The sequence below is a fragment of the Henriciella mobilis genome (assembly GCF_003576285.1).
Taxonomy (GTDB): Bacteria; Pseudomonadota; Alphaproteobacteria; order Caulobacterales; family Hyphomonadaceae; genus Henriciella; species Henriciella mobilis.
Map to the genome: position 1 here is coordinate 456,349 of NZ_QWFX01000016.1, position 54,028 is coordinate 510,376.

Consider the following 54,028-nt stretch of genomic DNA (forward strand, 5'->3'; position numbering starts at 1 on the left):
TGCTCGATCATCCGGGCGCCCTCGGGCAAGATGACCCGCGCGCTCGCGACAAGGATCGGGAAGTTCCAGTACGTGCCGGTGACGTTCCAGTAGATCTCGTCGAAGTCCTCGAAATAGCGGATCTGGTTCTTCACCCGGTAGCGGATGACGTAGACATGTTCGCCCCGGCTCAGGAAATGGTCCTCATCACCGATCCGGATGCGCCAGGCATTGCCCTCCGTGCTGGTTTCATAGGGCTCACGCTGGCCGTTGCGCTGAATGGACAGGACCTTGTAATCATAGCGCAGCCGGTCGCCGTCACTCTCGAAATAGCGCGGCAGATCGCGGAAGATGCCGCGGCGGATCTGGTTGCCCTCGGCCGTCACGGTGATCGTCTCGGTCAGGATGATGTCGCCATCGGTCTCGACCTCGATCCCGACATCGAACCGGTTGATGACCTCCTCGGCCAGGACCGGGAAAGCAACACACAGGCTGGCGAGGAGGACGAAGAGCAGCCGCGCCATCAGGCCTCGCCCCCGAAGTCGACGCCCGGCAGCGCCCGGTCAGAGGTTTCGATCTCGAAGAAGTCGGCCTGTCTGAAGCCGAAGGGCCCGGCCACGAGATTGGACGGGAAGCTCTCGATCAGCGTGTTCATCTCGCGTACTGCGCCATTATAGAAGCGCCGCGCCATCTCGATCTTGGTTTCGGTCTCTGACAGCTCATCCTGCAGCTGGCGGAAATTATCGCTCGCCTTGAGGTCGGGATAGGCTTCGGCGACCGCCATCAGCTTGCTGACAGGCTGCGACAGCGCGCTTTCGGCGGCGCCGCGCTCGCGCGTGTCATCACCGGCCTGCTGCGCCTTTGCGCGCTTCTCGGTGATCTCCTCGAAGAGCTGGCGCTCATGCTTGGCATAGCCTTTGACGGTCTCGACCAGGCTCGGAATGAGGTTGGCGCGGCGCTTCAGCTGCACGTCGATATCAGCCCAGCCATTACGCACCATCTGCCGCTTTCCGACCAGAAGGTTGTAAACGACGATCAGGCCGATCAGCGCGGCCACGGCAATCACGCCGATGATAAGAACACCCGTCATGGCTTTTCCCCTTATCCTGCAGACGCCACGGCGCGACTATCGGGCAAGTCGGCGGGCCTGTTAAGGGTTGAATCGACACGAGCTTGCCGCCTGGCCGCAATTGACTTGCCATGAGCAGCGCACACCCGCTCTGGCCACCCGCCGCAATCTGGGGCATCGCAGCGGGTGATGCCGACCACGCTTCGCCTCTTCCTTGTCACCGCGCTCGCCATGACGGCGTTCGCGGCGAATTCCGTCCTGGCGCGGCTTGCCATGGCGACCGGCGAGGCGGGACCGTGGACCTTCACGCTCATCCGCATTGTGTCCGGCGCCGTGGTGCTGGGCCTGATCGCATCGCCGGTGCGCGCGATCCGGTCTGGCAGCTGGGCGTCGGGAGCGGCGCTCTTTGTCTATGCCGCCGCCTTTTCGATCGCCTATCTGACACTCGCCACAGGGACGGGCGCGCTGATCCTGTTCGCGCTGGTCCAGATCACTATGATCGGCTGGGCGCTTGTCTCTGGCGAGCGGCTGTCGGCAGCGCGCTGGGCCGGGTTCATGCTGGCCATTACCGGCCTTGTCTGGCTGCTGCTGCCGGGCCTGGAAGCACCGCCGCTCGAAGGCGCAGCTCTGATGGCCGCTGCCGGCGTCGCCTGGGGCATCTACTCCCTGCGCGGGCGCGGCCAGGGCCAGCCAACCGCACAGACCGCCGGCAACTTCCTGCGGGCCGGTGTCATCGTGCTTGCGCTCAGCCTGCCTGCCTTCATGCTTGCCGGCGAGGCGACGCCAAGCTGGGCCGGCATTGGCTATGCGCTTGCCTCCGGTGCGATCACATCCGGTCTCGGCTATGCCATCTGGTACGCCGCCCTGCGCGAGCTGACCGCGAGCCTTGCCGGCATTGCCCAGCTCTCGGTTCCCGCCATTGCGGCCGCCGGAGGCATGGTCTTCCTCGCCGAGCCGCTGACGATCCGGTTTGCCATCGCCACCGCGCTCATCCTGGGCGGCGTCGGCATCGCCAGCCTGTCACGCCGCAAAGCGGCCTGAGGGCTCGTCTGCCTGTCGCGTCTCGATGCCGTGAAGGACTAAGTCCAGCACCTCGCGCCCAATCACCGATTGACGCGCCAACCGATCCCGGCCATGTCGCTTGCCCATGACCGAGGCACCCGCCATTCGAAAACATGGGAAGAATGCTTTCCTGTTCGTCATCGTCTGCGTGGCGATGGACATGATCGGGTTCGGCATCATCATTCCCGTCATGCCCTCCCTGCTCGAGGAGCTGACGGGCAATCCGGCCGAGGAAACCATCGTCATCGGCGGGTATCTGATGGCGACTTATGGCCTCCTGAATTTTGCGGCCATGCCGACCATCGGCAACCTGTCCGACCGGTTCGGGCGGCGTCCTGTCCTGCTTGTCTCGATTGCGACGCTGGGCATGGATTTCATCATCATGGGGCTGGCCGACAGTGTCTGGCTGCTCTTTGTCGGGCGTGCCCTGACGGGTATTTCATCTGCCACCTTCTCAACCGCCAATGCCTACATCGCCGACGTCACCGAACCGGAAGAGCGCGGCAAGGCATTCGGGATGATCGGGGCGGCGTTTGGCATCGGCTTCATCGTCGGCCCGGCGCTTGGTGGCTTTCTCGGCTCGATCGACACGCGCCTGCCCTTCTTCGGGGCGGCTGCGCTGTCGCTGATCAACTTCCTGTACGGCTATTTCGTCCTGCCGGAATCGCTTGCGCGTGAGGATCGACGGCCATTCCGGATCGCGCGCGCCAACCCCTTCGGCGCGGTGAAACACTTCTCGAAAATCCCGAAAGTCGCCTGGTTCATCGTGACCTTCGGCATCTTCCAGTTCGCCCATAGCGTCTTTCCGTCGACCTGGAACTTCTATGCCGACATCCGCTATGACTGGTCGGAAGCCCAGATCGGCCTGTCGCTGGCCGCGGTCGGGATCGGGTCTGCGGTGACGCAGGTCGTGCTGATTGGCCCGGCGATCAACACTTTCGGCCCCCTGAGGACCGCGCTCGGCGGCATACTGATCACGATTTTCGCGCTCGCCCTCTTCGCCTTCGCGGTGAATGGCTGGATGATCTATGCCATCTTTCCGCTGAGCGCGCTCGGGGGCGTGTTCGGCCCGTCGTTGAACCAGATCATGTCCGGCCTCACGCCGCGCAATGCGCAGGGCGAGTTGCAGGGGGCCACGGCCAGCCTCAACGCGTTCTCGATCATCCTCGCGCCGCTGCTGATGACGCAGACGCTGCACGCCTTCTCGGCCCCCGGCGCGCCGGTCTATTTCCCGGGCGCCGCCTTCCTGCTGGCGTCGATCCTGACGGCCGTGGCGCTGGTCCCCTTCATGCTGGGCGTGCGCGCCAACCGGGACAAGGTCGCAGACCTCGCCCCGGCCGAGTAGACGCCCTGGCGCAGCTTCAGGATTTCGACTTCATCACCATGCCGGCGACCACGCCAAGGATGCCGCCGCCGACACCGCCTTCCAGCAGGTCCTGGATATGGCTCATGATGCCGCTGCCGAGCAGGTTTCCGATGCCGGCCGCATCGGCGCCGTAATGCGCGCCGATCCCGCCGATCACGCCGCCCAGCAGGCCGCCCGTGCCGGTTCCGCCGAGCAGTTTTGCGACGATCGGCCCGAGGGCCCCGCCGCCAACCGCACTCAGGATCAGGGGTATGAATTGTTCCATTTTGACTCCTCCCTTGCAGGGGACCGGTTATCTGGTCTGGTCTCCCTGAGTGTGCAGAAAACCCCAAATTGGCGGGTGACACCAGTGAAACTTTGGCATCTGGCCGGGCCCGCCGGAACCGTTTATGGACGTTGACCGATGACCAATCGACGCCCTGCCCTCTTCCTCGACCGCGACGGCGTGCTGAACGTCGACCGCGGCTATGTCAGCCGGATCGAGGATTTCGAGTGGATCGACGGCGCCATCGATTGCGTGAAGAATTTCAAGGCGCGCGGCTGGTTCGTTTTCGTTGTCACCAACCAGTCCGGCATCGCCCGCGGCCTCTATACCGAAGCCGATATGCGCACACTGCATGCCTTCATGGAAAAGGAACTCGCGGCACACGGCACCGCCATCGACCGGATCTATCATGCCCCCTGGCATGAGGAAGGCGAAGTTGCGCAGTACCGGCGCGCCAGCATCGACCGCAAGCCCGGCCCCGGCATGCTGCTACACGCCATGGCGGAATTCCCGGTCAATCGCGAGGCAAGCTTCCTGATCGGTGACAAGCAGACCGACATGGAGGCGGCCAAGGCGGCCGGTGTCGGCGCCTTCCTGTTTACCGGCGGGAACCTCGCCACGTTTGCAGAATGGGCGCTGGCGAGCTTCGAAGACGGGGTGCGCGGCTAGCGGCCGCTTCTCAGAGCGGCTTCAGCATCTTCCCGTCCAGCCCGCCCATGCGACAGACTTCCATCCATTCGTCTTCCTTCACCGGCTGGACCGAGAGGCGGAAGGATGTGACCAGCGCCATGTCGGCGAGCTTCTCGTTTGCCTTCACATCCTTCAGCGTCACCGGTTTGGGCATGTCGCAGACGGCGCGCAGGTCGACACAGTCCCAGCGCTCATCATCAGTCGTCTTGTCCTGCGCACTCTCGGCAGAAACCTCGACGATCCCGACAACTTCGAGACCCTTGTTGGAGTGGTAGAAGAAGCCCTTGTCGCCAACTTTCATGTCGCGCATGAAATTGCGCGCCTGGTAGTTGCGCACGCCAGTCCACTGGGTGCCCTTCTTGCCCGCCTTCTTCTGATCGTCCCAGCCCCATTTGAACGGTTCGGACTTGAACAGCCAGTATGCCATGAAACCTCCGTCGAATCGTCAGCCAAGCGTTTCACATAGCGTGGATCGCCCTGATTGCGACAGGGGTCAGCTGCCGGGCGGCAGGTCGGTGCCGTCGCTTTTGCCGAGCCGGCCGCGCGCCGACATCTTTCGGCCCTTTGCCGGTATGAGACGTCCCGCCTGGCCAAGACCGGCCACCGGCATGTTGTTGTAGACCGCCTCGAAATCTCCCGCCCTGACCAGATAGGTTTCATGCCAGATACCGACATCACCGTTGGATGCGACGGCACGGTTGAAGGCCCGCCAGGCCGGCAGGTGCGCATTGTCCGGACTGGTCGCATAGGCATGCAACTGTTCAAAGCTCCGCCAGTACTGGACGACCATCGTGTTGCGCAGGCCAAACTTGTTATAGGCGTGAAGCAGGCCGAGCTGCGGCTTCTTTTCGAGTTCGACCAGCATGCGCGGCATCGCCATGGCGACAGGCCACCACTTCCAGACTTTCCAGAGCTTGTTCACCCGCATGCCGATCAGGAAGACGACGAAGTCGCCTTCAAGCTCGACGGTCATCCGTTCGGCTATGATTTTTGCCATGGTCCGCCCCTCCGGAGGCGTCTTCTATGAAGCGCCGGCCGATTGCCGGCAGGCCTGGCGCACCAGCGGCTCCAGCTGGTCCCAGCCCTTATAGGCGCGGATTTCCGGCGCCGTGCCGATCCAGGCATCCTCGAAGGCCTCGCGCACATCCGGATCGGCGAGTATCGGCAGGAGCGGGTCCATGCAGACCCGGATCGTGAAGCAGATCGCCTCGGTCTCCGGCAGCTTGCGGATGGTCTGACGCTCGACGCGCAGGAAGAGCTGTTCGGGCGTGATCCCTTCTGCCGCGGGACGCTCGGGCGTGTGGCGGGTGCCTTCGGCCTGGACCGTCCAGTTGAAGCGTTCCAGCACCTTGCCGGGCTGGAGATTGTCGAAGACGCGGTTGATCCGGCGCGCGAGATGCGGATCGCCGCCCGGCACCGGATGGTGCAGGCCGAACAGCGAGCGGCCGATCTGCTCATCCGGCCACCAGTATGTCGGCGCGGCGACAACAGCGGCGGTCAGGATCCAGTCGCCCTCATCATCCTGTTCGAGCAGGCAGAGATCGTCGGAGACGAGCGAGGCAGCCGCTTCGAGGGCATTGTCCCAGCTGTGATGCGGGGAGTCGCCAAGCGCCTCGCCGATCAGCGATAGAAGCTCGCGCGCATGCTCGCCGTCAGTGTCGCCCAGCACGGTATCGTGCGGGCGCGTCGCCATGATGATCCGCTTGCCCGGCAGCCAGGCCTCTTCCTCGGTGTCCGGCAGCAGCCACTTGCTCTCCGGGATCGGCTTCAGCCCGACTGCGATGTCCGGCGGGCCGGTCAGGAAGGGCATGTAAGGCGGGCGTCGGGGCGGCGAACTCATCTGGGCTGGCTCATGAAATCCGCGCAGCGCCCCAGCTGACAAAGCCAGCGATCTTCGGCGTGTTCGGCAGGTACATCGTCTCCATGCCTTCAAGCGCAAAGCCTGCCTGCGCGAGCATCAGGCCGGTGTCGCGCGTCAGGTGGCAGCCGCCCGCAAGCGGCTTCCAGATGGGTTCGATGCGGCGCTGCCACTTGGCGACGCCTTCATCGGGTGCAAGGCCATGTTCGGAAAACAGGACCTGTCCGTCCGGTTTCAGCACGCGCCGCGCCTCCTTGAGGGCGCCCTCCCAGTCGGGAATGGTGCAGAGCACGAAGGTGATGACGACCGTATCGATGGAATTGTCGTCCAGTTCGACGGATTCGGCGCCGGTCTCCAGGAAATCGATCCGGTTGCCCCAGCCAAGCGTCAGCGCCTTCTTCTTGGCCCGCTTGATCATGCCTTTGGACGGTTCGAGCGCGTAGAGGCGTTCAATCTCATTATGAGCGTAGAAGTCGAAATTCGTCCCTGAGCCGCAACCGATCTCCAGCACATTGCCATAGGCCCGCGGGACCACCTTGGCGCGCTGCTTCATGATCGGCTTGGACGCACAGGCGCATGAGACCAGGGGCGGAACGACATATCTCTCCCAAAGCCCCATTTCAGTCCCTCCGATTGATCGCCTGCTGGGTCAGCGCGTTGCCGGGCTGCAGCGTCAGCGCATCCTGCGTCATGATTACATCATAGCTCAGCCCGTCGCCCATCGGGGCATAGACGGCCGAACCGAACTGCGTCCCGCTCATGCCGAAGCGTGAGCCCTCTTCCTTGGCCAGCGCATAGACGTCGAGACCGGGATTCTTCGACAGGGCCCGGCCATTGGTCGTCGCCTCGGTGACCGTGGCGGTATTGTAGCGCTTGGTGTTGCGCCCTTCCATGTATTCCAGCCGGTAGACGCTGTCATAGCCGAGCATGTTGGCCATCGGCTCGAAGGTAATGACGCGCGCGCCCATGGAGAACTCGTCGCCGCGCAGGATACAGTCTTCCTCGCTGCCATCGCTGACAAAGCAGGTCACCGTGCCGCCCTCGGCAAGGTTCACCTTCACCCGATAGGCATTCTCCTCGCCCGCCAGCGCATCGAAGCTGACCTGGGCGACCGCGCGCTCATAGGTCAGGCGCTTGTAGGTCTGCAGGTTGAGGCCGGCGAATGTGCCGATGCCGGCGGCGCCGAGAAAGCCGATGCCGAACAGGAAACGCATCCCGCCGGCCGCCAGGCGCAGCTTCATCAGACGCCCAAGCCCGGCAAAGGTCAGCATCAAGCCGATAACACCAGCCAGTCCAGGCAGGATCCACCAGATCAGTCCCATACAATCACCCTTGTCTTCCCGGCTCGCTGCAGGCCGTTTCCACAACTTGTAGCGCAGCGCCTGAATTTACCAAACACGACATTGGGGATGCTGGCAATTTCCGCCGATTCTGAGGCAGGACTGCACGCCAGCTGCAGTCAACAGTCCCGGCCGCCACAGGCGCACACGGGATGCGCACACCTCCGGCGGATGCGGCCCCTTCCGGCTTTATGCACCACCCGCAGCAAAATAAATTCTGGTTTAACCAATCTCGCAGAACGTCAAAGAGATCACTCAGAAAGAGACACGACCATGCAAGCTCCCGCCAACGCAGAAAACCGCGGTAAGGAAGCCGATTTCCGGCTGAACGAGTTGTTCTTTTCCCGCACCGATCCAGGCGGGATCATCAAGGCGGGCAACAGCATTTTCCAGCGCGTCAGCGAGTATGAAGCCCAGGACCTGTGGGACAAGCCGCACAAGCTGATCCGTCATCCCGACACCCCGCGCGGGGTGTTTTACAAGCTGTGGTCGACCATCAAGGCGGGCCAGCCGATCGGTGCCTATGTCAAGAATTCCTCCAAAAGCGGCAAGTATTACTGGGTCTATGCCGTGGTCGCCCCGGTCGATGGCGGCTACCTGTCGATCAGGCTGAAGCCGACCAGCAGCCTCTTCGACAAGGTCCGGGACCTCTACATCGTGCAGGCCGGGCGCGAACGCACCGAAGGGCTCGACCCGGCGCAAAGCGCCGACGAAATCGATCAGGCGCTCGGCAAACTGGGCTTTGAATCCTATGAAGCCTTCATGTCCCAGGCCCTGAAGCAGGAACTCGATGCACGCGACCGGGGGCTGGGGCGCAGCACCTCCACGCTGAGTTCGAACTTCGATCGCCTGCACAAAAGTGCAAACGTCCTGCTGGACGACATCAAGGCGATTTCCGCGTCGCTGGACTCGGTCAAGAACACGCCGTTCAACCTGCGGATCTTTGCCAGCCAGATGGGCGATGAAGGCGAGGGCCTGGCCGTTATCGCGGCCAATTACGTCACGCTCCTGGAAGAGCTGCGGGCCCTGCTCAGCGAGTTCGACAATACGGCGACCGACATTGCCAATTCGCTCGACGAAGCCCTGCTCCTCAACTTCATCGTGCAGTTGCAGCGCGAAATGATCGACTTTTTCCAGAGCGAGGAAGGCGCGACCGACGGCGTCGACAAGGAGGCCGAGACCGACCAGCTGGAACGGCTGAGCGGCACGTTCAACGAACGCGCCCAGCTGGCGCTCAACACGGTCCGCGCGCGCTGCATGAACCTGCCCGGCGCCTGCCAGGCCATGAAGCGCCAGGCCACGGCCCTTGATGTGATCCGGTTGATGGCGAAGGTCGAGATGTCGAACAATGACCAGAATAGCGGCATTATCCTGGAGCTCGAACAGCGCCTGGAAGCCTGCCAGGAAACCCTGCAGTCCGCGCTCAACAATATTGCCCGCGAAAGCATGCAGACGCTGAACGCCATCCGTGACATGGCGCGCCTCAATGAAATCGCCACCCGGGACGCTGGCACCAGCCAGGCACTGGCCAAGGCTAGTTAGGACAGAGCGCGGCCGGCCCGCGCGGCGCGATCTGTCGTTCCACCAGCACGCCTTGCCTCAAGCCAGCGCGCAGCACATGTTAGCCTGCAGACAGCCCAGTGGGCGGGTTCATACGTTACGACCCGTCCAGTCAGGACAAGGAAACAGGCCACTATATGACGACCACTGACGATCTCGACGCCCTCATCGCCGCCCTGCCCAAGGCCGAGCTGCACCTGCACCTGGAAGGCAGCCTTGAGCCGGAACAGCTGATGATGTTCGCCGAGCGCAATGGCGTGGACATCCCCTTCAAGACGCTGGAAGACGTGCGCGCGGCCTATGATTTCTCGAACCTGCAGGACTTCCTCGACATCTACTATCAGGGCATGTCGGTGCTGCAGACCGAGGCCGACTTCCACGACCTGACGGATGCCTATCTGAAACGCGTGGCGGCCGACAATGTCCGCCATGTCGAGGTCTTCTTCGACCCGCAGGGCCATACCGAACGCGGCCTGCCCTTCGACGTGCCGATCGGCGGCATCCTGAAGGCTCTTGACGCGGCGGAGGAAAAATACGGCATCACCTACCGGCTGATCATGTGCTTCCTGCGCCACCTGCCGGAAGAGGATGCCTTCGAGACATTGGCGCAGGCCGAACCCTGGCTCGACCGCATCCACGGCGTCGGGCTCGATTCTTCAGAGGTCGGCCATCCGCCCTCAAAGTTCGAGCGCGTCTTCGCCGCGGCGCGCGAGAAGGGGCTGAAGCTTGTCGCCCATGCCGGCGAGGAAGGCCCGCCGGACTACGTCTACGAGGCGCTGGACCTCCTGAAGATCGACCGGATCGACCATGGCAACCGCTCGCTCGAGGACGATGCCCTCACCGCCCGCATCCGCGAGGCCGGGCTGACGCTGACCGTCTGTCCGCTGTCGAACCTGTCGCTCTGCGTCGTCGATGACCTCAAGGATCATCCGATGAAGAAGATGCTCGCGCTCGGCCTGAAGGCGACGATCAATTCCGACGATCCGGCCTATTTCGGCGGCTATATGAACCAGAATTTCCGCGAGACGGCGAAGGCGGTCGGCCTGACGCGCGAGGAGATCATCCAGCTGGCGAAGAACAGTTTCACCGGCGCCTTCCTGCCGGAAGCCGAGCAGGCAAGACACCTGGCCGAAATCGACAAGGTCGCAGCTTCAATGGTCTAGGGTGGCTGCGCCTACGGCCCGGTCAGGCGTTTTTGCTCCGGCCGGGTCGGGTTGGTGCCGACTTTCTCGACCCAGCCCATCGCCTTGTAGGCGCGCATGGCAAAGTCGTTCTGCACGTCGACATCAAGGCTGAGCGGCGCGCGGGCGAGGTCGCGGGCCACCGCCAGCAAGCCGGACCCGACCCCGCAAAGGCGCCAGTCGGCATCGACAAAGAGGTGCGAAACATAGGCTTTCGGGCGCTCCAGGACGAGGAAGCCAACGAGGCCAGCCTGCTTTTCCTGCGCAATCAGACAGTCTGAAACGCTGAGCGCATGGCGAAGGCGGATGATTTCCTCGGTCTCCTGTCCGCGCCAGGTGAAGGCGGTCAGGCAATCACGAAACAGGTTCTCAATTCGGGAATTGTCCGATTTCAATCTCAAACGGATCGACCAGCCAGCGGCCCGATGCGACATCAAGTCCATATGGCAACTTTATGACGCAAACGGAGGATGGTCGATATGGCGGCTGCAGATTCAATCGTCAGGCGAATTCCGCGCCGCCCCGACAGGCAATTGCCAGCGCCGCGTCCAGCGTCAATACTCCCGTCACGGAGGACAGCACCCATGCTCAGACAAGCGATTGTGACCGTATCCCTGGCCGGGCTGGCTGCAACAGCCAGTGGCGAAATTGTCTCCGCCACACCGGACCATTACACGCTGCGCCATGAGGCCACCTCCCCCATCGCGCCGGACAAGCTCTGGGAACGGCTGCTGATGCCGGATAGCTGGTGGCATCCGGATCATACCTATTCCGGCAATGCCCACCATCTCTGGCTGAACCCGCAGGCAGGCGGTGTGTGGCTGGAAAGCTGGGAGGGCAATTCAGTTGAGCACGGGCGGGTCCTGGCGGTCATGGACGGCAGGATGCTGCGTCTCGATGCGCCTTTCGGCCCGCTGCAGGGCATGGGTGTGCAGGTCATCTGGACGATCACGCTGGAGCCGCTGGAGGACGGCGCGGGCACGCGGGTCGTCTTCGACGAGGTCGCCAATGGCTCTTTGGCCAGCGGCCTCGACCAGCTCGCGCCGGCCGTCGATGGCGTCAAGCGTGAAGCCATAGAAAGGCTGACCGATCCCAGCGTGAAGAACTGAAACCGGCCAGCCTGGAGCCGTGATGGTCGGCTCTAATCGATGGACGAGAGAAGCTCCGGCGCGGTCACCAGCTGGCGCACGCCGTGGGAGTGATCTTCCTCGAAGACATTGCCCATTTCGGCCCATTCATGGACCGTCGCGATGTCGACTTTTGCGCATTGCGGACGCACGCTCCAGGTCACCTTGGCCGGCGAGCATTGCGACTGGTTGTAGCTCGGGCCGGTGGTCGAGCCGAGATAGACGACCGGCGTGCCCGTATTGGACGGGATGACGCCCGGCTGGAAGTAGCCGCCGCCATGCTTGACGCTGACCATGTCCATGAAATCCAGCGCATCACGGTCATTCACGACAAGAAAGGTCTGCGCCTCGACGCGCAGGACCGGGTTCTCGCAACCCTCCGGCACGCAGGACCCGAGCCCCGGGCCAGGCTCTGCCGTGCAGGTCGTGTGCACCCAGTGGACCTCGATCGTATCGCCCGGCGCAACGCCATGAAACTCGCCCTCGAGCGGCTCGAGCTCGGCCTCGCTCAGCGACCCGGTCTCGTTGCAGGCATAGCCGCCATGCTCGCCATCACTGACGAAGACGCTGTAGCCCGGCCCCTTGTGCTCGGCATTGGTGTGCGTGTGGATATTACAAAGTTCCATTTCAGTACGCGGTGGCGCCAGACCGAATACAACCGGATTGATGCCGTCCACCTTTGAAATATCCCGCGGCGACTGCGGCCCGAAGGTGAGGCAAAGCGCGCCATCATCGTCTGCCACCGACTGGTGGGCCTTCTCCTCGGCCTGCGCCGGCCCTGCATAGGCGACGCATACGCCGATTGCTGCGGCGATGGACGCCGCACTGATCCGATTGTTCATCTGTTTCCCCTCAGTTCCCCTTGCCCATTTTTTTGTGGCAAGCGTGACAGAAAGACAGACGTTCTGATTACCAACCGATGAACAGCACTGCGCCGTCCCGGCCGGTCCGGTGGCCGGGAAGAACGATCAGGCAATTATCATTCACCGTCGGCGGCCTGATCGGTACGGGCGGCGATGTCGAAGGCCGCACAGGCTCCTTCTCCATGCATATCAAGGATGGTGCGGGCACCGGCGCCGGCCTCTGGCGCGAATAGGCCGGGCGCACTGCCTGCCGGGGGACAGGCAGCTGCTTGCCGGACGGGGAGGCGGCCTCAGGCGTTCGCAGCTGCCTTGGCCGCCTTCTTCCGCTCGTGCGGGTCGAGGTGGATCTTGCGCAGGCGGATCGATTTCGGCGTGACCTCGACCAGCTCATCGTCGGCGATGTAGGCGAGCGAGCGCTCCAGCGTCATCTGCAGCGGCGGGGTGAGGCGCACGGCCTCATCGGTGCCCGAAGCGCGCACGTTGGAGAGCTTCTTGCCCTTCAGCACGTTTACTTCCAGGTCGTTGTCGCGATTGTGCTCGCCGATGATCATGCCCTGATAGACCTTGTCGCCGGGGTGGATCATCATCGGCCCGCGGTCTTCCAGGTTCCACAGTGCGAACGCCACCGCCTCGCCCTGCTCCATGGAGACCAGCACGCCCGTATGACGGCCTTTGATCGGGCCCTTGTAAGGTGCGTATTCGAGGAAGACGCGGTTCATGATCGCGGTGCCGCGCGTGTCGGAGAGAAGCTCGCCCTGATAGCCGATCAGGCCGCGCGTCGGCGCGTGGAAGACCAGCCGCGTACGGCCGGCCCCTGACGGCTTCATCTCCATCATGTCGGCTTTGCGCTCATTGAGCTTCTGCACGATGATGCCGGTATGCTCGTCGTCGACATCGATGACGACTTCCTCGATCGGCTCCAGCTTTTCGCCCGAATCGGGGTCTTCCTTCATCACGACCTTCGGGCGCATCACGCCAAGCTCGAAGCCTTCGCGGCGCATCGTCTCGATCAGCACGGCGAGCTGAAGTTCGCCCCGGCCGGACACGGTGAAGGCTTCGGCCTCGGCCGAGCGCTCGACCTTCAGCGCGACATTGCCTTCGGCCTCTTTCACCAGCCGGTCCCAGATCATCCGCGAGGTGACCTTCGTGCCCTCGGTGCCGGCCAGCGGGCTGTCATTGACACGGAAGGTCATGGACAGGGTCGGCGGGTCGATGGGCTGGGCCTCGATCGGCTCGGAGACGGACGGGTCGACGAAGGTGTCGGCCACATTGGCCTTGGTGAGGCCGGAAATGGACACGATGTCGCCGGCGACGCCTTCGTCGATGGGTTCGCGGCCAAGGCCCCGGAAGGCGAGCACCTTGGAGACACGCCCCTGCTCGACCAGCTCGCCATCGCGCGAGAGCACCTTAACCGTTTGGTTCGGCTTCACCGTGCCGGACGTGATGCGGCCGGTGAGGATGCGGCCGAGGAAATTATCTGCCGAAATGGTGGTGGCCAGCATGCGGAACGGGCCGTCCTCGGTCTTCGGTTCGGGGACGTGCTTGATGACCAGGTCGAACAGCGCGGCCATGTCCGTTTCCGGCTTTTCATGGTCGAGGCTCATCCAGCCATTCTTGGCCGAACCGTATAGGATCGGGAAATCGAGCTGCTCGTCATCGGCGCCGAGGTCGGCGAAGAGGTCGAACACTTCGTTGATGACATAGTCGGGCCGGCTATCCGGCTTGTCGATCTTGTTGACGGCCACGATGGGGCGAAGACCCACTTTCAGCGCCTTGGACACCACGAACTTGGTCTGCGGCATCGGGCCTTCGGCGGCGTCGACCAGCACGATGGCGCCGTCCACCATGTTGAGGATCCGCTCCACCTCGCCGCCAAAGTCGGCGTGGCCGGGCGTGTCGACAATGTTGACGCGCGTATCGCCCCAGACGACAGAGGTCGTCTTGGCGAGGATGGTGATGCCCCGCTCGCGCTCCAGGTCATTGGAGTCCATCATCCGGTCTTCGGTCTGCTCGTTTTCGCGGAACGTGCCGGACTGCTTCAGCAGGCAATCGACCAGTGTCGTCTTGCCATGGTCAACGTGGGCGATGATCGCAATGTTGCGAAGCGCGGTGGGCTCAGTCATGGGAGGGAGTGCTTTCGGAAGGGCTTTGTATGGCGGGCCATGTACACGGAACTGCCCTTATTGGCGAGGCTTGTCTCGCATGTCATGGGAACGGGGTTAAGGTACGGGCCGTTCAATCCGGTGCTGCCAGCGAGGAGTCGAAGGTCATATGCGCTATATCGAAAAGAGCCTGTCGGAGAATGAGCAGGTCCTGCATTGGGGCAAGTTCCACTGGCTGTGGTATGCGCGGGCCTGGCTGGTGCTGATCGTCTTCGGCATCCTGATCATCGGCATCATCTGGTTCATCTATGAGATGCTGCGCCTCAATACGACGGAGTTCGCCGTCACCAACAGGCGCATCGTGATGAAGAAGGGCATCCTGTCGGCGCATGTCGACCAGCTCTCGCTCTCCTCCATCGAAGGGGCCGACCTCGACCAGGGGATCATCGGCCGGCTGTTCGGCTTTGGCACGCTGCTGATCGAAGGGCGCGGCGAGGGCGAAATCCAGTTTCCACCAATGGCGAAACCCGGCGCCTTCCTGAAGGCGGCCAACAAGGCGGCAGAGGATCACGAAATGGCTTCGGTCGACCGCCTCGCCGAGGATATCGAGCGCCACGAGCATCATTAGCGCTGCCGGCGAGCGCGCCTGCCGGGAACGCTTGCCGCCATGCCTCGTTAATCTCCTGATCCCGGCAGGGCCCGCCTGACAGCGCGCGATGCCGTCCCGCCCGCCTGCCCAGGAGACAGATCGTCATGACGGCGCCCCAGGACCCTTCCCCCGCAAAACAGTCTACCTCTGGAACGCGACCCCGCCCGCCTTCGTTGTTCAGGCAGATGGCGCATCGACTGATCGCCGCCATGATCCGCAAGAAACTCAGAAGGAGATTCAAATGACCCAGAGAGCTGAAGGACGAACCGTAGCCATCCTCGCCGCTGACGGCTTTGAGGAAGTCGAGCTGACATCGCCCAAGGAAGCCATCGAGAATGCCGGCGGTGTCGCGCTGGTCGTTTCGCCGGAAGACGGCGAGGTAAAAGCCAACCGCCACCGCGAACACGGCATCAAGGTGCCTGTCGACCAGAAGCTGGATGAGGCCAAGGCCGAGGATTTCGACGCCCTGCTCATCCCTGGCGGCCTGTTCAATCCCGATGCGCTTCGCGTCAACCAGAAGGCGCTGGATTTCGCCTCCGCCTTCTTCGCGCAGAAGAAGCCCGTCTTCTCCATCTGCCATGGCCCGCAGGTGCTGATTTCCGCCGGACTTGTGAATGGCCGCAAGATGACCGGCTTCAAGGCAATCCAGCAGGACCTCAAGAATGCCGGGGCCGTCGTCTCCGATGAGCCGGTGGTCGTGGACTCCGGTCTGGTGACCTCACGCAACCCGGACGACCTTCCCGCGTTTAACGACAAGATCGTGGAAGAACTCTGCGAGGGCAAACACCAGGCCCAGAAACAATCGGTCGTCGCTTAGCCTCATCCCCTCCTCGAACGACCGGTTGGAGCGTCTCCCAGAAAAGGAGGCGCTCTTTTTTGTGCGCATTTCATAATTAGCTTGACCGCTAATTACTATTCTTGCTAATTAGCAGGAATGGCAACTAGTGTCTTCAATGCGCTGGGCCATCCGCTGCGCCGCAAGGTCATGATGGTGTTGCGGAAGGGCCCGAAGACATCCGGCGACCTCGCCGGGATGTTCGATGCCAGCTGGCCGACGGTCAGCCGGCACCTCAACGTCCTGAAAGAGGCCGACCTGATCACCGCCGAGCGCAAGGGGACGAGCATTGTCTACCGCGCCAATACGAGCGTGCTGGAAGACGCAGCCGCCGCGATCCTGGCCCTGGTCGGCCGGGACGATGGCGATGACAGGGATGACGACATGAAGGAGGCAGCCGAATGATCCGCACAGGTCTCATCGCAACCGCGCTGGCCGTTGCCGCAATGGCGGGTGCCGTGGCCTGGGTCGCGAACATGATCGCGCCGGGCACCTATGTGCCGATCCACTGGAACGGCGAGTTCTTCATCAAGGGCGCCGACACACGTGAGCAGGCCCTGATCGTGATGAGCGTGTTCCCCCTTGCGGCCCTGCTCCTGTCCGGCCTGTTCAGCCTGCTGCCCGCGCTGGAGCCGTGGCGGGTGAACCTGTTCAGCAGCCGGAAACTGCTTCTCGGCACATGGATCGGCGTGATGGTGCTGCTGACGGGGATCTGTTTCGGGTTCGGCGTCGCCTTCGTGCGCAGCGTCGAGAACTATATGAATGACGTCTTCCCGATCATTCGCGCCATCATTGCCGGATCGGCGGCCCTGTTTGTCGTGATCGGCAATTACCTGCCGAAATCGCGGCGCAACTGGTTTGTCGGCATCCGCACGCCGTGGACCATGTCGAGCGACGACACATGGGAAAAGACGCACCGCCTGACGGGCCTGCTGCTCAGCGGCGCTGGCCTGGTCGGCATCGTCCTGGCCTTCGTGCTGAACGGGCTGGCCCTCGCCCTGATGCTGCCGGCCTTGATCCTGCCCGTCATACTGTTCGGCGCGGTGTATTCTTACTTCGTCTGGCGCAAGGCGAACGATCATGACCTCGACCCTGAACTGATCGTCTAGCCAGGGCGATGGCGCCAACACGCCGGTCCGCGTGCCGGCCGGGCAAAGAAGAACGAAGACAAGCAGAGTGAGATGAAGGAGGTCGCCAAATGATCCGTACAGGACTTATCTGGTCCGCAGGGGCCATCGCCGTCATGCTGGGCACACTCTACTGGGCGTTCGGCGCCTTGCCGGCCGGCGAACAGATACCGGTTCACTGGGGGCCTGACGGGACGGCTGACCGCTTCGCCGACAAGGATGGCGCGCTGCTTGTCCTCATGATCCTGCCGGGCGCTGCCCTCTTCGTGACGGGCGTGCTCGCGCTCGCGCCCTTCATCGATCCGTTCCGGGAGAATTTGCGCCGCTCGCGCAAGGCTTATGTCGCAATCTGGGCATCCACGATGGTTCTGCTTGCGGCCCTCACCGGCGGCATTGCGGTGATGATGGCGCGCGGCGGCGAAGCCTCCTCCTCGAATGAATTCGTCCGCTTCGTGATGGCGGGCTGCGGCCTGCTCTTCATCGTCATCGGCAACTACCTGCCGAAGACGCGCAAGACCTTCTTCCTCGGAATCCGCACGCCGTGGACGCTGACCAGCGACTATACGTGGGAGAAGACCCACCGCCTCGTCGGCCCGCTTTACATCCTTGCCGGCCTCGCCGGTATCGTGATCGCCTTCACCCTGAACGGCATCTGGATGGTCTTCACCTTTGTCGGCGCCGTGATGAGCGTGACCCTGTTCGGCGCGGCCTATTCCTGGTGGGTCTGGCGCCACGCATCGGACAGGAATGAAGGGGCCGACTACGTCGTCTAGGACGGCGCTGGCCGCAACATTTCCTGCACATGGCGCAGTTTCACACTTGCATCATGACAGATGTAACGCATAGAAGGTTGAATTATCGATATTCGACGAGAGCCTTATCTATGCAAAGACCCGTATCGGCAGCGTTGTGCCTGCTCGCCACGCTCGTAGCGGGGGCTGGCGCCGCCAGTGCCCAGACCAGTGCACAATGCTACTGGGACGACCTCGAATGCCGGACGGTCGAGGGCGGCCTTGCGGCCGCTTCGCCAGGCCAGATCGACACGGTCGCCGATGCAATCACCGGGACGCGGGCGCGGTTCGAGACCCATTTCGGGCGCCCGGCCCCGCAGGTCGCCGTCGTGGAAGGTACCGGCCGCCTGGACGCGCAGCGCGGCCAGCTGGAAACAGATGGCTACCCGGCTGCCCTGCCCTGGATCACCCGGGCCCAGAAGGAGGACCTCAAGACCGCAGCCATCCGCAAGCAGGTCGTGGACCAGCTGCCACCGGGCACGCCCGACGCGGTCATCAATGGCGCCGTGCAGCAGGCCCTGTCGAAGATCAGCAAGGTCTCAGGTGAGAGTGAAGACGAGATCGCCGCCGCGAAAGCCAGCGAAGCGAGCGCCCTAAACCACGAGATCGGGCATGTCCTCTTCATGGAAGCCTACTGGCCGGACCGCGAGAGCAGCGGCGGCAAGCATTATGGCGGGCCCGCGCCGGACTGGTTCGATGAAACCGCCGCCCTCCTAATGGAGGATGACAGCATGCAGCAAGGCCGTTGGGACCGGCTGCTGGACACCTATGCCGAGCCGGACGGCTTCATCCCGCTGGACCAGCTTTTCAGCATGCAGCATCCGCTGCTTGCCGCCGTGCAGGCCTATCGCGGCAAGGACGGCGCAACCGGCAGCCAGACCGGCGCGATCGTGATCACCGGCGAGGAAGCAGACCGCCTGCTCAGGGCCGCCGATATCCCCGATCCGGAACTCTTCTACCGCCAGGGCCTCGGCCTAGCCCGCTACATGATGGAGACGAGCGGCAACCCGGCCATTTTCGGCGCGATTGCCGAAGGGCTTGCCAGTGGCGAGACGATGGAAAGCTGGCTTGCCGCAGACGGCGCCGCAGCGGGCCTGCCGGGAACGGTGGAAGCGCTGGAGGCCGCCTTTCTCGACTGGCTCTCGACCAACGCGGCCGACCGGCCCTAGAGCGACTCCAGCAGGGCGGGCAGGCGTTCGATACTGCTGATCTTGCGGAAGCGCTCGGCGCCTTCCGGCGGCTCGGCCCGTTCCAGCTCCCAGGTCAGCCCGTGCGGGACATGCACGCCCCAGCTGCCGGCCTCAATGGCCGGGATGACGTCCGACTTCAGCGAATTGCCGACCATCATGGCTTTCGCGGGGCCGCCCTCGGTCGCCCCGAAGATGCGCTCATAGACGGCGGGTGTCTTGTCGGAGACGATCTCGACCCCGTCGAACCAGTCACCGAGGCCGGACTGGGCAAGCTTGCGTTCCTGGTCGAACAGGTCGCCCTTGGTGATCAGGATCAGCGAATAGTGCGGCGCGACCTCCTCCAGCGTGTCATGCACGCCGGGCAGCGTCTCGACCGGATGGGACAGCATCGCGCGGCCCGCCTCGAGGATTTCCTTGATGGTCGAGGCCGGCACCTTGCCGCTCGTCACCTCGATGGCCGTCTCGATCATCGACAGGGTGAACCCCTTCACCCCGAAGCCGTAGAGCCCGAGATTGCGCCGCTCGGCCTCCAGCAGCTTCTGCCCGATCGTGTCCGGATCGGCATGCTCGGACAGCATGTCGAAGATCTGTTCCTGGGTGAGCCGGAAGACGCTCTCATTATGCCAGAGCGTATCGTCGGCATCGAAACCGATCGTGGTGATGGGGCGCGTCATGGCATGTCCGATAAAGCCGCTCGCGGCGCGACGCAATTGCTTGTGCCGCGCCCCATTCCGGAGAATAGTCACACGGCAGGGGCAGGCCGGGGGGCGGTATCCGATGAGTTTGCAAGAAACAGAGACACCGGCCGAAACACCGGCCGCGCTGCCGCGCTGGACCTGGGACCGCACCAATCGCTGGCTGACCCTGGCCGCGAATATCGGCGTCCTGCTTGGTCTCATCGTGCTGATCGTTGAGGTCCGGCAGAACGCGGCGTTGACGCGGCTATCTCAGGAGACTGGGAAAGCGGCCATGTTCGCGCAGATCGAATTGAGCCTTGCGACACCGGCCGCATCCGCCGCGTGGATGAAGGCGATCCATACGCCGGAAGACCTTACCGACAGCGAGTTGCGGATGGCCGAAACCCAGCTGGTGGCGATCATGCAGCAATGGGACACGCTGATCAGCATGGAGCAGGAAGGGCTGGTCGATCGTGCGCGGGTCAAGATGCATATCCGGAACACCGCGCCGTTTTTCTTCGGCAGCCGTTTCGCCAAGCGCTGGTGGGAGCGCGAGGAGATCGGATGGACCGGCACCCCGATGTTCGAGGTCGCAGACCCAATCATCAAGGCCATCGACCCCAACTTTCTGGTTGAACACTATGCCTTCATCCGCGCGCCCTTCATCGAGAGCGAGGGCGATGACGCATCCAGAACCGTTCTGGAAAACGAAACGGGCATCAACGAGGCCACCCCATGATCCTCCAGCGCCTCGCCACGTCCATCCGCAAGCAGGACTGGTTCACCGTCCTGATCGAGACGCTGATCGTTGTGTTTGGTGTGTTTATCGGTCTTCAGGTCAACAACTGGAACGGCGCCCGGCAAGATAGGGCGGCCGGGCTCTATTATCTCTCAAGCATCGGAGAGGACATCGCCAGCGACGCGGTGCAACTTGAAGCGCATATTGATGGCCTCAGCCGGGAAGCCGAGCATGCAGAGATCATTGTGCGCTATCTGGAAGGGGAAGATGTCGGTCTCAGCGACTGGGCAATGTTCCAGCTGATCTACTTTCGAGCCGGCTGGACACCCTTCACGCCGAACAGCGTGACTTATGATGAATTGGTCAGTGCCGGTCAGTTCAAACTGTTGCCCGATGCTGCGCTTCGCCGGGAAATTGGCGACTATTATGCCGGTCTGGAAGATTTCTCGATCTTCTACGCGTTCCAGCCGCCCTTGCGAGAGATTATTCGTGGCAAGTACTCGCCCGAGACGCAGGCCTATATGTGGCAGACCTGTTTCACCAATGCCAATTACAGGCTCGGCTACGGCTCGATAACAGATTGCCCTGCGTTTGACGATCCGGACCAGATCGCGCGGACGCTTCAGATACTGAAGCAGACCGACGGGCTCGCCGACGCGGTGCGCTACACCCAGTCGATCCGGCTTATCGTGCTGAACGGAGCACCAACTGATCTGGAAGAGGCGCGTATGCTGTCTGCGAAAATTGCAGGAGTCGCCCCATGATCCTCCAGCGCCTCGCCACCTCTATCCGCAAGCAGGACTGGTTCACCGTCCTGATCGAGACGCTGATCGTCGTGCTGGGTGTCTTCCTCGGTATCCAGCTCGGCAATCTGAATCAGGCGCGGGTCGAGCGAAACAGCGAGCAGGTCCTGCTCTTGCGCCTGCAGGAGGAGACCCGCTCACTTCTGGACACACAGAAAGAAGAGCTGGCCGTACATGGCCCTCGCATTGAGCTGGCCACAGACGCGAATGCCGTCATGTTCTCGCTCACCCCGTCACGGCCACTGACCAATGATGAGTGCTGGGCTGTGCTCGTTTCACACTGGATTCCCTCGCCCACCGAAGCATTGTCGAGCCTTGATGAGCTCATTTCATCCGGCCGGTTTGACCTGATTTCCAACCCTTCCGTGAAGTCGGCCCTGCGCGACTATGCTGTTGTGCAGGAACGGTCCCGGGCTGCGCGGGCAGAAGCGGTCAACGAACTTTTCCGGCTTCACGTCCGATATCCGGACGCCATCTGGCTTGAAGTGGGGGGTGCGGAAGATGCAGGCTACGTTTCTCCAAGTGCGGGCCGTGACGACAAAGGCCTGGTGTGGCGATATAATTGTGACATCGACCAGATACGCGGGAACAAAGGCCTCCTCAGCGAGTACAGCGACAACATCGCGCGCCTGGAGTCATTCCTCGACCGGTACGAACACCGCATTGCGGTCCTGACCGTGCTGGATGCTGAACTGACGAAGGAACTGGGCACGTCCGGCTCGCGCCGCGAGAGCGATGCCGCGCCATGATCAACAAACCGACCCTTCGCGAAGCGGTTTCAGACGCAGACTATGCCGGTTTCGGAGACCTGATCAGCGAGTATGTGGTCTGGTGCCGGGAGCGCTACGCGGCTGATCCCTGGCTGGTCGACATGGCATTCAGTTACCAGTCGCTGGACAGGGAATTGGAGCAATTGCGCGTGTCCTACGGACCGCCAAACGGTCGAACACTCATCGCGCTGGACGCAAACCGCGTCATCGGCGGCGTCGCCTACCGCGTGATCGGGCCCGATACGTGCGAGATGAAGCGAATGTATGTGCGCACAAACGAGGCGGGCAGAGGGACCGGTCGGCTCTTGTGCGAGGCGCTGCTCGAACTCGCCGCAGCGAACGGCTTCGGCCGAATGGTGCTCGATACGAGCCGCGACATGACTGAGGCCATCGGTCTCTATCGGTCCTGCGGGTTCATCGATTGTGCGCCATATGTCGACTATCCTGAGCGCATGCAGCCGATGATGCTGTTCATGGAAAAAGCGCTGGAGGCGAAACAATGATCCTCCAGCGTCTCGCCACCTCCATTCGCAAGCAGGACTGGTTCACCGTCCTCATCGAAACGCTGATCGTCGTCCTCGGTGTCTTCCTCGGTCTCCAGCTCGGCAACTGGAACGAGGCGCGGGCGGACAGGGCGCGGGAAACCGAACTGCTCCAGGCGCTTCATCAGGAAATCGAATTCTCCATTCGCCTCACCGAGCAGAAAGCCGACGCCGTCCGACAGGTGGTCGCAGCCGGCAAACGCTCGCTCGACTTCCTTGAAGCGGGCGAAGACTGCGCAGACGAATGCTGGCCTGTCCTGGTTGATTTCTTCCACGCTTCCCAATGGCAATCGATCGAGGTCAACCGGTCAACTTATGACGAGATGCGCCGGCAGGGCTTTCCACGCTCGCGGGACGTCGTCGATGCCGTCGAAGGATACCTTGCCCAGAACGCGACCTTGTCGGTCACAAACGTCTTGCCCGGTTATCGCTCACGCGTGCGCCAGCTCATCCCGTTCGACGCTCAGGACTTCTATTGGGAACATTGTTATGTGCTGAACGATGGCGCGGAAACCTATGTCCTCGACTGCCCGAAGGGCATCAGCGACGAGGCCGCCGCACAAGCCATCACACGGATCGCCGATACGCCCGATATCGGGCTCCTGCTCACCGAATGGGCGGGCCTCAACAGCGCTACGCCCACCGATCTGGCAGAGCAGAACAAGGCGGCACAACGCGCACTCGCAGTGATCGAGGAAGAGCTGGCGCGCCGGCAATAAAAAGCCCCCGCTCGCTTCAGGGGGCGAGCGGGGGCCAGCTCAAGGTGACAAACGAGGAGCCGGGTCAGTCACCTTTTCGCTGTTTCACATCCTCTTCCTGGGCGACGGCGCGATCTTCCTCGTCGAATTCGATCTCCGCCTCCTCGCCCTTGCCATAGTCGCGGGACTTCTTGGCCAGGCGCGACATCGACTCCTGCATCGTGCCGGCGCCCATCGCCATGGTCTTGCTGGCCGAGACGCCAACGCCTTCGGCATCATCGAACTTGGCGAATTCGGCGCCGAGGAAAACCACTTCCCAGCCCTTCGCCTCGACGCGGTCGAGCGCGGCTTTCGCGCCTTCCTTGGTGATCTCCTTGGAGGAGTTTTCCAGCCCGTCGGTCATGATGACGATGACGGCCTTTTCCGGATTGTCGGCTTCCGCCGTCGCGACGATGCGGCCGATCGCGTCGAAGAGCGGGGTCATGCCGCGCGGGCTGACCTCGTCATTGGTGACCGTCTGCCACTGGCCAGGCTCCACGTCCTTGCGCAGCACGTCGTATTGCAGGCTTTCCTGGTAGTCGAAGACGGCGAGCGTCACGGACGTTTCCAGGTCGTCGGTCTCGCCTTCCTCGGCCTTGCCGACTTCGGAGGCATAGGCATTTACAGAGCCGAGCGCCTCGTCCCAGATGGACGACATCGACCCGGTGCGGTCGAGAAGAATGTATGAGTGCACTTCATTGCCCCCCGTCAGTGTAGCTGGTTGTGTCTCGTCCGGCGCCGGGGCCGGATTGGCCGCGCAGGCCCCGAAGCTTGCGGCGGCAGCGATGGTGGTGAGTATGGTTTTCTTGAACATTGGGTGTCTCCTCTCGTCTCCCTCGAAGCCCCACCCTTGCCAAGGAGCTTCCATGAAGGAGACGCTGCGCCCCGAATGCGGCGGCGAGGGGGCAGGTTTTAGGTGAAAGGTCGGTAATCTCTGGGCACGGCCGGTCTGGCCTGCCCTCCCGCAAAAGCCCATCCGCCGGAACCAATGACCCGCTCGCCGGTTCGTCTGAAACACATGCAAAGGGAGGGTCTCATGGATCCGGTAGGAATTCTTCTCTGGCTCGTCATTGGCGGCGTTGCCGGCTGGCTCGCAGGCAAGGTCATGCGCGGCGCAGGCTTCGGCATCGTCGGCAATATCATTGTCGGGATTGTCGGCGCCGTGCTCGGCGGCTTCGTTTTCGGCGCGATCGGCATCAGCTTTGCCGGGATCATCGGCAGCCTGATCGGCGCCTTCCTCGGCGCCTGCATCCTGCTCTTCCTGATCAGCCTCGTGAAACGGGCCTGACGCCAGCACCACCTGACACGACAAGCCCCGGCCCTACCGCCGGGGCTTTTTCATTTTCCCAGCGCGTAGAGAACGCCACTTGCCCCACACACACTTCTGAATATGGTGCGCGCCGAACACACCACCCCTGCCCGGAGCCCGCGCAAACCATGGCCACGCCCACCACCCCGCCGAAGAAAGTCGTCCTTGCCTATTCCGGGGGCCTCGACACCTCGATCATCCTGAAATGGCTGCAGACCGAGTTCGGCTGCGAGGTCGTCACCTTCACCGCCGATCTCGGCCAGGGCGAGGAGCTGGAGCCGGCGCGCGCAAAGGCGCTGAAGATGGGCATCAAGGAAGAGAACATCTTCATCGAGGACCTGCGCGAAGATTTCGTGCGCGACTATGTCTTCCCGATGTTCCGCGCCAATGCCGTCTATGAAGGCGTCTACCTGCTCGGCACCTCGATTGCCCGCCCGCTCATCGCCAAGCGCCAGATCGAGATCGCGCAGGCCGTCGGCGCCGATGCGGTCTGCCATGGCGCAACCGGCAAGGGCAATGACCAGGTCCGCTTCGAGCTTGGCTATTACGCCCTGCAGCCGGACATCCGCGTCATCGCCCCGTGGCGCGACTGGGACTTCAAGGGCCGCTCCGACCTCATCAAGTTCGCCGAGGAGCATGGCATTCCCGTTCCGGCCGACAAGCGCGGCGAGGCGCCCTTCTCGGTCGATGCGAACCTGCTGCACACCTCGTCCGAGGGCAAGGCGCTGGAGGACCCGGCCGTCGAGACGCCGGACTTTGTCTACCAGCGCACCGTCTCTCCGGAAGAGGCCCCGGATACGCCGGAATACATCACCATCCAGTTCGAGAAGGGCGACCCGGTCGCCATCAACAACGAAGCCATGTCGCCGGCCACCCTGCTCACAAAGCTCAACGAGTATGGCGGCAAGCACGGCATCGGCCGGCTGGACCTGCTGGAGAACCGCTTCGTCGGCATGAAGTCGCGCGGCATGTATGAGACGCCGGGCGGCACCATCCTGCTGACGGCGCATCGCGGCATCGAGCAGGCCGCCCTCGACAAGGGCGCGGCCCACCTCAAGGACGAGCTGATGCCGAAATATGCCGAGCTCATTTACAACGGCTTCTGGTGGAGCCCGGAGCGCGAAATGCTGCAGGCCGCCATCGATGCGAGCCAGCGCTATGTCACCGGCGAGGTCCGCCTGAAGCTCTACAAGGGCAACACGATCCTGGTCGGCCGCTCATCGCCCTACTCGCTCTATTCGGAAAAGATCGTCACCTTCGAAGACGACCGCGGCGCCTATGACCAGAAAGACGCCGAAGGCTTCATCAAGCTCAACGCGCTGCGGCTAAGGCTGCTCGCCGGGCGGGATAAGGAAGCGGGGCGGAATTAGGGATCCGCACAGCACAATTCCAAACTCTAAACCTGGCGCCTCCCCGTGGCTTGACCACGGGGTCCATCGCCCGTCCTTGCGTCTGAACGCTCCCTAACTTCAAGTCTGGATGGCGACCTCCTAACGCTCCAGAACGGACCTTCCGCCCATATCGTCCCCGTAGGAGATGGACCCCGCGATCAAGTCGCGGGGAGGCGCATCTGGGGAGCGTGCGGCAAACCGCAAACAGCCCACTCAATATGGGGTCAGTGACATCGTCAGGTCATCCCAATGCGGATTACTCTTCTCGATCAGTTCGATCTTCCAGCGCCGTTTCCACTCCTTCATCCGTCGTTCCGCTGCCAACGCCGGCGCCATCTCCGGAAAGCGCTCGAACCAGACCAGTCGTGTCACGGCGTACTTGCTTGTGAAGCGAGAACCCTGGCCGCTCTTGTGCTGCGCCATGCGGGCAATCAGATCCGAGGTCGAACCAACATATAGCGTACCGTTCTTCCGGTTGGCCAACAGATAGACCGCGATGAAATCGTATCTTGGCAAACGATCACCTCAAAATCGTACTGACAGACTTGCGCTTGAAACGCCGTAGTCAAGCCGGGCTTTCTTCAATCTTGACACCCCAACCCTGCCCCGCTATCTCCCCGCTCCATGACACTTATGACGCTCTATTATTGTTGCTGCTAGCAGTCTGACGCGCCCCATCGGGGACGCGACCTGAGCCATATTGTCTTCAACCCTTACAATCTGATCGCTGACGCCTGATCCGGGCGCGACCACCCTTCCCCTCTCCTTGGGGAGAGGGATTAGGGGTGCGGGGGCGTGCCAGTGCCGCCATGTGCGGAGCGCGCCGTGATGGCGTTTTCATCTCCGCAAACGCAGCGCAGGGCCGAGGCCCTGTTCCCCCTCTCCCCCGGCCCCTCTCCCGAGGGAGAGGGGGGAAGGAGCGATCACCAGGAACCATAACGGCCGCCGCCTCCATGCCGCGCTGCAAACGCGGTCCCTTCCCAAGGTGGAGTGGCAGGGCAATGGGGTTCGATTCCCCGGCGGCCGTCCAATACGCAATCCTACGGATTGCCCCCGCCATTGGATGAGCCGAGCCTCCGCCCCAAGGCTTCAAGAGGAGGCAGGGGAATGCAAATCGGGAATCTCACCATCGACCCGCTCGCCGTCGGCGCGCTGGTCGGCTTCGGTTCGCTGCTGGTCATCATGTTCATCCTGATCATCTGGATCTGGCGCAAGGCCGGCAAGGGCCCCGGCGAGATCTAGCACGGCGTCGCAGCCCGGTTGACGGATTGGCCTTTCTCGGCCACCTGCCCTGTCCATGCCAATCCGTCCTTTCCAGCCCGAAGACCTTGCCGCGCTCTATGCCATCAACCAGGCGTCCACGCCGGGTGTCGGGCATGAGGATGATGCCGCCGGACTCGGCGCCCTCTTCGACATGGGCACCTGCCTTGTCGCCACGGATGACGCCGATACCCCGCTCGGCTTCATCAACCTCGTCGAGCCGGGCACCATGGCCTATACGAGCGACAATCTGCGCTGGCTCGAACGCTGGATGGCCGAGCATGACACCACCATCCACTATGTCGACCGCATCGCGGTTGCCGAGGCCGCGCGCGGACAGCGCATCGGCCAGCAGCTCTACGAGGCCGCCTTCGCGCTGACCCGGTCGAAGGGGCGCCAGTGGCTGACCTGCGAGGTCAACACCGATCCCGACAATCCCGGCTCGCACCGTTTCCATGCCCGCCTCGGCTTTGTACGCATCGGCGAAGCCCGCTTCGCACCCGACTATGCCGTCGCCTTCTACGCCCGCGGGATAGACGGCTAGGTGTCCAATCCCCGCGCCAGGTCCATCTCGCGCCGGTCTCGAACAGGGCCGATCATGCCTCTGGCGGCAAGGGTGTGGGAGCGTTTCGGGAGCGATTTCGCAGGAGCCCTGTCCTGACGGGCCGGAGGGGCGGGAGAGGCCCGGGGACGCGGCGCAGCGAGCCCCCGGCCACCCTCAAATCAGACGGTTTTCGTACCGGAATCAGACTGGAATCATACGGAAATTGTACCGCTTCCAGACTCCCCGGGAGCGAGGAATTTTTCCAGGCCGCCAAACGCCGCGTCTTCGGAATTTCCTACGGATATTTTCAGTCGAGCAGCTGCACCATGGCATAGCGGTTGAGCGCCGCCTCATCGATGCCAAAGCCCGGATCCTTGAGCTGGCGGTGCTTGCCGTAATTCATCTGCGCCTCGAACGCAGCCTGCGGTACGCCCAGCGCAACCAGCGCCTTCTCGACCTCGGCGGCGCGCTGGCGGCAGGCCACTGCCAGCCCCTCCTGCGGCGTGCAGCCTGAGACGACGCGCAGATGGCCTGCGCGCTCATCCATCACATGCGGGCGCGCGACATAGGTCGCAAAGGCTTTGAGGTTGCTCAAGGCGCCCGCGTCCAGGCTGGCGGAGTCCGGCTCGAAGAAGACAAAAAGCGCCTCGTCGAGACGGTCGTATTCCGGTGCACCATCAACCGTCCGCGCCATGAACGCGGCGCGCCCGGCGGTCTGCATCACATCCTTGCGCCACGGCTTGATGAGGTCGGTGAGCAGCGTGTCGACGCCAAGCGCAGCCTTCACCTGGCCCTCGCTGAGTTGTTTCTGCTCGGGCTCCTTCATCGCCATCTGTTGTGGCGGCGGGCCTTGCGGCACCGAGTATTGCTCTGGCTCCTGACCCTTGGCGACGCCTTCGAAAACGCTGAGATCGGGCTCGGCCGGCGTATCCGAAACGCTCGTATCGCGCATCGAGACCTCCGTCACCTGAGGCGCCTCCAGCTGTTCGATCCGGGCCTCGACGAGGCTGCGATTGCGCGAGTCCGGGAAGGCCGCCAGGAAGCTCTCCAGCACACCCACACTGTTCGACGACAGCGACGCGGTGAGCGCGGCGGCCTCGGAGCGTTCCTCTTCGCTGGACTCGCAGCCGGCAAAGCAGAAGTCCGCGTTGCCGCGCAGGCCGCTTTCGACCCATGGCTGCTGGCGGTAACCGGTGCGCTGCTCGACGCGGGTGGCGACCCGGCGGAACAGGGTCTCGGCCGCGATACCCGGCGTCGAGATGAGCTCCGACAGGGCAAGCGTGAACTCGCTGTTTCCCTGCGTGCCATCCTCGGCGACAGCGCCCGGCGCGGTCGAATAGGCGATCAGCGTGCCGCGCACCCGGCCCGTCGCGGCCAGTCCGCCTGCCGTGCTGCGCACCGCCGCGGGCAGCGGGTTGTTGCGGCAGGCATCCAGCACGATGAAATTGGCCGCATTGCCAGCGTTTTCGAGATAGCGGAACAGCAGCTCCAGGCGCGGGGCATTGGCCCAGATATCCGCCTCATTATAGGCAACAAGGTCCGTCGGGATGAGGTAGTTCAGCCCCTCCGACTGCACGCCATGACCGGCAAAGAAAAAGAAACCCGTCGCCTCCGGCCCCGCCTCACGCAGGCGTGCGCCGAAGTCCGAGAAGGCCTGTTCCATCTGGTCTTCATCGGCGTTGAGGACGATGTCGACATCGAAGCCGAGCCCCTCCAGCGCGGCCTTCATGATCTGTGCGTCGCGCGCGGGATTTTCCAGTGACCATCCCGGTGTCTCATAGGCCGAATTGCCGATGACCAGCGCGACCCGCGGCTCATGGCCAGGCGCAGGCATCGCTGCCGGCATGGCGGCGGCTGCCACGGCGAAGACGCCAAAACAGATTGTAAGAAGCCAGGTGCGCATCGTCTCTCTCCCACCTCGTGACGGCAGGAGTTTAAGCGCTTTTCAGGCCGTGTGGAAAGTTTATCGGGAAATCCATCCCCCAAATGCGGACGAGGGGCGCCTGGCCTGGATTGGCCGGCGCCCTCTCGCTCCCCCGGGAGGCCGTCAGGCCTCCGCGATGCTGCCGACAGCGCTCTTGGCGCGGCGGTTTCCAAGACGGAAAACGGCCGGGCGTTCGTATAGCGCAATCAGCGGCGTACCCTTTATGAAACGGTGGAAAATCAGCGGTGCAGCGACCGCAAAGACCAGGACAGCGAGGCTGGCCGTACCGATATCCGGAATCAGGCCGGTCGAAGCCAAGGCCTTCTGCGCGACTTTCATCGGGATGAAGAAGGTCAGGTAGATGACGATGGAATGCTTGCCCGCATATCGAAGCATCCCGCCAACCTTGAAGCGCGCAAGCAGCGCGGCAACCGTCACGATGGCCATCGCACCGGCAAAGGCCATCACAAGGCTGACGCCCGGCATCTCGCTCCAGCCGAGGCTGACGAATTCGAAGTTCCAGAAACCCCAGGCAATCAGTGCGGCCACGGCCACTTCCCAGCTTTTTGCGACACGACTGGCCAGTGCGAAGACGAAAGGCGCGAAGGCGTAGCCGGCGAAGAAGAAGACGTACCAGTTGGCAAAACGGTTGGTGACCGACCAGCCGGTATCCACAGCGCCCGCATAAAAGGCGATGTGCAGCAGGCAGGCGCCCATGAACACGCCAATGACAGGCACGTCCTTGAGCAGCCGGGTGACCACGTAGAAGACCAGAAGCTGGTGGATAAACCACAGGCTGGAGGCCGGGAAGATCAGTTGCTTGGCGAAGATCGCGGCCACGGCGGCCGGATCGCTGAGCAGCAGGTCAGCCTCGAAGGCGAGCGTCTGCAGGCCAAGCCAGAGGATGTAGAAATAGGCGAAGTGGACGACCTTGCGGTCGATGTATTCCGGCAGCGCGCCATGGATGGAACGCGACAGGAAGAGGCCCGCGATGAGGAAGAAGTCCGGCATGCGGAACGGCTTTGCGAAGGCCACCACGTCATGCATCCAGCCGGTGCCGTGCACCATCTCGCCATAGTTCAGCGTGGAGTGCATCATCACGACAAGGATGATGCAGATGCCTTTGCCGTAATCGACCCAGTTGACGCGGTTCTCCGCCATGCCCCAGCTCCTCGGGAAACTATCCTGAGAGGCGAGACGCAAGAAACGTGCACACTTTTCAGGGGTCTGGTGTCCCCGAATGTGACAAGACGGGACAGTTCGCCCTTGAAATGTCTTGGTTTAAGCCAAGCCCTGCCACAGGATGACGGTTCAGTAATAAGATGCCAGGGGCTTCCGGTGCGGGCCAAACCATGTTTGAAACGCTACCGATTATCCGCCCCGGCGCGGAAGACGGGTTTGAAGGAGGCACAATGGCAACGCTGGCTCTGGTCGATGATGACGAGAACATTGTCGCATCGCTGAAAATGTTCTTCGAGGCGGAAGGCTACACGGTAAAGACCTATTATGACGGGCTTGCCGCCCTGTCGGGCCTGACTGAGACCCCGCCGGATCTCGCCATCCTCGATGTGAAGATGCCGAAAATGGACGGTATGGAGCTCTTGCGCCGGCTGCGCCAGACCTCCGAGCTTCCAGTCATCTTCCTGACCTCGAAGGATGAAGAGATCGACGAGGTGATCGGTTTCAATATCGGCGCCGACGATTTCGTCCGCAAACCATGCTCCAACCGCCTCCTGTCGGAACGGGTGAAAGCCGTGCTGCGCCGCTCGCGTGCCGGCGAACCGGGTTCGGAAGAAAACGACCAGAAGCCGATCGTGCGCGGCCGCCTGACCCTCGATCCCAACCGTCATGCCTGCTCCTGGGATGGCGAGCCGGTGCGCCTGACGGTCACCGAATTCCTGATCCTGCAGTCGCTTGCCCAGCGGCCCGGCTATGTGAAGTCGCGCGACCAGCTGATGGACGCGGCCTATGATGACCAGATCTATGTCGACGACCGCACCATCGACAGCCACATCAAGCGGCTGCGCAAGAAGTTCCGCGAAGTCGATGACGAGTTCGACGCGATCGAGACGCTCTACGGCGTTGGATACCGCTATAATGAGAGCTGAGCGGGGCCTGCGCAGAGTTTAGCGGATCACGAAGTCGAAATAGGTGTCGGGATAGGGCTCATCCACCAGGGTGAAATGCCACCATTCCTCCCGCAATCCCTTGAAACCATGCGCGGTCATGATGGCGTTGAGAAAGGCGCGGTTTGCCCGCTGCTGCTTGCTGGGGCGCGGATCCGACGGCCATGACAGAGGATCGAACAGATCAAAGGGCGAGCCCATGTCGATCGCTTCAAGGCTCGCCAGATCCACGATTGTAAGGTCCATGGTGCTGCCGCGCGAATGGCCGGACTTTTCGGCGATGTAGCCCAACTCGAACAGCTGCGACTTCTCCACATTGGGGTAGTAGACGGGCTTGGTTGACTGGTCATCGAGATCGCGGGCCCAGCGGGCAAAATGCGCGACAGCCCGCGCCGGGCGATAGCAGTCGAAGACCTTTAGCCCCAGGCCAAAACCCGCAAGCTCGGCCTGCACCTCGCCCAGCGCATCGGCAGCCTCACGTGTCAGCAGGCAGACCGGCGCTTCATAGCCGTCAATCGGCGCACCGACGAAATTGTCGGCGGTGTGATAGCGCACGTCCTCAATGAGGCCGGGCACATGCTCGGCCACCCTCACAAATCCGTCCGGCCTCACCGTTTCGCTCTCCCGTTCCTCGATGGATGCGCAAGCCACCAGGCTGAAGAGCGCGATCCACAGCAGCGCCTTCACCGGATTAATCGACATCCCTGCCTGTGGTCCCGACAGGCGGGATAGGCTGTGCGCGCAATTCGGGGATGGGCTCGGCAGCGATCTTGTCTTTCAGATAGGAAAGCGCCGTGCTGAGCTGATTGTCCGCGCCGCGATAGGTGGCGAGGGGCGGATTGGTCGCCTCGATATCGGGCGAGACACCGCGCCCTTCGAGCAGCCAGCGTCCGTCCATGCCGTACTGCGCATACTCGGCGACACGCGCCTGCCCACCATCCTGTAGCCGGTTGCGGTCCGACAGCCAGATGCCGGCCCCAGCCGTGCGCGTTCCGATCAGCGGCGCAAGGCCAAGCGCCTTGACCCCGGCAGAGAAAGTCTCGCCGTCGGAATAGGTCCCCTCGTCGATCAGGACAACGAGGTGGCCCCGGAAGGCCTGCTGCATGTTGGTGTAGGCGGGCCCGCCCTCCAAGCCCTGCCAGAAGGCCCAGGCCCGGCGCAGCAGCGTTGCCATGATCCAGCTGTCAATATTGCCGCCGCGATTGCCGCGCACATCGATGATCAGACCGTCCTTGTCGAAATGCTCGTAGAAATCACGGGCAAAACTCTCGATATCGCTCGCCCCCATGGCCCGCAGGTGCAGGTAGCCAATCGCGTTTCCGGATGCCTCTGCAACCGTCCGGCGGTTCATCTCCACCCAGTGCTGGTAGCGCAGCATCGCCTCATTCCAGCCGCCACCCGGCACAACGATCTCCTCGAAGGTCTCGCCGTCGCGGTCCAGTCCCAGCAGGACCTGTTGGCCAGCACGCTTGTCGAGCGCGCGGGCAAGATCGGCCATGGTACGGACAGGCTGGCCATCGACCCTTTGGACGACATCGCCAGCGCGCACATCGATGCCCGGCTTCAGTAGCGGGCCCAGCGTATCCGGCCGGTCACGCTCGCCTTGCCAGATCGTCTCGATGCGCAGGCCATTGCGGACCGGCATGAAATCGGCACCAAGGAAGGCCGGGTCGCCGGACTCACCATCACGGGGCACCTCGCCCTGCCGGATCTGGCTGTGCAGGATGCCAAGCTCCGACGACATCTGCGCCAGAAGGTCATTCAGCTCGGTGCGGTGACCGAGACGCTCGGCCATGGGCAGGTAATGATCGCCAACGGCCTGCCAGTCGACCCCGCGCAGATTGGGGTCGAAGGCGAAGTCTCGGTGCAGCCGCCAGGCATCCTCAGCCATCTGCTGCCACTCAGCATCCGGATCGATGCGAAGCGACCAGTCGCCAAGACGGACAGCCTCTTCGGACGGATTGGACGGGAAGTCCTTCTTGGCATCGGCAATGACATAGTTCGCATTGCGGCCGTCGCCGGTCTGGACGAACAGCTTGCTGGCATCCGCCGACAGGGCAAAGCGGCGCACGTCGGAGGCATAGGTCTCCAGTTTTGCACCTTCATCCTTGATCTCGGCCCGTTTCAGGACGGTGTCCTGACGGCCCGAATAGACGAGATCGCTGCCGCCGCCTTCCAGTACGAAGAGATGTCCCTCGCTCGCAGCGAGCTGGGCAAAGGCGCCGCTGCCGAGTGGCACTTCCCAGAGTCGGGAGGACACACCGTCAAAATCGATCGTAACGGTTTTGGACTCTTCATCCTCATCATCCGACTTCTTTTTCTCGCTGTCCTTCTTCTCGTCCTTTTCCTTCTTTTCTTCAGCCTTGCGTTTGGCGTCGAGCTCATCGTCGGGCTGGAAGGGGAAACTGGCCTCGGGGTCGAGCTGCAGGGCGTAGATCTTGCCGCGCGCCTGGAAGGCCGGCCCCATGTTCCGGTCGCCCCAGGGCGAGCTTGGGGTCGCATCGAACTGGCGGTTTGAGATGAAGTAAAGCCATTTGCCATCGCGCGCGAAGACGGGTGCGAACGACTCGTACTTGCCGGATGTCAGGACATGCTTCTTCTTGTCCTTGGTGTCGTAGACAGCGACCTGCGCGATATCGCGGCCATCATAGAAACTGTAGGCAATGTAGCGGCCATCCGAAGACCAGTTGAAGTCACCGAAGGCGAAGTCGGAGCTGCCGGCGGTTTCGTCGATCAGCGTGCTGCGGCCGGTGTCCGGATCGAGATGGAAGAGCCGCCCGCGCTTGTCTGAATAGAGCAGCGTCTCATCATGTGGCGATGGCCAGATCGCCCAGACATAGACCTTGGAGCCTGTGGTCAGCGCCTTGCCGGCGCCACTCCCGTCAGCTGGCATCTGCCAGATCTCGCCGCGCTCTCCACCGTCAAGGATCGCGTAGACCTTTTCGCCCGCATGACCGATGGCGGCGGATCGCGCGCGCGTTGTGTCCGGCAAGGCATATTCAACACGCCGGCGCGGCCCCTGGAACGCTGTCACAAATGCGCCGCGCGCCGTGAGCGTGACGCTCTCGCCATCCGGAGAAAACCGGGCGCTTTCGACATAATCGAGCGGGTGCTCGATCCACCGGTCACGCTGATAGTCTGCATCGCTGGCGAGCCAGATATCCAGTTTCGAGGTCGTATTCGCCACAATATTGTAGACATAGACGTCGGCGCCGCTCTGATAGGCAATCTTGCCATTGTCGAGGTAGGAGTCGTCCATCAGCCAGCGCTCGGACCGGGTGTGCTGGCGAAGGTCACCGCCTTGCGGATCCATCGACCAGATATTGTCCGCACCGGACTTGTCGGAGATGAAATAGACCCGGCCATTCCACCACATGGGATGGCGGATGGGCGCACCGAAATCCGCCGCCAGACGGACCGCCTCAGCGTCGCTGCCCATCGTATAGCGCCAGAGCTGCGCCATCCGGCCGCCGCGATACTGGACGGCATGGTCGTTGAACATGGACAGGCCAAAGCGTGTGAAGAACAGGGTTTCACCGTCATCCGACAGGGCCGCCTCATCCGCATCCGCGAGCGGGATGTCCGCCTCCGTGCCGCTCGTAATGTTGATGGTCCGCAGCAGGTAGGGGACGGTGCCCGGAATATTGCCGGTATTGTAGAGGACCGTATTGTCATCCAGCCAGCCGCGCACGGAGACGCGCCCGCCTTCAGCGGTCAGGCGGCGTGGCTCACCCCCCGTGACCGGCATGAGGTAGATCTCGGTCGGGCCGTCATAGCTGGCTTCAAACGCAATCCAGCGGCCATCGGGCGACAGTTTGGGTGCGCTTTCGACTTCCGGATGCGTTGTAAGGCGCTGCGCGGTGCCGCCATCCGGCGCCACCCAGAAAAGGTCCCCTTCGCTCTGGAAGACCATGACATTGTCGTTGAATGCCGGGGACTGGTAATACCCGACCGATTGCGCCGACGCTGCCTGCAACAGCGTTGCACCAAGACCCGCGACCAGGCCCGCCAGAACTCGCACCATTGTGCCCCCTTGATTTGCTGGGGGGAGATAAGCATCCGGTTTTCCAGCAGGCAAGAAGGCCGCTGAAGGTTCAGCCCTTGCCGGGCGTCAGGCCTTCAACTGCATCTGGCCCATATAGTCCCGCTTACCGAGCGGCACGCCCTGCATGCGCAGGATGTTGTAAGCTGTCGTCGCGTGGAAATAGGCATTCGGCTTGGAAAAGGACAAGAGGAATCCTTCCGCTGTGAATGGCATTTCGCGTGGACCGATCTTGAAAATCACATCCTTGCCCTGACAGGCATTCAGGGCGTCCGCATCGACAGACGCAAGATCCTGACTGGCTTTCTCCAGCGTTGCCTCGAAGCCGGCGAAGTCCAGTTCTGCCAGACCGGACGGTGGTGCAAACGTTCCAGTTTTCACGCCATTGATCGCACCGATGCTGTGGTGGGCCACCGAATGCAGCTGGAAGGTCAGGGGCAGCATGTCTTCGTGGATGCGCAGGCGGAGCAGGTCGTCCGGGCTGCGTCCGTCAGCCCTGTAGTGATCGGCCCCCTTTTTCAGGATGCCCTGAACGCTTCCGACAACCTGGCGGAATGGCGGGACAACGATGTCATAGAGTGACAGGCTCATGGGTGGCTCCTCCGGTTTCCTGCTTTTCCGATGCAGCTAACTCCCCTCCCACGCCGAAGCAAGCGAATGCGATGGGGGCTTTGCTCATGGCTCTGCCCGGCTTATGCCGGAACGAGACAATTCAATGGAGAAGCAACCCATGGCAGACCCCGAAAACACGATCCTCATGGAAACCACCCAAGGCCCGGTGAAAATCGAACTTCGTCCCGACCTTGCCCCCAACCATGTCGCCCGCATCAAGGAGCTGGCGCGCGAGGGCTTCTATGACGGCATCGTTTTCCACCGCGTGATTGATGGTTTCATGGCGCAGGTCGGCTGCCCGAACGGCACCGGCACGGGCGGATCCGACAAGCCGGACCTGAAGGCCGAGTTCAATGCCGAGCCGCACGTGCGCGGTATCTGCTCCATGGCCCGCACCAATCAGCCGCACTCGGCCAATTCGCAATTCTTCATCGTGTTCGACGATGCCCGCTTCCTGGACAAGCAGTACACCGTATGGGGCAAGGTCGTCGAAGGCATGGAAAATGTCGACAAGCTGAAACGCGGCGAGCCCGTGCGCGATCCCGATTCCATCGTGTCCATGAAAGTCGCCGCGGACGCCTGAGGCGGCTCTCGAGGGGACAGGCATAACGCATGGCCAGGCAGGACAAGTCAGACAAGCGGGGCATCCAGGAACGCGGCAAGCAGGTCTTCGGATCACGCATTGCCCGGCTGATCTTCGCGTCCAACCTGGCCGGGCTCGCCATCCTGATCGTCGGTGCCATGGTGCTGAACGAGATGCGGGCGAGCTTCGTCGTTGCCAAGAAACAGGACCTGGTCGGCCAGGCACAGGTCTTCTCGAACCTGCTGGCCGAAGGGGCGACCTTCGGCCAGCCACAGCCCGTCATGGACGAAGACCTCGCCCGCGCTACGCTGGCCGATCTGTCCCTGCCGGTCTCGGTACGCGGCAAGGTCTATTCCGCCGACGGCGAGCTGATCGGTGACAGCTATTTCCTGTCTGACCGGGTCATTGTCTCGGCGCTGCCGCCCATCCAGGAGCCGAGCCAGCTTTCAAAAATCGGCCGGTCACTGTCTGAATGGGCGGTCTCGACCTTCGGGGCCCTGATCCCCAATCGCGGCGGCGATGCGGTGCGAACGCAGACCTTCCAGCAGGAATTTACCGTCGCTCTCGGTGGCGGCGAGGCGGCGAGCCAGCGTTTCAATGATCGCGGCCAGCGGATTATTTCCGTCTCGGTTCCGGTCCAGCACGTCTCGGCCGTGGTTGGCGTGCTGACACTGGAATCGAACGATATCGACGACATCATACGGGCCGAACGCGCCGCGCTGATCCCGTTCATCGGGGTGGCGGTCCTTGTCGCGATGATCACCTCGGGGCTGTTGACCGTCGGCATTGCCAGCCCGCTGCGCCGCCTGGCGCGCGCGGCTGACGATGTCGGATCGGGCACCACCCAGACCCTCGACCTGCCAAAGGTCACGCGCCGGCGCGACGAGATCGGTGCCCTCGCCAATTCCATGCAGCAGATGACCGAGGCGCTGTTCGAACGAATTACCTCAAATGAACGCTTCGCGGCAGACGTTGCCCATGAGCTGAAGAACCCTCTGACTTCGATCCGCTCCGCTGTCGAAACAGCCGAGCGCGTCAAGGACAATCCCGAGGCGATGCAGAAGCTCCACAAGGTGATCGCCCAGGATGTCGGCCGGCTCGACAGGCTGATTACCGACATTTCCAACGCATCGCGCCTTGAAGCGGAGATCACCCGTGTCCCGACCGAGACGCTGAACATCTCCCGTTTTGTCGAAGATATCGTCTCGACCTATGAACACCTCGCCCTGGACGGCGGTCGGGCGACTGTAGCCTTCCGCGATGAAACGATGGGCGCTGGCCTTCGCGTGCGCGGCCGTGAAGGCCCGCTCGGTCAGGTCATCCGCAACCTGATCGACAATGCCCTGTCCTTCTCGCCGGAAACGGGAACCGTCACTGTCAGGCTCGAACAGGGACGTGTCGGCCCGCAGACGACGGCCCTCATTTCCGTTGAAGATGAAGGACCGGGCATTCCGGAAGACAAGCTGGAGAAGATCTTTGACCGGTTCTACACTGACCGGCCAAAAGGCTCTGCTTTTGGCAAGAATTCGGGGCTGGGCCTGTCGATCGTCCAGCAGATTGCCACGACACATATGGGGCGGGTATGGGCCGAGAACCGCTCTGAAGGCGGTGCCCGCTTCGTTGTCGAGCTGCCCGCGATATAATCCGGTCACAGCCGATTCCGCTTGACCTGTGAAAAACCCGTGTCAGCATCATGGGTTTGGGGCCGGTTGGTAAGAGTGAATGATTGGTATTGTAGTCGTCAGCCATGGCAAGCTGGCACGCGAATTGGTCCGGGCGACCGAGCATGTTGTCGGCGAGCAGGAATACTTCCGGTCGATATCGATCGAGGCGGAAGACGATATCGATGCGAGGCGCGAACAGATCCGTGAAACCGTAGCGGCCTGCAATACCGGCAAAGGCGTCATCATCGTCACCGACATGTTTGGCGGCACGCCATCCAACCTGGCCATTTCCGTCATGCCGGACGCCCGGATTGATGTCATCGCAGGGGTCAACCTGCCGATGCTGATCAAGCTGATCGAGGTTCGTGACCAGGTGAAGTTCGAAGAGGCCGTCCGCGTGGGGCGCGATGCCGGCCAGAAATACATTCGCGTTGCCTCGGAAGTCATGGACCGGACAGCGTGAACCAGGCGGATACCGAAATCGAACAGACCGTCCGGATCGTGAACCGGAAAGGCTTGCATGCGCGCGCGTCGGCCAAGCTCGCCAAACTGGCGGTCACGCTGCCGGCGCAGGTCTTCGTCATGCGCGAAGGCGAAGTCGCCAACGCTCATTCGATCATGGACTTACTGATGCTGGCCGCCCACCAGGGCAGCGAAGTCACCGTCAAGGCGAGCGGCAAGGATGCCGGGCCGTCCGTCGAGGCGGTCGTCGACCTGATTGCCGACGGCTTTGGCGAACGCGACGAAGACGACTGAACTCCCGCACAGGACTACAGGACCAGCGGCGCGATCCAGTAGCCGATGGCCGCAATGATGACGATGCCTGCAAGGTTGATCCGGAGGCCGCGTTTCATCATCTGCGCCATGCTGACTTCGCCGCTGGCATAGACAATGGCATTGGGCGCTGTCGCGACCGGCAGCATGAACGCACATGATGCCGCCACTGCCGCCGGGCCGAGCAGGCTTTCAGGCGCGACACCGACGCCAACCGCCAGTGCACCGAGGATCGGCGCGAGCGTTGTCATCGTCGCGACATTGGATGTCAGCTCCGTCAGGAAGATGACGAGGGTCACCACCGCTGCGATGAAGAAAAGGGGCGGCAAGCTATGCAGCACGCCGAGCTGTTCACCGATCCACGTCGAAAGGCCCGTGCGCGAGACCGCATTGCCAAGTGCGATACCGCCCCCGAACAGGATCAGCACACCCCATGGCAGCCGCTCCGCCTCCTGCCAGTTGAGAAGAGCGCGCTTCTCTCCGGCGCCTGCCGGAACAAGGAACATCAGGACCGCGCCAAATATCGCAATCATCATGTCGACCTGGGCGCCGCTATAGGTCGACAGCAGAGACCAGCCCGCCGCGTCGAGCCAGCCGACAATCAGGAGCCGCAGGACCCAGAGCGTCGCCACCACGCCGAAAACAGCCGCGGCGCGCATCTCTGGCGTTGTCGTCCGGCCAAGCGCATCGAGCTGGCGATAGATATCGCCGCGCATGGCCTCACCACCCGCCAGTTTCGGCAGACCGCGCGTAACGCTCCACCAGGCCACGGGGATGAGCAGGACGGCCGCCGGGATGCCGAACGCCATCCATTGCGGAAATCCGATCGTGGCGCCGGCTTCGGCCTGCAGCCAGTTGATGGCGATGAGATTGGTTGGCGTACCGATGGGCGTCGCCACCCCGCCGATGGAGGCTGCATAGCAGATGCCCAGCAGCAAGGCGGCCGTCAGCTTGTGCGAATCCCCACCGAGAGCCGCCGCTGCCGATAGGGCGATAGGCATCATCATCAGCGTCGTCGCCGTGTTGGAGATCCACATCGACAACAGCGCTGTCGCGATCATGAAACCGAGAATGAGGGCTTTCGGGGCCGTTCCGACCCGGGCGACGACATTGAGCGCAATCCGCTTGTGCAGGTCCCAGCGCTCAATCCCCATAGCAACGACAAAGCCGCCAAGCAGCAGGACGACGATATGGTTCATGTAATCGGCGCCCACCGTCTTGGGGCTGCCGGCATCGATCAGCGGCAGGACAACCAGTGGCAGCAGCGAAGTCGCCGGAATGGGTATCGCCTCGGTTGCCCACCAGATCGCCATCCAGACAAGCAGGCAGGCGGTGCCCCATGCCGCGAAACTCAAGCCTTCGGGTGTCCCAGCCAGAAGCATGGTGAGCGCCACGGCCGGGCCAAGAACGCGGCCAACTGATTTTGCTGTTATCTTGCTGTCTCCCATCGCCGCGCAATGGGCCAGCCAGCGGCTGCAAGGTCAAGCAAATTCAAAGCGTTTCAGCGTTCCAGAACGAGGTCATCCCTGTGAATGACGGCCGGGCGGCCCCTATAGCCGAGGCGGGCTTCGATATCGTCGCTGTGAGCACCTGCCAGCCGCTGGATGTCGGCAGCCTCGTACGCGGTGACCCCTTTGGCGACAACTTCGCCCGTCGGCGCCTTGATAGCCACTGCAGCGCCCTTCTCGAACCGGCCTTCGACACCAGTGACGCCGACCGCCAGCAGGCTGGAACCATTGATTAGCGCTTTAACCGCCCCTGCATCGATCAGGACAGCCCCTTCTGGCGTGAGATGACCTTTCAGCCAGGTTTGTCTCGCGGTTGCCGGTGAAACCGGCGGGATGATCCAGGTGGCCCGCTCGCCAGCCTGCAAAGCGCCGATCGGGCTGGCGCGCTCACCGAGCGTGATTGCCGTGGCACACCCTGCCCCAAAGGCAATGCGCGCTGCCGACAGCTTGGTCGCCATGCCGCCCGATCCAACGCCGGCCTCGGCATTGGCCGCGCCGGCCATGGCTTCATGCTCATCGGTGAGCTCACGCAGCTCGGGGATATGGCTTGCCGAAGGCTCCTTGCGTGGATCGGCGGTGTAAAGACCATCGATATCGGATAGCAGGACCAGAGCGTCTGCGCTCAGCATCTGCGCGACGCGGGCTGCGAGGCGATCATTGTCGCCATACCGGATTTCCTCGGTCGCCACCGTATCGTTCTCATTGATGATCGGGACGGCGCCAGCCGCAAGCAGGGTATCGAGCGTCGCACGAGCGTTCAGCCAGCGCCGGCGACGTTCGGTATCTTCAAGGGTCAGCAGGGCTTGGGCGGCCTTGACGCCGTGCGGCGCGAACGCCTCGGCAATCGCCGACATGAGCAACGGCTGGCCGAGGGCGGCGGCGGCCTGCTTCTCTTCGAGCTTCTTGTGGGCGCCCTTCCCAAGATGTGGACGGCCAAGCGCGACAGCCCCCGATGAGACCCAGACGACTTCACGGCCCTCGGCCTTCAGCGCCGCGATATCGCCAGCCAGCCCTGCCAGCCATTCACGGCGCGGCGCGCCTTTTGCGGCGATCAGCGATGAACCGGTCTTGATGACGATCCGGCGGGCAGTATCGAGCGGCGAAGGCATCAGGGCCGCCAGCCCTCATCGGGGCCGTCATCCTCATGCTCCAGCTCATCAAGGTGGCCGAGTTCCCTGGCGATCAGGCCAAGCGCCTTGCGAACGCCGGTCCCCGCGACGGACGAAATCCGCAGCGGCTCCTGCCCGCAAACGGCTTTCAGCGCAGCAGCCTGCTCATCCACCATATCCTCGGTCAGCGCATCGACCTTGGTCAGCGCGACGATTTCGGGCTTGTCGGCCATGGCCGGATCGTACTCTTCCAGCTCATGGCGGATGGTCTGCCAGGCGCCGGCGACGTCGTCTTGTGTGCAATCGACCAGATGCAGCAGGACCTTGCAGCGCTCGACATGGCCGAGAAAGCGGTGTCCGAGACCGGCGCCTTCCGCTGCGCCTTCGATCAGGCCGGGAATATCGGCCAGAACGAAGCGTGTGCCGGGTCCCAGATCGACCACGCCAAGCCCCGGATGGAGCGTGGTGAAAGGATAGTCCGCCACTTTCGGCTTTGCGGCTGTCGCCGCCCTGATGAAGGTCGACTTGCCGGCATTCGGCAGGCCGAGAAGACCGGCATCGGCGATGAGTTTCAGGCGCAGCCAGACCGTACGCTCCTCGCCCTCCTCGCCCGGATTGGCGCGGCGCGGTGCCCGATTGGTCGAGGATTTGAAGTGCAGGTTTCCCCAGCCGCCATTGCCGCCGCGCGCCAGCAAAACACGCTGTCCGACCTCTGTAAGGTCCGCAATGAGGGTTTCCTGGTCTTCCTCGAAGATCTGCGTGCCGACCGGCAGCTTGATGATCTTGTCCTCGCCGCCCTTGCCGTGGCGCTGCTTGCCCATGCCATGCCCACCGCGGCCAGCCTTGTGGTGCTGCTGGTAGCGGTAGTCGATGAGCGTATTGAGCCCCTCGACCGCTTCAGCGTAGACGTGGCCGCCACGCCCGCCATCGCCGCCGTCCGGGCCACCGAACTCGACATAGGCTTCGCGGCGGAAGGAGGATGAGCCCCGTCCGCCGTCGCCGGCCTTGATATAGATCTTGCACTGATCGAGGAATTTCATGCCCGCGTCTTTAACGCGTTCTTCGGCTGCGCGCTATGGCGGGTTACGTCAGGCGGTGCGTTCGGCGGTTTTCTTTCCCGGCATCGGAATCGCAACCGACTGTTCCTGGTTGAGGAACCATTTGCGCGACAGCTTCTGTAGCCAGATTTCGGGGCCGGTCATGATCGCCCAGGCGGATGCCAGGATGATCGACATCACAGCAACAAGTAGCAGCACCTCGTTCTGGATGTAGCCCGCAAGCCACGGCGTCAGGCACATGCCGAAGGTGAAGTGGTTGAGGTAGAGCGGATAGGTCATCAGACCCGCTTTCTTCACCCACTCGGCACCGATGGCCTTGGCGACGACCTCGCTGCGGAAAACGCTGAAGAGCATGACCGCCATCGCTGCCAGCCAGATGCCGATCGCCATGGTGATGCGATAGGTTTCGCTGGCAAATCCGCCGGCGCCGGCCAGCACATTGTTGGCAATCTCAAACAGGCAGAAGACAGTGAAGACCGCAGCAAAGCCGTATTCCATGCCGGACAGCCGGTCCCGCGCCGCCTTGTAGATCAGCATGCCGAGCGCGAAGAAGACCCCGTGCCACAGCAGGGCGACCTTGAACGGGAAGCGCAACAGCGTTTCCGTGATGCCAAGCCCCATGGCGTCCGCGGCGATGTAGGCCGTGATGAACAGTACGCTGACCGAGCCGAGCAGCAGGCCGCCAAGATCGAGCAGGTTCCGGCCAAGCCGGGCACCGATCAGGATCAGCCCCGCAATGTAGACGTAGAACACCGCCTCCAGGACCAGCGTCCAGACGACGCCATCAATATAAGGGCCCTGAGGCGAGAGGATGATGCTGCGCAGGAAGGCGCCCAGCGCCTCGGCCGGCGCCATGCCCCAAGCCAGTGTTACGCCGAGTGCGATAATGGAACAGACCCACAGCGCCGGGAAAACACGAATGGCCCGCTTGATAAGGAAGGTCAGCGCGGTCGCATTGCGCGCACTTGCCGCGATGACGAAGCCGGAAATGACGAAAAACACCTCGACACCAACCCAGCCGCTCGTGCCCACCCAGCCAAGCCAGTCAAATGGCCGCTCATCCGGCGTTGTGACATGCGAAGGCGCGATTGAGCTGAACGTGCTGAGGTGAAACAGCAGAACAATGAAGGCCGAGCCGAACCGGACAAGGTCCAGTCCGTAGAGATGTTGTTTCTTCACCCGCTTTCGTCCCCTTTGAGGTTCGGCTGCACCTGGCTGAACGGCAAGGCGTCCAGCTGGGCACAGCCAACGGTTCCTTTTGGGAAGACGAGGGAAGCAAGACCTATACCAGCGCCTGGCCGGTCCGTTTCATGAAGACGTGATCAATCTCGCGGCCACGCCCGAGGCAGTAAACAGGCCCGGTTTCGGTGACCTCGAAACCAAGCTTCTCGAGCACGCGGCCGGATGCGGGATTGTCGGCGAAGTGGCCAGATACAAGCGTGCCCGCCTGACCGCGCGCATCGAGCCAGCCGATCAGGGCGCGGGCAGCCTCTGTCGCGACGCCACGTCCCCAGGCGTGTGGTGCGATCCAGTAGCCGATCTCGAACGGCTCGCTTGTGGCTGGCCGGTGCGCTCCGACCGTGCCAATCACTTCGCCTGTCTCGACTATGAGAAAGACGTGGTCGGTGCCCAGCTCATTTCCCCGCTGGCCGTTCAGGATCCATTTGCCGGTTTGTTCAACGCTCTGTCCGGGCGGGATACGGGCGACCTTCTCATAAATGCGAGGGTCGCGCACAAGCTCCGTAATCCGCTCCGCATCCGCCAGTGCAGGCGGGCGCAAGAGAAAGCACTGCGTCCTGATCTCCCCTGTGACCATGCTATTCCCCAATACCGCTCAAACGAAAAGGGGAGACAGTTTCCTGTCTCCCCTTCGAAACGTCCAGCGTGCAAGCCTGCCTGGGCCTACTCCGCAGCATCCGCAACCGGAGACACCGACACATATTGCCGATTGCCACGCGACCGCTTGAACTCGACGCGGCCCTCTTCGAGCGCGTAGAGCGTGTGATCCTTGCCCATGCCGACACCCTTGCCCGGATAGGTCTTGGTGCCGCGCTGGCGGATGATGATGTTGCCAGGAACAACATGCTGGCCGCCGAACTTCTTCACGCCGAGGTATTTCGGGTTTGAGTCGCGGCCGTTACGGGATGAACCGCCTGATTTCTTGTGTGCCATCGTGGCGCTCCTTCAAATCGTCTTGAAGCCTGTACCAGACTTCAGGCGTCCTTTGCCAGTTGCTTGGCCTGCTTGACCCACTCGTCGCGCTCGATGCGACCGCCGAGACCGGCTTCCTCGTCGAGTTCGGCAATCTGGGCCTTCTTCAGGTCAGCGATCTGCCAGAAGTGGAATACACCGGCAGCATTAAGTTTCTTTTCCATGGCCGGGCCGACACCGGAAATCTGCTTGAGATCATCCTTCTTGCCGACAGCCTTTTCGAGGCGGCCGCGCTCATCGGTCTGCGGCTTGGCGTCTGCCTTGGCCTCAGCCTTCTTGGGCGCAGCTTCCTTCTTGGCGGCCGGGGCAGCTTCCTTCTTCGGAGCGGCCTCTTTCTTCGGCGCAGCTTCAGCCTTCTTCGGCTCGGCCTTGGCTTCCGGCTTGGGCGCCTCTTCCTTCTTCGGCGCAGCAGCCTTCTTCGCCGGGGCTTTCTTGCCGTCGGTCAGGATCGAGGTGATCGTGACGACGCTTTCCAGCTGGCGGTGGCCGGCCTTGCGGCGATAGGTGTTGCGCGGGCGCTTCTTCATGATGGTGACCTTGTCGCCCTTACGCTGGGCAGCAATCTCACCAACAACACTTGCACCATCGACGAGCGGTGCGCCGACCTTAACATTCTTCCCGTCGCCCAGCATCAGCACGTCAAAGGTGACGTCCGCGCCGGCGTCGGCCGCGAGTTTCTCGACAACAATCTGGTCGCCTTCGGCAACCTTATACTGTTTGCCACCAGTCTTGATGACCGCGAACATGGCCTCGTCCTTCCGGCAGGGTAAATTCATAAACCTTGGGTCCGCACGCGCATGGCGCCGGACATGAAGGCGCGGATAAACACTATCAGCCTTCTCATGTCAAACCCTGACATGCATGAAATCCGGGGCTTGCACGCATTCCCTACGCACGCTATCTCCCCGCCCCACGGAGAGGTGCTAGAGTGGTTGAATAGGACGGTCTCGAAAACCGTTGAGCGCGCAAGCGTTCCGAGGGTTCGAATCCCTCTCTCTCCGCCACGCAGACCAGAATTCAGAGCCCAGATCTGGGATTCCCGCAAAATGCCCTCCACTGGTGGGCTTTTTCTTGGGCTGCGGTCTCTACCCGCCGGATTTTCCCTGCTCTTCCCCGCAATTTAGCCAAGCGTCTCTAGCGACCACTTTCACCAGATCTCTTAGGCCCATTTTGCCTGATCTTGCCCGATTTACAGGGAATTTCGCACAATTAGCAGGGATCAGCCTGAAACACGCGCCCCATAATCACAGTAATTACAGGGTGTTACAGGGTGATTTCCCTAAAGGTCGGAACAGGGAAATTATTTTGAAGAACAGGGAATTGGATTTCAGGAACAGGGATTTTCCAAAACCGATCAGGGAAACGCAAATCCAAGCACTTCAGCCTGGCGATCCCAGTCCAGCGGGAGGTCTGTTCGCAAGAGTTTTTCGAGGCTCAGATCGGCGGGCTGGCGGCCATCCAGGATGGCCTGGACAATTGACGGCGAGAGAAAGGCAAGCTTCAGTCTCTGACGCAGGGGCGATGTGGTCCAGCCGAGCTTCTTGGCGAGGGTTGGAAGAGACACGCCAGCCCGCCATTCAGCCATCCAGGCATGGGCACGAGCCACAGCATTGATCAGCGTTTCATCCCGGTTCGGTGTCTCGGCCCGGAGAACGAGAACCGTCTCGACACCGCGCTTTCGTTCCGTGAAAGCTTCAACATGAACCAGCGCGCCGGCGGCAAACTCTTCTAGGGGTCGTCCAGTCGCCTCAGCGATGGACTCTGGATTCATCGCCAACCGCATCTCGCCGGGTTTCAGATCGATGCGCTCGACAAGTTGGGCAATGATAGATGACCGGCTTGATGCCAGCTCCTCACCGATCCGAGCGAACCCTGCTTGAACCCTGGCAAAAGTCTCCACACTCGGTTCCGCAAGCAGCCGTTCAGATGCTATACCCAACCAGTTCCTGATCGCTTGCGCGACGGCCGCCTCGAGCTTTGCAGCCGGCAGTCGCCATCCGGCTGAGGACGTTTCGCTGCCCGATACCAAGCTCCTGGAAACATAATACCGCCAGCGCTTTCCCCTCGTCGTCGCATATGTCGGCGTCAAACGATCGCCAGCTTCATCGAAGACTCGCCTGGTGAGCGGCGATCCTGCCTGCTCGTCTGGACCGCCCTGCCCGCGCCGGCGGCCACTCCTTTTGATCAACGTCTCCTGGACACGGTCCCAGAGCGCCTCACCAATGATCGCGGAATGGCTGCCGGGATAGGTATTGTCCTTGTGCCGGACCATCCCGCGATAGACCGGGTTGGTCAGGATGGAATGAACCGCACCGCGTGACATCACGCATCCGCCGAGTGATTTGCCGCTCCTGAAAGTTCGCCGCTTCGACCGGATGCCTTCAAGCTCAGCCTGTCGGGCAACTTGGCCCAGACAGCGATGCTGGTCATACAGATGGAAGAGCCGCTGGACCTGTTCGGCTTCGTTTTGGTTGAGGACAAGCTCCCGGGTGTTCGGATCCGGATGGGGATCATAGCCCAAGGGCGCCAAACCACCCATCCAGAGGCCACGCCTTGCCGAGGCGGCGAGCTTGTCCCGAATGCGCTCGGCGGTGACCTCCCGTTCGAACTGGGCAAAGGAGAGCAGGACATTGAGCGTCAGCCTTCCCATGCTGGTCGAGGTGTTGAAGGCCTGGGTAACGGACACGAAAGAGCAGTTTGCCTTATCGAAGCGCTCCACGAGGCGTGCGAAATCTGCAAGCGAGCGGGTCAGGCGATCAATCTTGTAGACCACGACCATGTCGATACGGCCAGCATCGATATCGTCAAGTAGAGACCGCACGCCGGGGCGTTCGAGATGCCCGCCGGAGATCCCGCCATCCTCGTAGCGGGTCTCGATCAGCTTCCAGCCCTCGTGCTTCTGGCTTTCTATATAGGCCTTGCAGGCCTCCCACTGGGCATCGAGCGAGTTGAAATTCTGCTCCAGCCCCTCCTCGCTCGACTTGCGGGTGTAGATGGCGCAGCGGATCGTTGTTCTTGCCATCAGCGCGCCCTTCTCTGGAGACCAAAGAAACGCGGCCCAGACCAACGGGTCCCGGTAATCTCGCGAGCGACGGCACTGAGCGAGCCATAGGCCTTTCCACGATAGATCGCGCCCGCCTTGGTGACGTCGACGACATGCCGGACGCCGTTCCACTCACGGACCAGCCGGGTGCCAGGTGTCGCCGTTTTAACTTGGGGCCCTGGCATCTTGTTCGATACAATTGCGGTGAGGGTTGACCGGGCCCGTTTGCGAAGACCGCCATGCTTTCGAACCTGAAGCTCGTAGGCGAGAAGTCGCGCCAGGAACGGCGTGCTGGTCCGGTAGGGCAGAACGCCCAGCCCTGCCTGCTCCCAGATCTCGAGGAGGTCCCTGCGGGACATCTCTCGCAGGGACTCCAGATCGGAGGGTTGCTCCGCCTCCATTCTCAGGCTTTCTCCAGGCGGTAGCGTGCACAGCGCTCGCCGTCTGCGGGCGGCAGCTTCTCGAGCTTCCGCTCACCCGCCCGCACCCGAGTGAGGGCCGCCCGCACCGTATGCGGCAGCCAGTCGAGGGCTTCCGACACCTCGTTGACGGTGACACCCTTCTCCCTGCCGAGCAGCTGGATCAACTGCTCACGCTTGGTGAATGGCTTCTTCTTCGATTGGGTCTTGGTTACTTTGGCCATGGGGTTCTCCTTCAGTCTGGTTACGGAAGCGATCATCCGCTCCCACTGACTGAAGGCCCGACCTTGTCATAGGTACGGGCTGGCCGGTCTTTCTATCCCAGGGTCTACATACTGACGCTCCGTTGCGCCCGGAAGTCCAGTCGAAAATCAGCTGTCCGGCTGGTTTTTGCGATGCGCTTCCAGGGCGCTCTCGGCAAGTTCGATCGCCTTGTGGGCATTGGTGATTGAAAGCGCGGCCAGTTGGTCGAACCTCAGCGCGCAGAGTTCCTCGGATTGCGCCTGGACGGCCGCATCATGGGCGTCTTCCAGTGCCATAGTGACATCCGCCATGAGCTTCTGTGGAAGGTCGTCGTAAGCCATGACCCGACGAATGCTACAATTGGCGTATCAGTCCAGACGGTGAGAGACTGCTAGATCTCGGAAGCAGACGTAAGATTCGCAAGACTTCCGGAGTCTCTGCATAATCGCGACTCACATTTAATTGAATATGGTTAGGTGAATGCATCTGGCATCGAGAATTGTCTTAGCTGTGTCTAGTGCAGCGATAGGGCTAGTCGCGCAGGCTATGTTTGCAAACCGGATAGAACCCTATCATCCGGAACTTCTAGTCGTCGCAGCTGCTGCGATACTCCTTGTAGCTGCAGATATTCCAGAGCTTGTTCGTGCCAAACCGACCGCAGAGCAAAGCGAGCAGATATCGACCACCCCGTGGGTGGTTATTAACGGGGACGCTAAAAGTCATGTTGTTGAGCAGAAAGGGGAAACAATCAGACTGAGGTTCGGGTCGATGTTCGCTCAGCGAATTAGACTGCGCTCGCAAACATCAGGGAACGTCGATGCTGAAGTCATGGTTACAAAGCTGTATGACCGATCATTCTGGGAGTTCGACTCTTCGAAGAAGCTGATCGTTGGTCATACCCTCCCCGTCGGATTACAGAGTGAAGCGATCTCTCGAAGAGAGCTGCGATTATTTCACGCTTGGCGCAGACGGATCAGTGCGAGGAACTCTCGCCTTAGGGATGCGTCCTCCAAAAACTGCCCCCTCATGATGCTGCTGATCATTTGGCTGTTTTCATCTTTGATCCCTCGCCAATGCATGCAGAAATGGTCAGCTTCCATGACAATGGCTATGCCATCGGGCGTGATCATGTTCTCAAGTTTGTCAGCCAGCTGCACAACTGCCTCTTCCTGGATCTGGGGGCGGCACATGATCCAATTGGTAAGCCGCGCATACTTGGACAGACCGATAAGATTTGAGCTGGCGTTCGGCAGTATACCGATCCAGATCCGGCCCATTATCGGACACAGATGGTGACTACAGGCGCTTCGGACAGTGATCGGGCCCACAATCATCAGTTCGTTCAGTGATTCTGCGTTCGGAAATTCGGTCGCCTCAGGCGCATCGACATAGCGACCTGAAAATACCTCGTTCAGGTACATTCGGGCAACCCGTTGGGCTGTGTCACGGGTATTGTGATCGCGAGATGTGTCGATCACCATACAGTCAAGCAACCGATCGACAGCGCATTCAATCTCGCCTTGAAGAGCTTCAAGGTCGCCCTCCTCAAGAAAACTGGAGATATTGTCATTTGCGAAGTACCGCTGACCTGCGTCTTCCAGCCTTCGGCGGATCCTGGCAGAAGCGGTTAAACCGCGACTCGTATCGACAGGCATAAGTCTCGCCCTCCCTTTAGTATTCGTCGCTCAGTAAGTGCTCATGCGTCCTTGATCCCGGCGACCCGCTTCAGGGCGATAGTGCGAACTGGCGGCACTGCATGTCCTGTCCCAGGAGTCAGTGTCCGAGTTTCTGTCTGTCGCATCAGGGCGTCCTCTAAGCTTTCAGAGAGTCAAACAGGTCGATCCGCCGCGCGCCGCTGACGGCCGCGGCATGCACTGCGACCGCATCGTCCTTCAGGGCAAGAAGGTGATAGCGGCCGGAGGCCGAAAGCCTTCTTCCTTCAGGCGTATCGCTGGTCATGCCAGCAAGGCGTGTTGCCATCCATCCCGTGGCAGCCAAGCCCGCAAGCTCAAGAAAGCTGCCTGCTCCCGCCTCAGCCTCCCGCGGTGCGTCTCGCATCTCATTAAGACGTGTTGCAGCATCCTGCAGCAGTTCATAGCACGCACACGCCCCCGCCCGCAGGTCGCCCGCCACAAGGTCGAGATCCATTCGCGCTTGCTCCAAAAAAATTGCGAGCCCAGCACTCTTCCCCCGCCATATCTGACGTCTGAGCAGATCAAGCGCCTGGATGCCCGACGTGCCCTCATAGATTGTCGCGATACGTGCATCACGCAGGTATTGCTCAACTGGCCATTCGCGAGTGTAGCCTGCGCCGCCCAGCACCTGCAAAGCGGTGCTAGAAACGTCGAATCCGCACCTCCCACCTTCTGTCTTGAAGATGGGGAGCAGCCACTGCAGCAAAGTCTGCGCCCGGGAGCGCTCGGTGGGATCAACCTCGTGCGCAGCTAGATCAGCCTGGACGGCAACCAGGTGCCCGACACTTCTCAGCGTGTGAACACGAGAAGCGGACTCAAGCAACATTCTTTGAACGTCGGCATGCTCGGCTATGTGCACAGCCGGTGCGCTGATTGCGCCGCCTTGCCTGCGTTCATGCGCGTAATCAAGCGCAACGTCGAAGGCAGCTGAGGCAATGCCTACGCCTTGGACCCCTGCACTCAGGCGCATATTCGTGATCATCACGAAGAGGTTCTGCAACCCCTGACCATCTTCACCCAGCAGCCAGCCCTTTGCTCCGTCAAACCCCAAGGCGCATGTCGGCGATCCATGCAAGCCCATCTTCTCTTCGATACGGCGCACACTGATCGTATTTGGCCTGGTTTCCCCGGCATCATCATCAATCACATTAGGCACAAGGAAGAGACTTATCCCCGCTTCGGTCCGCGCAAGCAGGCAATGTCCGATCCGGGGCGTCAAGGTATGGTCGCCAAAGCTGATCCACATCTTTTCACCCGTAATGGACCAGGCACCATCTACATCGCGGACAGCTTTCGTGCGCAGGCGCGGTACGTCCGAACCGGCATCCGCCTCGGAAATGCAGATTGTTGCGGCCCACTCCCCGGAACATAGACGCGGCAGCCAAACCTCCCGAATGGCAGGCTCAGCGTGGGCGGCTACGAGTTTGGCAGCCGAGCGCACAAGAACTGGAAGCATTCCAAACGCGGCGCATCGGCCGTCGATTATCTCCTGAACCTGAGCGGCCAGTATTAGCGGCAAACCTTGGCCGTTCATTTCTACCGGCATTTCAAGGGTGGACCACCCTTGAGCAGTGTAAGACGCCCACGCTTCAGTATAGCCCGCAGGCAGCTGGACGCGGCCATCGACAAGATGGCATCCTTGTGCGTCGCCCCTGGCATTTATGGGGTCAAGGCATTCAGCGCCGAATTGCATTATCCCCCCCAGAACGGCCTTGAAGGTGTCCCGGTCGGCCTCACCAAAGCTGCCGCCGAGCCTCCGGAGCCGTGAAAGCCCCGGCGTCAGTTCCATTTGCTCAACGAGCAGTGAGGGGGCCAGAGATCGAGTCAAAGCTCGCGCGCCTTTCTGCAAGGCACTACCATGCGGGAAGGCGCTACTCGGCAGAACGGTATGAACCGTTTTGCCTCATGCGCACCAAAGCTGCAGAGCCGGTTACGCAATTCGGAAGACTGCCAGTTGCTGCTTGCCCTCGGTCGGCGCGAAAGCGAGCGTGACTCTCTTTCCAATTTCGATCTCAGTAGGCTCACAATCGACAATCGCTGTCATGAGGATCGGTCCCTCATCCAAAGCCACCATGGCCGGAAAACGGAATACCGGGGCCCGATCTGTCTGCGTGAACGTGTAGATCAATCCGCGGCCCGCACTCTCAATCCACTCTGTCTTTTCGCTGAAACAGTGCGGGCACAGCGGGCGCGGATAGAAGTGTACCTCGTCGCAATCCCTGCATACCTTGAGGAGAAGCTTGCCCTCCTCAGTTCCAGCCCAGAATGCCTCGGTCTCCGGATAAACGAGTGGCGCCTTTGAGATCGAAATTTCATCAGCCATCTTCAATTCCTCTCCAAAATAGCTGTCGCAGAGCCGTGATACCCTGCCAACGACCCTCCCGTGCCATGCGCAACGGCCAAGTCACAATCTTTAACCTGAACAGCGGGATGGGCCTCACCACGCAACTGGCGCACAGCCTCCAGAAGCTTTGTTATGCCTCCCCTGTTGCCAGGATGATTATTACAGAGGCCTCCGCCATCGGTGTTGAAGGGCAACTTGCCGACGCCCGATATCAGGTTGCCATCGGCTGCGAACTTTCCACCCTCGCCCTTCTTGCAGAATCCGACGTCTTCAAGCTGCATGATCACCGTGATGGTAAAGCTGTCATAGAGAGACGCATATTTGATATCAGCTGGCGTCACGCCGGCTTCAGCAAAGGCCATGGCCGCCGATTTTTGTCCGGCCGAATAGCTCAGGTCTACTTTGCCGCCATTGTTGTGCTTTACCGCTTCACCGGCGCCTTTCAGCGTAATGAGTGGGCGGTTAAGAGTCCGCGCGATTTCGGCGTTGGTCAAAATGATCGCCCCGCCGCCGTCGCTCATCACGCAGCAGTCCAATCTGTGAAGCGGGGACGCCACAATCGGCGAATTTACAACCTCTTCGACAGTCACGACGTTTTGCAGCAAGGCGTTCGGATTGTGCTGGGCATGATGTGAAGCCGCGACTTTTACCCATGCCAGCTGCTCACTGGTCGTACCGAACTCATACATGTGCCTTTGCGCAACAAGGCCATAGAGCGCCGCCGGCCCCGTATGGTAAAGGTCTTCAAATGGCACTTCCGGCACGCCGCGCCAGGAAACACCTCCAAGGCCGATAAATTCCCGCGAGGCGACCTGATTGTCTGCGCAGGTAATTAAGGCGACACTGCA

At 62.1% G+C, this 54,028-nt stretch carries 61 protein-coding genes and 1 tRNA gene (2 of these 62 running past the window's edge); 28 read left to right on the forward strand and 34 right to left on the reverse strand.

The window, feature by feature from the left end:
- On the reverse strand, positions 1–503 hold the start of the coding sequence (locus D1223_RS17655; RefSeq protein ID WP_119377663.1) for a DUF2207 domain-containing protein. 1,189 nt of this gene lie to the left of the window's left edge; 503 of the gene's 1,692 nt are visible here — the first part of the coding sequence; the start codon lies at positions 501–503; the stop codon falls past the left edge of the window.
- The gene (locus D1223_RS17660; RefSeq protein WP_119377664.1) at positions 503–1,069 is read right to left on the reverse strand and encodes a LemA family protein; all 567 of its coding nucleotides are present in this window, start codon (positions 1,067–1,069) and stop codon (positions 503–505) included. The genes D1223_RS17655 and D1223_RS17660 overlap by 1 nt, the downstream gene beginning before the upstream one ends.
- A 168-nt stretch (positions 1,070–1,237) precedes the next feature.
- Here D1223_RS17660 and D1223_RS17665 point away from each other — a divergent pair, with 168 nt between their 5' ends.
- Together D1223_RS17665 and D1223_RS17670 are read left to right on the forward strand one after the other, a co-directional pair.
- Positions 1,238–2,089, forward strand: a complete 852-nt coding sequence (locus D1223_RS17665; RefSeq protein ID WP_119377665.1) for a DMT family transporter — start codon at positions 1,238–1,240, stop codon at positions 2,087–2,089.
- A 106-nt stretch (positions 2,090–2,195) separates the two neighbouring features.
- Positions 2,196–3,455: a TCR/Tet family MFS transporter gene (locus tag D1223_RS17670; RefSeq protein ID WP_119377666.1), complete on the forward strand. Its 1,260-nt coding sequence runs from the start codon at positions 2,196–2,198 to the stop codon at positions 3,453–3,455.
- 16 nt (positions 3,456–3,471) lie between these two features.
- On the opposite strand, the gene D1223_RS17675 is transcribed toward D1223_RS17670, so the two are convergent.
- A complete protein-coding gene (locus tag D1223_RS17675; protein ID WP_119377667.1) occupies positions 3,472–3,741 on the reverse strand; it encodes a hypothetical protein in 270 nt (89 codons plus the stop codon).
- Between the two features lie 138 nt (positions 3,742–3,879).
- Here D1223_RS17675 and D1223_RS17680 point away from each other — a divergent pair, with 138 nt between their 5' ends.
- The gene (locus D1223_RS17680; RefSeq protein ID WP_119377668.1) at positions 3,880–4,410 is read left to right on the forward strand and encodes a D-glycero-alpha-D-manno-heptose-1,7-bisphosphate 7-phosphatase; all 531 of its coding nucleotides are present in this window, start codon (positions 3,880–3,882) and stop codon (positions 4,408–4,410) included.
- Between the two features lie 10 nt (positions 4,411–4,420).
- Here D1223_RS17680 and D1223_RS17685 read toward each other — a convergent pair whose 3' ends face one another.
- The 5 genes from D1223_RS17685 to D1223_RS17705 all read right to left on the reverse strand — a co-directional run bounded on the left by D1223_RS17685 (position 4,421) and on the right by D1223_RS17705 (position 7,611).
- Positions 4,421–4,858 carry an EVE domain-containing protein gene (locus D1223_RS17685; RefSeq protein ID WP_119377669.1) on the reverse strand — a complete coding sequence of 146 codons (438 nt, stop codon included), beginning with the start codon at positions 4,856–4,858 and terminating at the stop codon, positions 4,421–4,423.
- 66 nt (positions 4,859–4,924) lie between these two features.
- The gene (locus D1223_RS17690; RefSeq protein WP_119377670.1) at positions 4,925–5,428 is read right to left on the reverse strand and encodes a DUF4188 domain-containing protein; all 504 of its coding nucleotides are present in this window, start codon (positions 5,426–5,428) and stop codon (positions 4,925–4,927) included.
- 24 nt (positions 5,429–5,452) lie between these two features.
- The gene (locus D1223_RS17695) at positions 5,453–6,271 is read right to left on the reverse strand and encodes a heme-dependent oxidative N-demethylase family protein (protein ID WP_119377671.1); all 819 of its coding nucleotides are present in this window, start codon (positions 6,269–6,271) and stop codon (positions 5,453–5,455) included.
- 10 nt (positions 6,272–6,281) lie between these two features.
- Entirely contained in the window at positions 6,282–6,908 is a 627-nt protein-coding gene (locus D1223_RS17700) for a class I SAM-dependent methyltransferase (protein WP_119377672.1), read from the reverse strand.
- 1 nt (position 6,909) lies between these two features.
- Positions 6,910–7,611 (reverse strand): hypothetical protein, encoded by a 702-nt coding sequence (locus tag D1223_RS17705; protein WP_119377673.1) that lies wholly within the window; start codon positions 7,609–7,611, stop codon positions 6,910–6,912.
- 291 nt (positions 7,612–7,902) lie between these two features.
- Here D1223_RS17705 and D1223_RS17710 point away from each other — a divergent pair, with 291 nt between their 5' ends.
- Positions 7,903–9,171, forward strand: coding sequence for a PAS domain-containing protein (locus D1223_RS17710; RefSeq protein ID WP_158586615.1), 1,269 nt, complete (start codon positions 7,903–7,905; stop codon positions 9,169–9,171).
- A gap of 155 nt (positions 9,172–9,326) precedes the next feature.
- Positions 9,327–10,352 carry an adenosine deaminase gene (locus tag D1223_RS17715; protein ID WP_119377675.1) on the forward strand — a complete coding sequence of 342 codons (1,026 nt, stop codon included), beginning with the start codon at positions 9,327–9,329 and terminating at the stop codon, positions 10,350–10,352.
- 11 nt (positions 10,353–10,363) lie between these two features.
- Here D1223_RS17715 and D1223_RS17720 read toward each other — a convergent pair whose 3' ends face one another.
- Positions 10,364–10,813 (reverse strand): GNAT family N-acetyltransferase, encoded by a 450-nt coding sequence (locus D1223_RS17720; RefSeq protein WP_119377676.1) that lies wholly within the window; start codon positions 10,811–10,813, stop codon positions 10,364–10,366.
- 141 nt (positions 10,814–10,954) lie between these two features.
- Between D1223_RS17720 and D1223_RS17725 the strand changes: the two genes are divergently transcribed.
- Positions 10,955–11,479, forward strand: a complete 525-nt coding sequence (locus D1223_RS17725; protein WP_119377677.1) for an SRPBCC family protein — start codon at positions 10,955–10,957, stop codon at positions 11,477–11,479.
- Positions 11,480–11,511: 32 nt separating this feature from the next.
- Here D1223_RS17725 and D1223_RS17730 read toward each other — a convergent pair whose 3' ends face one another.
- On the reverse strand, positions 11,512–12,339 hold the full coding sequence (locus tag D1223_RS17730; protein ID WP_119377678.1) for a delta-class carbonic anhydrase: 828 nt from the start codon (positions 12,337–12,339) through the stop codon (positions 11,512–11,514).
- 77 nt (positions 12,340–12,416) lie between these two features.
- On the opposite strand from D1223_RS17730, the gene D1223_RS18900 reads away from it, so the two are divergent.
- Positions 12,417–12,593: a hypothetical protein gene (locus tag D1223_RS18900; RefSeq protein WP_158586613.1), complete on the forward strand. Its 177-nt coding sequence runs from the start codon at positions 12,417–12,419 to the stop codon at positions 12,591–12,593.
- 57 nt (positions 12,594–12,650) lie between these two features.
- On the opposite strand, the gene typA is transcribed toward D1223_RS18900, so the two are convergent.
- Positions 12,651–14,483, reverse strand: a complete 1,833-nt coding sequence (gene typA / locus D1223_RS17735; protein WP_119377679.1) for a translational GTPase TypA — start codon at positions 14,481–14,483, stop codon at positions 12,651–12,653.
- A 148-nt stretch (positions 14,484–14,631) separates the two neighbouring features.
- Here typA and D1223_RS17740 point away from each other — a divergent pair, with 148 nt between their 5' ends.
- From D1223_RS17740 to D1223_RS17765, 6 genes are all read left to right on the forward strand, one after another.
- Positions 14,632–15,090 (forward strand): PH domain-containing protein, encoded by a 459-nt coding sequence (locus tag D1223_RS17740; protein WP_119377680.1) that lies wholly within the window; start codon positions 14,632–14,634, stop codon positions 15,088–15,090.
- Between the two features lie 262 nt (positions 15,091–15,352).
- A complete protein-coding gene (locus D1223_RS17745) occupies positions 15,353–15,928 on the forward strand; it encodes a type 1 glutamine amidotransferase domain-containing protein (protein WP_119377878.1) in 576 nt (191 codons plus the stop codon).
- 117 nt (positions 15,929–16,045) lie between these two features.
- Positions 16,046–16,351, forward strand: coding sequence for a metalloregulator ArsR/SmtB family transcription factor (locus D1223_RS17750; protein WP_119377681.1), 306 nt, complete (start codon positions 16,046–16,048; stop codon positions 16,349–16,351).
- Positions 16,348–17,055, forward strand: a complete 708-nt coding sequence (locus tag D1223_RS17755; protein WP_119377682.1) for an SdpI family protein — start codon at positions 16,348–16,350, stop codon at positions 17,053–17,055. Before D1223_RS17750 ends, D1223_RS17755 begins: the two co-directional genes overlap by 4 nt.
- 89 nt (positions 17,056–17,144) lie before the next feature.
- A complete protein-coding gene (locus D1223_RS17760) occupies positions 17,145–17,846 on the forward strand; it encodes an SdpI family protein (RefSeq protein ID WP_119377683.1) in 702 nt (233 codons plus the stop codon).
- A 110-nt stretch (positions 17,847–17,956) separates the two neighbouring features.
- Complete coding sequence (locus D1223_RS17765; RefSeq protein WP_147372897.1) at positions 17,957–19,033, forward strand: hypothetical protein; 1,077 nt, start codon at positions 17,957–17,959, stop codon at positions 19,031–19,033.
- Here the strand turns inward: D1223_RS17765 and D1223_RS17770 are convergent.
- Entirely contained in the window at positions 19,030–19,728 is a 699-nt protein-coding gene (locus D1223_RS17770; RefSeq protein ID WP_119377879.1) for an HAD family hydrolase, read from the reverse strand. The genes D1223_RS17765 and D1223_RS17770 overlap by 4 nt on opposite strands.
- A 103-nt stretch (positions 19,729–19,831) precedes the next feature.
- On the opposite strand from D1223_RS17770, the gene D1223_RS17775 reads away from it, so the two are divergent.
- The 5 genes from D1223_RS17775 to D1223_RS17795 are packed head-to-tail and all read left to right on the forward strand — an operon-like array spanning position 19,832 to position 23,304.
- A complete protein-coding gene (locus tag D1223_RS17775) occupies positions 19,832–20,470 on the forward strand; it encodes a hypothetical protein (protein WP_119377685.1) in 639 nt (212 codons plus the stop codon).
- Positions 20,467–21,234 carry a DUF6090 family protein gene (locus tag D1223_RS17780; RefSeq protein ID WP_119377686.1) on the forward strand — a complete coding sequence of 256 codons (768 nt, stop codon included), beginning with the start codon at positions 20,467–20,469 and terminating at the stop codon, positions 21,232–21,234. Before D1223_RS17775 ends, D1223_RS17780 begins: the two co-directional genes overlap by 4 nt.
- Positions 21,231–22,022, forward strand: coding sequence for a hypothetical protein (locus D1223_RS17785; RefSeq protein ID WP_119377687.1), 792 nt, complete (start codon positions 21,231–21,233; stop codon positions 22,020–22,022). The genes D1223_RS17780 and D1223_RS17785 overlap by 4 nt, the downstream gene beginning before the upstream one ends.
- Positions 22,019–22,546: a GNAT family N-acetyltransferase gene (locus tag D1223_RS17790; protein WP_119377688.1), complete on the forward strand. Its 528-nt coding sequence runs from the start codon at positions 22,019–22,021 to the stop codon at positions 22,544–22,546. The genes D1223_RS17785 and D1223_RS17790 overlap by 4 nt, the downstream gene beginning before the upstream one ends.
- The gene (locus D1223_RS17795) at positions 22,543–23,304 is read left to right on the forward strand and encodes a hypothetical protein (protein ID WP_119377689.1); all 762 of its coding nucleotides are present in this window, start codon (positions 22,543–22,545) and stop codon (positions 23,302–23,304) included. Before D1223_RS17790 ends, D1223_RS17795 begins: the two co-directional genes overlap by 4 nt.
- A gap of 64 nt (positions 23,305–23,368) precedes the next feature.
- Here D1223_RS17795 and D1223_RS17800 read toward each other — a convergent pair whose 3' ends face one another.
- Positions 23,369–24,136 carry a vWA domain-containing protein gene (locus D1223_RS17800; protein ID WP_119377690.1) on the reverse strand — a complete coding sequence of 256 codons (768 nt, stop codon included), beginning with the start codon at positions 24,134–24,136 and terminating at the stop codon, positions 23,369–23,371.
- A gap of 222 nt (positions 24,137–24,358) precedes the next feature.
- On the opposite strand from D1223_RS17800, the gene D1223_RS17805 reads away from it, so the two are divergent.
- Together D1223_RS17805 and D1223_RS17810 are read left to right on the forward strand one after the other, a co-directional pair.
- The gene (locus D1223_RS17805; protein WP_119377691.1) at positions 24,359–24,610 is read left to right on the forward strand and encodes a GlsB/YeaQ/YmgE family stress response membrane protein; all 252 of its coding nucleotides are present in this window, start codon (positions 24,359–24,361) and stop codon (positions 24,608–24,610) included.
- A 149-nt stretch (positions 24,611–24,759) separates the two neighbouring features.
- Positions 24,760–26,001 (forward strand): argininosuccinate synthase, encoded by a 1,242-nt coding sequence (locus D1223_RS17810; protein ID WP_119377692.1) that lies wholly within the window; start codon positions 24,760–24,762, stop codon positions 25,999–26,001.
- Positions 26,002–26,235: 234 nt separating this feature from the next.
- Here the strand turns inward: D1223_RS17810 and D1223_RS17815 are convergent, their stop codons facing one another.
- Complete coding sequence (locus D1223_RS17815; protein ID WP_233350007.1) at positions 26,236–26,538, reverse strand: GIY-YIG nuclease family protein; 303 nt, start codon at positions 26,536–26,538, stop codon at positions 26,236–26,238.
- Between the two features lie 591 nt (positions 26,539–27,129).
- Between D1223_RS17815 and D1223_RS19190 the strand changes: the two genes are divergently transcribed.
- Together D1223_RS19190 and D1223_RS17820 are read left to right on the forward strand one after the other, a co-directional pair.
- Positions 27,130–27,264 (forward strand): hypothetical protein, encoded by a 135-nt coding sequence (locus tag D1223_RS19190; protein WP_267896326.1) that lies wholly within the window; start codon positions 27,130–27,132, stop codon positions 27,262–27,264.
- A 55-nt stretch (positions 27,265–27,319) separates the two neighbouring features.
- Complete coding sequence (locus tag D1223_RS17820; RefSeq protein ID WP_119377693.1) at positions 27,320–27,826, forward strand: GNAT family N-acetyltransferase; 507 nt, start codon at positions 27,320–27,322, stop codon at positions 27,824–27,826.
- 307 nt (positions 27,827–28,133) lie between these two features.
- On the opposite strand, the gene D1223_RS17825 is transcribed toward D1223_RS17820, so the two are convergent.
- Positions 28,134–29,729, reverse strand: a complete 1,596-nt coding sequence (locus D1223_RS17825) for a caspase family protein (RefSeq protein WP_119377694.1) — start codon at positions 29,727–29,729, stop codon at positions 28,134–28,136.
- A 144-nt stretch (positions 29,730–29,873) separates the two neighbouring features.
- Positions 29,874–30,911, reverse strand: coding sequence for an acyltransferase family protein (locus tag D1223_RS17830; protein ID WP_119377695.1), 1,038 nt, complete (start codon positions 30,909–30,911; stop codon positions 29,874–29,876).
- Positions 30,912–31,162: 251 nt separating this feature from the next.
- Here D1223_RS17830 and D1223_RS17835 point away from each other — a divergent pair, with 251 nt between their 5' ends.
- On the forward strand, positions 31,163–31,858 hold the full coding sequence (locus tag D1223_RS17835) for a response regulator transcription factor (RefSeq protein ID WP_119377881.1): 696 nt from the start codon (positions 31,163–31,165) through the stop codon (positions 31,856–31,858).
- 18 nt (positions 31,859–31,876) lie between these two features.
- Here the strand turns inward: D1223_RS17835 and D1223_RS17840 are convergent, their stop codons facing one another.
- The 3 genes from D1223_RS17840 to D1223_RS17850 all read right to left on the reverse strand — a co-directional run bounded on the left by D1223_RS17840 (position 31,877) and on the right by D1223_RS17850 (position 36,509).
- Positions 31,877–32,578: a M15 family metallopeptidase gene (locus tag D1223_RS17840; protein WP_119377696.1), complete on the reverse strand. Its 702-nt coding sequence runs from the start codon at positions 32,576–32,578 to the stop codon at positions 31,877–31,879.
- Complete coding sequence (locus tag D1223_RS17845; protein WP_119377697.1) at positions 32,568–35,900, reverse strand: S41 family peptidase; 3,333 nt, start codon at positions 35,898–35,900, stop codon at positions 32,568–32,570. The genes D1223_RS17840 and D1223_RS17845 overlap by 11 nt, the downstream gene beginning before the upstream one ends.
- Positions 35,901–35,987: 87 nt before the next feature.
- Positions 35,988–36,509 carry a DUF1993 domain-containing protein gene (locus D1223_RS17850; RefSeq protein WP_119377698.1) on the reverse strand — a complete coding sequence of 174 codons (522 nt, stop codon included), beginning with the start codon at positions 36,507–36,509 and terminating at the stop codon, positions 35,988–35,990.
- A gap of 139 nt (positions 36,510–36,648) precedes the next feature.
- Between D1223_RS17850 and D1223_RS17855 the strand changes: the two genes are divergently transcribed.
- The 4 genes from D1223_RS17855 (at position 36,649) to D1223_RS17870 (ending at position 39,533) form a co-directional block, all read left to right on the forward strand.
- The gene (locus D1223_RS17855; protein ID WP_119377699.1) at positions 36,649–37,113 is read left to right on the forward strand and encodes a peptidylprolyl isomerase; all 465 of its coding nucleotides are present in this window, start codon (positions 36,649–36,651) and stop codon (positions 37,111–37,113) included.
- 29 nt (positions 37,114–37,142) lie between these two features.
- Positions 37,143–38,756, forward strand: coding sequence for a stimulus-sensing domain-containing protein (locus D1223_RS17860; protein WP_119377700.1), 1,614 nt, complete (start codon positions 37,143–37,145; stop codon positions 38,754–38,756).
- A gap of 79 nt (positions 38,757–38,835) precedes the next feature.
- On the forward strand, positions 38,836–39,240 hold the full coding sequence (locus D1223_RS17865) for a PTS sugar transporter subunit IIA (RefSeq protein ID WP_119377701.1): 405 nt from the start codon (positions 38,836–38,838) through the stop codon (positions 39,238–39,240).
- On the forward strand, positions 39,237–39,533 hold the full coding sequence (locus D1223_RS17870) for an HPr family phosphocarrier protein (RefSeq protein ID WP_199288231.1): 297 nt from the start codon (positions 39,237–39,239) through the stop codon (positions 39,531–39,533). The genes D1223_RS17865 and D1223_RS17870 overlap by 4 nt, the downstream gene beginning before the upstream one ends.
- A gap of 14 nt (positions 39,534–39,547) precedes the next feature.
- On the opposite strand, the gene D1223_RS17875 is transcribed toward D1223_RS17870, so the two are convergent.
- The 7 genes from D1223_RS17875 to rplU form a co-directional block, all read right to left on the reverse strand.
- Positions 39,548–40,999 (reverse strand): SLC13 family permease, encoded by a 1,452-nt coding sequence (locus D1223_RS17875; RefSeq protein ID WP_119377702.1) that lies wholly within the window; start codon positions 40,997–40,999, stop codon positions 39,548–39,550.
- 53 nt (positions 41,000–41,052) lie between these two features.
- The gene (gene proB / locus D1223_RS17880) at positions 41,053–42,168 is read right to left on the reverse strand and encodes a glutamate 5-kinase (protein ID WP_119377703.1); all 1,116 of its coding nucleotides are present in this window, start codon (positions 42,166–42,168) and stop codon (positions 41,053–41,055) included.
- The gene (obgE, locus tag D1223_RS17885) at positions 42,168–43,208 is read right to left on the reverse strand and encodes a GTPase ObgE (RefSeq protein ID WP_119377704.1); all 1,041 of its coding nucleotides are present in this window, start codon (positions 43,206–43,208) and stop codon (positions 42,168–42,170) included. The genes proB and obgE overlap by 1 nt, the downstream gene beginning before the upstream one ends.
- A 48-nt stretch (positions 43,209–43,256) precedes the next feature.
- Positions 43,257–44,405 carry an acyltransferase family protein gene (locus D1223_RS17890; RefSeq protein WP_158586612.1) on the reverse strand — a complete coding sequence of 383 codons (1,149 nt, stop codon included), beginning with the start codon at positions 44,403–44,405 and terminating at the stop codon, positions 43,257–43,259.
- A 103-nt stretch (positions 44,406–44,508) separates the two neighbouring features.
- Positions 44,509–45,006 (reverse strand): GNAT family N-acetyltransferase, encoded by a 498-nt coding sequence (locus D1223_RS17895; protein WP_233353224.1) that lies wholly within the window; start codon positions 45,004–45,006, stop codon positions 44,509–44,511.
- 122 nt (positions 45,007–45,128) lie between these two features.
- Positions 45,129–45,398 (reverse strand): 50S ribosomal protein L27, encoded by a 270-nt coding sequence (rpmA, locus tag D1223_RS17900; RefSeq protein WP_119377707.1) that lies wholly within the window; start codon positions 45,396–45,398, stop codon positions 45,129–45,131.
- Between the two features lie 41 nt (positions 45,399–45,439).
- A complete protein-coding gene (gene rplU, locus D1223_RS19195) occupies positions 45,440–46,183 on the reverse strand; it encodes a 50S ribosomal protein L21 (protein ID WP_119377708.1) in 744 nt (247 codons plus the stop codon).
- A 168-nt stretch (positions 46,184–46,351) separates the two neighbouring features.
- Here rplU and D1223_RS17910 point away from each other — a divergent pair.
- Positions 46,352–46,441, forward strand: a tRNA-Ser gene (locus D1223_RS17910).
- 350 nt (positions 46,442–46,791) lie between these two features.
- Here D1223_RS17910 and D1223_RS17915 read toward each other — a convergent pair.
- The 8 genes from D1223_RS17915 to D1223_RS17950 form a co-directional block, all read right to left on the reverse strand.
- On the reverse strand, positions 46,792–48,459 hold the full coding sequence (locus D1223_RS17915) for a recombinase family protein (RefSeq protein ID WP_119377709.1): 1,668 nt from the start codon (positions 48,457–48,459) through the stop codon (positions 46,792–46,794).
- Entirely contained in the window at positions 48,459–48,881 is a 423-nt protein-coding gene (locus D1223_RS17920; RefSeq protein ID WP_119377710.1) for a DUF2924 domain-containing protein, read from the reverse strand. Before D1223_RS17920 ends, D1223_RS17915 begins: the two co-directional genes overlap by 1 nt.
- A gap of 2 nt (positions 48,882–48,883) precedes the next feature.
- Positions 48,884–49,123, reverse strand: a complete 240-nt coding sequence (locus D1223_RS17925) for a DUF3489 domain-containing protein (protein WP_158586605.1) — start codon at positions 49,121–49,123, stop codon at positions 48,884–48,886.
- Between the two features lie 147 nt (positions 49,124–49,270).
- Positions 49,271–49,483, reverse strand: coding sequence for a hypothetical protein (locus D1223_RS17930; protein WP_119377712.1), 213 nt, complete (start codon positions 49,481–49,483; stop codon positions 49,271–49,273).
- 612 nt (positions 49,484–50,095) lie between these two features.
- Complete coding sequence (gene folE, locus D1223_RS17935) at positions 50,096–50,797, reverse strand: GTP cyclohydrolase I (protein WP_119377713.1); 702 nt, start codon at positions 50,795–50,797, stop codon at positions 50,096–50,098.
- 157 nt (positions 50,798–50,954) lie between these two features.
- On the reverse strand, positions 50,955–52,625 hold the full coding sequence (locus tag D1223_RS17940) for an acyl-CoA dehydrogenase family protein (protein ID WP_119377714.1): 1,671 nt from the start codon (positions 52,623–52,625) through the stop codon (positions 50,955–50,957).
- 141 nt (positions 52,626–52,766) lie between these two features.
- A complete protein-coding gene (locus D1223_RS17945; protein ID WP_119377715.1) occupies positions 52,767–53,159 on the reverse strand; it encodes a Zn-ribbon domain-containing OB-fold protein in 393 nt (130 codons plus the stop codon).
- A gap of 2 nt (positions 53,160–53,161) precedes the next feature.
- Positions 53,162–54,028 carry the 3' portion of a thiolase domain-containing protein gene (locus tag D1223_RS17950; RefSeq protein WP_119377716.1) on the reverse strand. It continues 297 nt past the right edge of the window, so only the last 867 of its 1,164 coding nucleotides appear in the window; its start codon lies beyond the right edge, outside the window — the gene reads right to left on this strand; the stop codon is at positions 53,162–53,164.

What these genes read in the sequence shown, in the direction of transcription:
- D1223_RS17660 (WP_119377664.1), bottom strand. Translation starts at nt 1,069, where the DNA reads ATGACGGGTGTTCTTATCATCGGCGTGATTGCCGTGGCCGCGCTGATC.
- D1223_RS17665 (WP_119377665.1), top strand. Translation starts at nt 1,238, where the DNA reads ATGCCGACCACGCTTCGCCTCTTCCTTGTCACCGCGCTCGCCATGACG.
- D1223_RS17670 (WP_119377666.1), top strand. Translation starts at nt 2,196, where the DNA reads ATGACCGAGGCACCCGCCATTCGAAAACATGGGAAGAATGCTTTCCTG.
- D1223_RS17675 (WP_119377667.1), bottom strand. Translation starts at nt 3,741, where the DNA reads ATGGAACAATTCATACCCCTGATCCTGAGTGCGGTTGGCGGCGGGGCC.
- D1223_RS17680 (WP_119377668.1), top strand. Translation starts at nt 3,880, where the DNA reads ATGACCAATCGACGCCCTGCCCTCTTCCTCGACCGCGACGGCGTGCTG.
- D1223_RS17685 (WP_119377669.1), bottom strand. Translation starts at nt 4,858, where the DNA reads ATGGCATACTGGCTGTTCAAGTCCGAACCGTTCAAATGGGGCTGGGAC.
- D1223_RS17690 (WP_119377670.1), bottom strand. Translation starts at nt 5,428, where the DNA reads ATGGCAAAAATCATAGCCGAACGGATGACCGTCGAGCTTGAAGGCGAC.
- D1223_RS17695 (WP_119377671.1), bottom strand. Translation starts at nt 6,271, where the DNA reads ATGAGTTCGCCGCCCCGACGCCCGCCTTACATGCCCTTCCTGACCGGC.
- D1223_RS17700 (WP_119377672.1), bottom strand. Translation starts at nt 6,908, where the DNA reads ATGGGGCTTTGGGAGAGATATGTCGTTCCGCCCCTGGTCTCATGCGCC.
- D1223_RS17705 (WP_119377673.1), bottom strand. Translation starts at nt 7,611, where the DNA reads ATGGGACTGATCTGGTGGATCCTGCCTGGACTGGCTGGTGTTATCGGC.
- D1223_RS17710 (WP_158586615.1), top strand. Translation starts at nt 7,903, where the DNA reads ATGCAAGCTCCCGCCAACGCAGAAAACCGCGGTAAGGAAGCCGATTTC.
- D1223_RS17715 (WP_119377675.1), top strand. Translation starts at nt 9,327, where the DNA reads ATGACGACCACTGACGATCTCGACGCCCTCATCGCCGCCCTGCCCAAG.
- D1223_RS17720 (WP_119377676.1), bottom strand. Translation starts at nt 10,813, where the DNA reads ATGGACTTGATGTCGCATCGGGCCGCTGGCTGGTCGATCCGTTTGAGA.
- D1223_RS17725 (WP_119377677.1), top strand. Translation starts at nt 10,955, where the DNA reads ATGCTCAGACAAGCGATTGTGACCGTATCCCTGGCCGGGCTGGCTGCA.
- D1223_RS17730 (WP_119377678.1), bottom strand. Translation starts at nt 12,339, where the DNA reads ATGAACAATCGGATCAGTGCGGCGTCCATCGCCGCAGCAATCGGCGTA.
- D1223_RS18900 (WP_158586613.1), top strand. Translation starts at nt 12,417, where the DNA reads ATGAACAGCACTGCGCCGTCCCGGCCGGTCCGGTGGCCGGGAAGAACG.
- typA (WP_119377679.1), bottom strand. Translation starts at nt 14,483, where the DNA reads ATGACTGAGCCCACCGCGCTTCGCAACATTGCGATCATCGCCCACGTT.
- D1223_RS17740 (WP_119377680.1), top strand. Translation starts at nt 14,632, where the DNA reads ATGCGCTATATCGAAAAGAGCCTGTCGGAGAATGAGCAGGTCCTGCAT.
- D1223_RS17745 (WP_119377878.1), top strand. Translation starts at nt 15,353, where the DNA reads ATGACCCAGAGAGCTGAAGGACGAACCGTAGCCATCCTCGCCGCTGAC.
- D1223_RS17750 (WP_119377681.1), top strand. Translation starts at nt 16,046, where the DNA reads ATGGCAACTAGTGTCTTCAATGCGCTGGGCCATCCGCTGCGCCGCAAG.
- D1223_RS17755 (WP_119377682.1), top strand. Translation starts at nt 16,348, where the DNA reads ATGATCCGCACAGGTCTCATCGCAACCGCGCTGGCCGTTGCCGCAATG.
- D1223_RS17760 (WP_119377683.1), top strand. Translation starts at nt 17,145, where the DNA reads ATGATCCGTACAGGACTTATCTGGTCCGCAGGGGCCATCGCCGTCATG.
- D1223_RS17765 (WP_147372897.1), top strand. Translation starts at nt 17,957, where the DNA reads ATGCAAAGACCCGTATCGGCAGCGTTGTGCCTGCTCGCCACGCTCGTA.
- D1223_RS17770 (WP_119377879.1), bottom strand. Translation starts at nt 19,728, where the DNA reads ATGACGCGCCCCATCACCACGATCGGTTTCGATGCCGACGATACGCTC.
- D1223_RS17775 (WP_119377685.1), top strand. Translation starts at nt 19,832, where the DNA reads ATGAGTTTGCAAGAAACAGAGACACCGGCCGAAACACCGGCCGCGCTG.
- D1223_RS17780 (WP_119377686.1), top strand. Translation starts at nt 20,467, where the DNA reads ATGATCCTCCAGCGCCTCGCCACGTCCATCCGCAAGCAGGACTGGTTC.
- D1223_RS17785 (WP_119377687.1), top strand. Translation starts at nt 21,231, where the DNA reads ATGATCCTCCAGCGCCTCGCCACCTCTATCCGCAAGCAGGACTGGTTC.
- D1223_RS17790 (WP_119377688.1), top strand. Translation starts at nt 22,019, where the DNA reads ATGATCAACAAACCGACCCTTCGCGAAGCGGTTTCAGACGCAGACTAT.
- D1223_RS17795 (WP_119377689.1), top strand. Translation starts at nt 22,543, where the DNA reads ATGATCCTCCAGCGTCTCGCCACCTCCATTCGCAAGCAGGACTGGTTC.
- D1223_RS17800 (WP_119377690.1), bottom strand. Translation starts at nt 24,136, where the DNA reads ATGTTCAAGAAAACCATACTCACCACCATCGCTGCCGCCGCAAGCTTC.
- D1223_RS17805 (WP_119377691.1), top strand. Translation starts at nt 24,359, where the DNA reads ATGGATCCGGTAGGAATTCTTCTCTGGCTCGTCATTGGCGGCGTTGCC.
- D1223_RS17810 (WP_119377692.1), top strand. Translation starts at nt 24,760, where the DNA reads ATGGCCACGCCCACCACCCCGCCGAAGAAAGTCGTCCTTGCCTATTCC.
- D1223_RS19190 (WP_267896326.1), top strand. Translation starts at nt 27,130, where the DNA reads ATGCAAATCGGGAATCTCACCATCGACCCGCTCGCCGTCGGCGCGCTG.
- D1223_RS17820 (WP_119377693.1), top strand. Translation starts at nt 27,320, where the DNA reads ATGCCAATCCGTCCTTTCCAGCCCGAAGACCTTGCCGCGCTCTATGCC.
- D1223_RS17825 (WP_119377694.1), bottom strand. Translation starts at nt 29,729, where the DNA reads ATGCGCACCTGGCTTCTTACAATCTGTTTTGGCGTCTTCGCCGTGGCA.
- D1223_RS17830 (WP_119377695.1), bottom strand. Translation starts at nt 30,911, where the DNA reads ATGGCGGAGAACCGCGTCAACTGGGTCGATTACGGCAAAGGCATCTGC.
- D1223_RS17835 (WP_119377881.1), top strand. Translation starts at nt 31,163, where the DNA reads ATGGCAACGCTGGCTCTGGTCGATGATGACGAGAACATTGTCGCATCG.
- D1223_RS17840 (WP_119377696.1), bottom strand. Translation starts at nt 32,578, where the DNA reads ATGTCGATTAATCCGGTGAAGGCGCTGCTGTGGATCGCGCTCTTCAGC.
- D1223_RS17845 (WP_119377697.1), bottom strand. Translation starts at nt 35,900, where the DNA reads ATGGTGCGAGTTCTGGCGGGCCTGGTCGCGGGTCTTGGTGCAACGCTG.
- D1223_RS17850 (WP_119377698.1), bottom strand. Translation starts at nt 36,509, where the DNA reads ATGAGCCTGTCACTCTATGACATCGTTGTCCCGCCATTCCGCCAGGTT.
- D1223_RS17855 (WP_119377699.1), top strand. Translation starts at nt 36,649, where the DNA reads ATGGCAGACCCCGAAAACACGATCCTCATGGAAACCACCCAAGGCCCG.
- D1223_RS17860 (WP_119377700.1), top strand. Translation starts at nt 37,143, where the DNA reads ATGGCCAGGCAGGACAAGTCAGACAAGCGGGGCATCCAGGAACGCGGC.
- D1223_RS17865 (WP_119377701.1), top strand. Translation starts at nt 38,836, where the DNA reads ATGATTGGTATTGTAGTCGTCAGCCATGGCAAGCTGGCACGCGAATTG.
- D1223_RS17875 (WP_119377702.1), bottom strand. Translation starts at nt 40,999, where the DNA reads ATGGGAGACAGCAAGATAACAGCAAAATCAGTTGGCCGCGTTCTTGGC.
- proB (WP_119377703.1), bottom strand. Translation starts at nt 42,168, where the DNA reads ATGCCTTCGCCGCTCGATACTGCCCGCCGGATCGTCATCAAGACCGGT.
- obgE (WP_119377704.1), bottom strand. Translation starts at nt 43,208, where the DNA reads ATGAAATTCCTCGATCAGTGCAAGATCTATATCAAGGCCGGCGACGGC.
- rpmA (WP_119377707.1), bottom strand. Translation starts at nt 45,398, where the DNA reads ATGGCACACAAGAAATCAGGCGGTTCATCCCGTAACGGCCGCGACTCA.
- rplU (WP_119377708.1), bottom strand. Translation starts at nt 46,183, where the DNA reads ATGTTCGCGGTCATCAAGACTGGTGGCAAACAGTATAAGGTTGCCGAA.
- D1223_RS17915 (WP_119377709.1), bottom strand. Translation starts at nt 48,459, where the DNA reads ATGGCAAGAACAACGATCCGCTGCGCCATCTACACCCGCAAGTCGAGC.
- D1223_RS17920 (WP_119377710.1), bottom strand. Translation starts at nt 48,881, where the DNA reads ATGGAGGCGGAGCAACCCTCCGATCTGGAGTCCCTGCGAGAGATGTCC.
- D1223_RS17925 (WP_158586605.1), bottom strand. Translation starts at nt 49,123, where the DNA reads ATGGCCAAAGTAACCAAGACCCAATCGAAGAAGAAGCCATTCACCAAG.
- D1223_RS17930 (WP_119377712.1), bottom strand. Translation starts at nt 49,483, where the DNA reads ATGGCTTACGACGACCTTCCACAGAAGCTCATGGCGGATGTCACTATG.
- folE (WP_119377713.1), bottom strand. Translation starts at nt 50,797, where the DNA reads ATGCCTGTCGATACGAGTCGCGGTTTAACCGCTTCTGCCAGGATCCGC.
- D1223_RS17940 (WP_119377714.1), bottom strand. Translation starts at nt 52,625, where the DNA reads ATGGAACTGACGCCGGGGCTTTCACGGCTCCGGAGGCTCGGCGGCAGC.
- D1223_RS17945 (WP_119377715.1), bottom strand. Translation starts at nt 53,159, where the DNA reads ATGGCTGATGAAATTTCGATCTCAAAGGCGCCACTCGTTTATCCGGAG.